We start from the raw sequence: 56106 nt of genomic DNA on the forward strand, positions 1-56106 counted from the left end.
GGACGGCCCATAGGTAAGGCAAAACGCAGCGCCAGCATGGTCAGCACCCCAAGGCCTGCGGAGATCACAAAGGCCAGGCGCCAGCCCAGGTGCTGGCCTATCCAGGTGGCCGCCGGCACCCCGCCAATATTGGCGATGGTGAGCCCCATAAACATGGTGGCCACGGCGCTGGCCCTTTTATTGGCTGGCACCAGATTGGCGGCCACCACCGCCCCCAGGCCAAAGAAGGCGCCGTGGTTAAGGCTGGTGATGATGCGCCCGGCCAGCAGCGAGAGGTAATCGGGGGCCAGGGCGCTGATGATATTGCCAAGGGTGAAGATGGCCATCAGCAAAATAAGCGCCGGGCGCTTGCCAAAGCGGCTCATAAAGAGGGTCATGAACGGCGCGCCCACCATCACCCCGGCGGCGTAGGCGCTGATCAGCATACCGGCAGTGGGAATAGACACCCCTACCCCATCGGCAATTTGCGGCAGCAGGCCCATGGGCGAGAACTCGGTGGTGCCTATGCCAAAAGCGCCCATGGCAAGAGCCAGCAGCGGCAGCCGGGAATCGCCCTCGGCGCGGTGGTTGGGGGTGCTCACATTCCATTCCTCTTACGCAAAAAACGCGGCCCCGGCCAAGGCGGCCAGGGTATAGCAGCCGGCCATTTAACCACGGCAGCCAGCCCCGGCTAAAGCCACCGGCAGTGAAAGGTGTTTTCACTCAAATAGAAGAATCAAAAAGGAAAAGCCGCCCGAGGGCGGCTGGGGTTAGTTGTAGGCACCGGCGCTGTAGGTAAGCTCGTAGCTGTGGCTGTAAATCTCGAGGATATTGCCGAAGGGGTCTTCCATATACACCATGCGGTAGGGCTTTTCGCCGGGGAAGTATTCGCGCACCGGCATACGTTGCTTGCCGCCGGCGGCGACAATCTTGGCGGCTAGGCCTTCAACGTCAGGGTCTTGCACGCAAAAGTGAAAGACCCCGGTTTTCCAGTATTCAAAGTTGTCTTGCGGCTTCTCGGCGCCCCGGAATTCGAAGATCTCCACGCCGATGCGGTCGCCGGTAGAAAGGTGGGCGATGCGAAAAGACTGCCAACCGGCGCCGAACACGTCGGTGCACATCACGCCAATGGCGCTGTCGTCTTCAGTGATGGTGGTGGGGGGCATGATGAGGTACCAGCCCAGTACCTCGGTGTAAAACTTCACGGCGGCGTCGAGATCGGTCACCGACAGGCCAATATGGGAAAAGCTGCGTGGATAGGTTTGCATAACGGCTCCTTGGTTTGAGGAGCACCAGCCTAAGGCCCAATCGGTATAATAAGAACCAAGGCCAACTTATAGTTTTTATAAAATATCCTAATGATTAATCCCCAATGGCTCCGCTCCTTTGCCACCCTGGCAGCAGAGGGCACCTTTACCCGCAGCGCAGAAGTGCTGAACCTCACCCAAGCCGCCGTCAGCCAGCATATCAAGCACCTGGAGAACCAACTGGGGCCGCTACTGGTGCGCCACCCTCGCCGGGTAGAGCTGACCCCGGCTGGCCTTGCACTTTTGGATTACCACCAAACCTTGGTGCAGGCCGACGCCCTCTTAGCCCACCGCCTGGCGGACGATCCGGCAGCCAGCGGCGAGCTGACCCTCATCAGCCCCGGCAGCATTGGCCTTTATCTCTACCCAAAACTCTTGGACTGGCAACAACAGCACCCCGGCTGCCATATCCACTACCGCTTCGCCCCCGATACCGAGGTGCTTTTGGCCGTGCTGGACAACCGCTTTGAGCTGGGCCTGGTGACCCAAAAGCCTGACAGCCCGCAGATCGCTGCCCGCCTCTTTGCCGAAGAGCCCCTGGAGCTGGTACTGCCGAAGGCCGCCAAGGTAAGCGGTTGGGAGGGGCTAAAGGCCCTTGGTTTTATCGACCACCCCGACGGCCAGGCCATGGCCACACGCTTGCTGGCCCGGGCCTTTCCCGGTAGCCCAGGCCCCGCCGCCCTGCCCTGTCATGGTTTTATCAACCAGATAAGCCTTATCCTTGAACCGGTAGCAAGAGGCCTTGGCTTTACCGTGCTACCCCGCTTTGCCCGCCAAGCCTTTCCCCGCCAAGCGCATATTCAAGTGATGCCCCTTAGCGCCCAGGTAACAGACAAACTCTGGCTTATCCACCGCGCCCAATGGCCACTCTCACAAAGGGCCCAGCAGGTGTTGGCAGCGATTGAAGGGAAGTAACAGCAAAGCCACTTTCGCCTGTGGCCAAACGCGCTTTACACCGTAATCAGGGTTGATTTTTATGGGGCTTTTGCTGATAAGGTAAACAGCAGCACGCCACCCCAAGGACGGCCATGAAAGCAGCACTCACCCGCACCCTTATCCTACTCAGCGCCCTGCTGATCACGGCCCTGACCTTTTGGGGCTTAATGGCATCGGTGAAGTTGGATAAGCCACGAGAAACGAAGGCCATTGAGCTGGCGCTGATTGAAAAAAGCCAGACACCAGAATGGCAGAAGCCATATGCCCTTACCTGCAATTGTATCGATGACAGCGTCTGGCGTTTAGCGCTTACGACGGCAAAAGAGGGGTTGGGCTGTAATACGGCACACATTGCCGTCGCCAACAGAAAGCAAGCTGTACCTTGCCACTATTACAGCCACCACTTTGGGCTTTGGCACTCAGCCCCTGTTCCTCTCGATATTTTTAGGGTTGGGGCTTGAGTGCTGCGATTAATATCAGGCAGCGGCTTACGGGAATGATGGGAAAGTAAAAATGCGGAAGGTGGCCTTATCGGGCGCTGACTTTAGATACCGGGTTTACTCAGGCCATCCATTGCCTTCGCCCTGCGGGCCATCGTCGTTGACTCCGATGTTCAAACCTCGGCGGCCCCTATCATTCCCACCGAAGTTGTTGCCCAGTCGGGCGGTTCAGAGCTCCACTGAAAGGGGCACCATGAGCCCAATATCCAAGTACAGCGCCAAGGCTGCCAACGAGGCTTCGTTCCAAATCCACTCGCTGACCGAAAATCTTAGAAAACTAACGACGCAGCTTGTGTCATTTATCTCATTGAGGATGTGGCTGGAGGCGGTTGCATCATATATGGACTTTTCCGCTCTGGAAGAGCCACTATGTCAAAGGATGGAGGTTTGAGTGTTTAAGGCGCTACTTCAGATGCTACTTAGAATAACCAAGCCAAAAACAGGCAAACCTCGAGTTATTTATACTCAATCGAAAACCAGGGACGGTGGCAAAATGTCAAAACAAACACATTTAGCTGATTACCTCAGCTACTACCAAGCTCTGGAAGCACCAAGCTACGCAGTTCTAGTCACTGGAAAGTGGGGTACAGGTAAAACTTACCAGGTAAAACACTTGATACCCGAAGCTGAGCGTTATTATGTCAGTCTTTTTGGGGTTCAAACAGTCGAACAGATTCATGCTGAGGTTCTTGCTGCTGCCTCACCAAAGTTAGCAAAAGCAACCGCACTAATTGAAAAAACCAGTGGTACGGTTGCAGAGATCGGAGGTCTTTTGCACTGGCTGGCGCAACACCAAGCGTGTTTCAACGATCAGCCACCATCTAGCCACTGATCTAGATAAGAACTCAAAGTGGGTGTCCCATTTAAAGTCGAGGGATCGGATCACGGTCAAACAGATTGGTTCAATGGATTTGGGAAACAACGCCGGGGAAATGTACCTTCAACCACGATTTTGGCCCCAACAGCGCAAAGAAGACATTATATCCAATACCAAAACCTAGGGCGTAGCGGCGCTATTTCCTATCCTAGGGGTGTTTTACTTCATTGGTATGCACATTGTGACAGCGCGTGGATTTTCGCACGATTTCATTGTCGACAATCTTAAGGACCGCGGTCCATGCATTGTGCTTCATCCTAGTGTTACCCTCAGCAGGGGCTTAGTTGCCAAGCACAAACTGTGCTTGTAACTGCGTGAGCAGCTGGAAGGTGTTTATATAACTTACGTTGAATTGCTGACAAATGTTGGGGACTTTGACTTTTTTACTGGCAGCATCCACCACCTTTTCGTGCGTCACCACCGTCGCCCCTGTCGTGACAGCTTTGGCGATGAGCCACGGATCAGCTTTACTGAGAAAATTGGCAATATCCACCGGTGATTTACCTTTCAGCGACACCACATAGTTGGCGATGTCAGTAAATGTCGCTTGCGTCGCCGTATCGGCCACCGAGATAAAATGCGCCTGATGTGCCTTGGCCCATTGCGATAAGGTATCGGTCGAGTCGGTTAACTCAAGATACACGTTATCAATACTCATGACTTGTCCCGCTTGAAACTGCTTTTCCAACCAGTCCCAGAAGGCGGGGCAAAAGTCCATGTTGTAATACACGTTTTTCGCTTGAATATACGTATTTGCATCCATCAAATAATTCAACGCTCGTATCCTTTCGCAAACGTGGCGATTTTATCTGGCTTCATCCCTAATAGCTGACCTGCATCGCGTAACAACACATTGCCACTGGCGGTTTCAGAGAGCACTGCCCGCGCTAATCGCTCGCTGGTTTGGCTTTTCAGCGTCACATAATAACTCGGCCCGCGTCCCGTGCGCTCCCGCTCATCGTATTGCTTTTTCAACCAGGCAATAAAGCGGTGATAGTCGTAGGTTGTAATAAAATTCAAGGTCAGTGCCCGTCGCGCTAAGACCCATTGGCTCACATGAAAATGGGCTTCTAACGGCCCTAAATTCTCTTTCCAGTCCTCCGCAGGCTGCCACAGTGCACGAAACTCTTCGCCCGGCACCAGAAACTCAGCCGCCACGGCATTACACAGTACTTCCTCTTGTCTGTGGCTCGTATCGGCCCCGTCAGAAACACCACTTTGCCCAATCCAAATGTGTGCCAATTCATGGATAAGCGTAAACAACCGTGCCACGGGGGCATCCGCGAGGTTAATAAAGATCACCGGTGCAACAGGATCCGCAATAGCAAAGCCGCGAAATTCAGTCACAGAGAGCGGTTTCGTGTGATGTCCCAAGTGGCCCTGGCGGATCACCAATACCCCAACGGCTTCAATACGCGCGATCAACGCCTTATGGTAATCCTCCCAATTTCCCCGCGTCGGGTGCGGCGGCACGCCCAGCACCTGGCGCATGTCATCAACGATGGTGGCGACAGGCGTTGTTGTCGTAAAACGTCCGACGAACGGCAAAGGAGATTGGGCCTGCTCCAGAGCGTAGTCTTTATACCAGGCTTGCTTTGTGAGTGTGGTTTGCACCACTTTGAGTAGCTCTGCACTGGGCTTTCTTACCGGCTCACTGTCCACCGTACGCAGATCCGGAATGGACAGCGTCTCTTTTGGCTGTTCATGTAAAAATAAAAATCCAAAGGGCACATAAGTTTTCTCAGCCAGTTCCATGGCCTTGCGTATCGTAATGGGCTTTGTACCGCTTTCCCACGCGTCCACTTTGTCTTCCGTGGTGTGCAACTTTTTCGCAAGCATAGCAAGGGTGAGATCTGCGCGTTCCCGCGCCCACCGAAGCAGGTTTGGATTAACTTGTGCGTATGCAGTTGCCATGAAGAGTCCTTTCTTTTCTCTTATCTTAGTCAGTGATGAAACAGGAGAAAAGATGATATTTAAAAATCAATACGTTAGTTTTTCAGCCGCTCAACGCGGCCCGTAGTATACAAAAATTGTTCAACTTTATCGTTCTTAGATAACGGGAATCGGGCGGGAGTTCCCCCCTGTTTCCCGTGATGGGAAAACAACGTCGCGGATGAATACGGGTTGGGACGCGGTTGCCCGAGGCCACCAGCACGCAGCATCCCCATGGAACGATCCAGCCTGGGCCTATCATTGTCTGTTTTTAACTGGATCCACAGCGGAAAATGATCGCTCAGTTGATAGGTCGCCTCGGCATAGGATAATTCAAAAAACAATTCCGTCTCCATAAACCCGCCTCGTGAAAAATCAAGGGGCTCAGCAGGACGCCCACCTTTAGCTTTCTTTAATATCAATAGCTTACAAGCAAAGTAACGAAGCAGCAGATCTTATTTCCTACATTCATATCCTGCTGGTGAGCCCCCGGAGCCCGTTAAGTGGAGCGCCTCGTTGTCAGGAGTGGGAGCTGACTTGAGGCAAGGATGCCGAAAGAGCGGAAGACGCGTCAGGAACGCGTGTGGAGCGGTCAGCGGTAAACGACTAGAAATGAGGATATCGCGTAACATGGGCGGTGCCTTTGGGCACTTTGTGCGAAAACAAAGCGCCTCGCCTGCCGGTGCGAGAACCGGCAAATAAAGGAATCACCAGCGTTAAAACACCCCGAAAAGGACACCCAAACCAGCCGCAAAGCCCCATAAAAAGCCCGCTTGGCGGTGCAAAGTCCCTCACCCGCCACTGCGACAAATCTGTCAGGAACAGATTTGAACATCGGAGAGCAGGGACGAGGGCCAGGACGGCCCGAGTATTACCGGCAATAAAGGAATCATCAGCTTCCAAACAACGTCGAAAAGAACAGCGGCCCCGCCCACACATCCAATAAAAAACCCGCCTTTCGACGGGTTTTCTATTGGCAGGATTACTCCCACTCAATCGTCGCCGGCGGCTTACCAGAAATGTCGTAAACGACGCGGCTGATGCCATCAATTTCATTGATGATGCGGTTAGACACCTTGCCCAGCAGATCGTAAGGCAGGTGGGCCCAGTGGGCGGTCATAAAGTCGATGGTCTCAACGGCGCGCAAGCTGACAACCCAGTCGTACTTGCGGCCATCGCCCATGACGCCCACGGAGCGTACCGGCAGGAACACCACAAAGGCCTGGCTGACTTTGTGGTACAGATCGGCCTTGTGCAGCTCTTCGATGAAGATGGCGTCGGCGCGGCGAAGAAGGTCGCAGTATTCCTTTTTGACTTCGCCAAGCACCCGCACGCCCAGGCCCGGCCCCGGGAAGGGGTGGCGGTAGAGCATGTCGTAGGGCAGGCCCAGTTCCAGGCCGATTTTGCGCACTTCGTCTTTGAAGAGTTCGCGCAGCGGTTCGACCAGGCCCATTTTCATGTCTTCGGGCAGGCCGCCGACGTTGTGGTGGGATTTGATCACATGGGCCTTGCCGGTCTTGGAGGCGGCAGACTCGATAACGTCGGGGTAGATGGTGCCCTGGGCCAGCCATTTGGCGTTTTTCATGCTCTTGGCGTATTCGTCGAACACTTCCACGAACACCCGGCCGATGGTTTTGCGTTTGGCTTCCGGCTCGTCGATGCCAGCAAGGGCGCTCAGGAAGCGCTCTTCGGCGTCGGCTTTGATGATATTAAGGCCGAAGTGGTCGCCGAACATCTCCATCACTTGCTCGCCTTCGTTGAGGCGCAGCAGGCCATTGTCAACGAACACACAGGTGAGCTTGTCGCCAATGGCGCGGTGCACCAGCATGGCCACCACGGACGAATCCACACCGCCGCTAAGGCCGAGAATGACTTCGTCGTCGCCCACTTGCTCTTTGATGCGGGCCACGGCGTCTTCGATGATGGCGCTTGGGGTCCAGAGGGCGTCACAGCCGCAAATATCCAGCACAAAGTGCTCGAGCAGGCGTTTGCCTTGGCGGGTGTGGGTGACTTCGGGGTGGAACTGCACGCCGTAAAAACGCTTTTGCTCGTTGGCCATGATGGCGAACGGGCAGTTGTCGGTTTTGGCGACAGTTTCAAAGCCTTCAGGAATGGCCACTACTTTGTCGCCGTGGCTCATCCACACGTCCAGCAGGGCGCGGCCTTCGGCGCCAATGGCATCTTCGATGCCCTGGGTGAGCTTGGAGTCGGTCAGCAGTTCGATTTGGGCGTAGCCAAATTCGCGCTCCATGGAGCCTTCAACGCTGCCGCCCAGTTGGTGGGCCATGGTCTGCATGCCGTAGCAGATGCCGAACACCGGTACACCGGCGTTAAAAACATACTCGGGGGCGCGGGGGCTGCCATCGGCGTGCACAGACTCGGGGCCGCCGGAGAGGATGATGCCGTTGGGGGCGAATTCGCGGATGTCTTCTTCGCTCACATCCCAGGCCCACAGCTCGCAGTAAACGCCAATCTCACGGATGCGGCGGGCGATAAGCTGGGTGTACTGGGAACCGAAATCCAGGATAAGGATGCGGCTTTCGTGGATGTTCTTGGTCATTTTGGCCCTGCGTGTGTCAAAACGATAAAAATAAAAGCGCCGGCCTAGGCCGGCGCCGTAACTTAGGAGCTGCGGTAGTTGGGGGCTTCTTTGGTGATGGTCACGTCGTGGACGTGGGACTCACCCATACCGGCGCTGGTGACTTTGACAAACTGCGCCTTGGTGCGCATGTCGTCGATGGTGCCGTTACCGGTCAAACCCATGGAGGAGCGCAGGCCGCCCATCTGCTGGTGGATGATGTCCTTGACCTTGCCTTTATAAGGTACGCGCCCTTCGATGCCTTCTGGCACCAGCTTGTCGGCGGCGTTGTCGGTCTGAAAATAGCGGTCGCTTGAGCCTTTGGTCATGGCGCCCAGGGAGCCCATGCCGCGGTAGGATTTAAAGGCGCGGCCTTGGTAGAGCTCAATTTCACCGGGAGCTTCGTCGGTACCGGCCAGCATGCCGCCAACCATAACGCAGTGGGCGCCGGCGGCGATGGCTTTACAGATGTCGCCAGAAAAACGAATGCCGCCGTCGGCAATCACCGGCACACCGGTGCCTTCCAGGGCTTCTACGGCGTCAGATACGGCAGTGATCTGCGGCACGCCAACACCGGTGACAATACGGGTAGTACAGATAGAGCCGGGGCCAATGCCCACTTTCACGGCGTCTACGCCCGCTTCTACCAGCGCCAGGGCGCCAGCGGCGGTGGCGACGTTACCACCGATGATTTGCACCTCGGGGAAGGCTTTGCGGGTATCGCGGATACGCTGCAATACGCCTTCGGAGTGACCGTGGGACGAGTCAATCAGCAGCACGTCAACACCGGCGGCGACCAGAGCGGCAACGCGCTCTTCGTTACCGCTACCGGCGCCCACAGCGGCGCCTACGCGCAGGCGGCCACGCTCGTCTTTACAGGCGTTGGGTTTGCGCTCGGCTTTTTGGAAGTCTTTAACGGTGATAAGGCCCTTGAGGTGGAAGCTGTCGTCCACCACCAGCACTTTTTCGACCCGGTGCTGCTGCATCAGGCGCTGCACTTCTTCACGAGAGGTGCCCACCTTGACGGTGACCAGCTTCTCTTTGGGGGTCATCACCTCAGAGACCTTGCGGCCGTGGTCGGTGACAAAGCGCACGTCACGGGCGGTGATGATGCCTTCGAGTTCGCCAGACTTGGACACCACCGGGAAACCGGCATAGCCGTTTTCTTCGGTCAGGCGCAGCACGTCGGTGATGGTGTGGTCGGCAGAGACGCAGTCAGGGTCGGTAACCATACCGGCCACGTAGCGTTTGACCTTGCGCACTTCTTCGGCCTGCTGTTCGATGCTCATGTTTTTATGGATAAAACCGATGCCGCCTTCCTGAGCCAGGGCAATAGCCAGGTTGGCTTCAGTTACGGTGTCCATGGCTGCAGAAACCATCGGGATGTTCAGCTCGATTTTGCGCGTCAGCTTGGTGCGCAGGTCGGCCGTATTGGGCAGTACTTGGGAATGTGCGGGGAGCAGGAGGACGTCGTCGAACGTCAATGCTTCTTTGATAACGCGTAGCATGGCAACAGCCTCACCGATGGATAAGTGGAAGGGACCTGGTATAGGTGTTGCCGCGGCATTCTAGCGTCGAGTTTGCCTTTGGGCAAATGGTTTTTGCATCTGGTAGACTGCGCCAAAGTTTTAAAGGGGCAGGCCATGCGCCAAATCTATTCGGTAACCCAACTCAACACCCAGGTTCGCTACTTGCTGGAAGACAACCTCGGCCTAGTGTGGCTGAGCGGCGAGCTGTCTAACTTCAAGGCCTATGGCTCGGGGCACTGGTACTTCTCCCTTAAAGACGACCGCTCCCAGGTTACCTGCGCCATGTTCAAGGGCAAAAACAACGGCGTGACCTTCCGCCCCCAGGACGGTATGCAGCTGCTGGTGCGGGCCCGTCCTACCCTTTACGAGCCGCGTGGCAACTACCAGTTGGTGGTGGAATTTATGGAGCCCGCTGGTGACGGCATGCTCAAGCAGCAGTTTGACGCCCTGAAAATGAAGCTGGCCGCCGAAGGCCTCTTTAGCAATGAGCGCAAACGCCCCCTGCCCGCCCACCCCAAACGCATCGGGGTGATTAGCTCTCCCTCGGGGGCCGCCGTGCACGATATCTTGAACGTGCTAAAACGCCGGGCGCCCTTCTTGGAAGTGGTGCTCTACCCCGCCCAAGTGCAGGGGGAGCGCTCGGCCGCCCAGCTTTGCCAGCAGCTTATCGCCGCCAACCAGCGGGCCGAGGTAGACGTGCTGATCCTTGGCCGCGGCGGCGGCAGCCTCGAAGACTTGTGGAGCTTTAACGACGAGCAGCTGGCCCGCACCATAGCCCAAAGCGCCATTCCGGTAGTGAGCGCCGTGGGCCACGAAACCGATGTGACCATCAGCGACTTTGTGGCCGACCTTCGCGCCCCGACCCCTTCGGCCGCCGCCGAGTTGGTATCAAGCCAGGCCGGGCTTATCAAAGACCGCTTTGCCGAACTTGCCCAGCGTCTTTCGCTGCTTGGGCAAAGCCAGCTGCGCCAGCAAGGGGCCCGCCTTGAGGCATTGGCTCAGCGCCTTTATCGCCAGTCCCCCGAGCGCAAGCTTGAGCGCGACAGCCAAAAGCTCGACGAGCTAAAAGAGCGGCTGCGCCGCGCCCTGCCAAGGCTGGTGGCTCAACAGCAGCAGCCCCTTAAGCTATTGGACGCCCGCCTTAACCATCAGCACCCCGGTAAGCGCCTTACCCAGCACCAGCAACAACTGGCGCAGTTGCAACAAGCCCTTGGCCAGCAGCTAAAGGGCTATTTGTATCGCCAGCGCCAGGGGCAACTACGGCTTATCGACAAGCTCAATCTAGTGAGCCCGCTGGCCACACTGGGGCGCGGTTATGCCATCGCCCAAAGCGCGGACGGCCAGGTGGTAGACAGCATCCAAAATGTTGAGGCAGGCAGCGCCCTTAGGGTGCGGGTAAAAGACGGGGTAATTAACACCTCCGTTACCGGCAAAAGCCCGAGCTAACTTACTGCCAGGCCAGTAAAAATGGCCACTGCAAAGGCAGCTTTACAAAGCCCCACAACGGGGCTTTTTTTAATGCAAAAATAGCGCTTGACCGGCTTCTTTTCTGGCCCTATAAAACGCGCCTTTCTTTTATCCTTTTGGCGCCAGCAGCCGTTGCTGTCGGCAGGCCCATCAGGGCTCGTTCGGTATCAGGTTCTATAGTTGTCTCTTTGATGTGTTTTGCGTAAGGAATCTTTTATGGATCAGGTTGTTGTTGCCGCCACCCAGATGAGTTGCAGCTGGGACAAAGAAGCGAACGTTGCCAAGGCCGAAGCCCTGGTGCGCCAGGCCGCCGCCAAAGGCGCGCAGATCGTGTTGATCCAGGAGCTGTTCGAGCTGCCCTACTTCTGCATCGAAGTGAACGAAGACTTCCATGCCCTGGCCACCAGCCTGGACGAAAACACCACCGTCAAACGCCTGCAGCAGCTGGCTAAAGAGCTTGCCGTGGTGATCCCCTTCTCCTGGTTCGAGCGCAGCGGCGTGGCCCGTTACAACTCCCTGGTGGTGATCGACGCCGACGGCAGCCTGATGGACGTCTACCGCAAGGCCCACATTCCGGACAGCGACGGCTACCTGGAAAAGTACTACTTCAGCCCCGGCGACACCGGCTTTAAGGTGTGGAACACCCGCTACGCCAAGATTGGTATCGCCATCTGCTGGGACCAATGGTTCCCGGAAGCGGCCCGCGCCATGGCGCTGATGGGCGCCGAAATGCTGTTCTACCCCACCGCCATCGGCTCCGAGCCCAGCCAGCCCGAGCTGGACAGCGCCGGCCAATGGCAGCGGGTGATGCAGGGCCACGCTGCCGCCAACTGCATGCCGGTGATTGCCTCCAACCGTATCGGCGTGGAAAAGGGCGTGCGCACCGCCACTGAAATTCGCTTCTTTGGCTCGTCTTTTATCAGCGACCACACCGGCGCCAAGGTAGAAGAAGCCGGCCGCGACGAAGAAACGGTGCTGGTACACAGCTTCGATCTGAAAAAAATTCGCTACCAGCGCGAGGCCTGGGGCCTATTCCGCGACCGCCGCCCCGCTTTGTACCGCAACCTTCTGACCCTGGACGGCAAGGTAGAGCACTGATGAGTTTTGAAATTGCCACCCTGCCGGCCGCAGACGGCTTTCGTATGCCGGCAGAGTTCGAGCCCCACGAGGGGGTGTGGATGGCCTGGCCGGAGCGCTCCGACAACTGGCGCTTTGGCGCCAAACCGGCCCAGCGCGCCTTTAGCGAAGTGGCCAGTGCCATCAGCCAAACCACCCCGGTGACCATGGTGGTGTCCAGCAGCCAATACGCCAACGCCCGGCGCCAACTGCCGCCGCAAATTCGGGTGGTGGAAATGAGCACCGATGACGCCTGGCTGCGCGACACCGGCCCCAGCTACGTGGTGAATGATATGGGCGTGCGCCGCGGAATCGACTGGCAGTTCAACGCCTGGGGCGGCCTGACCTACGGCCTGTATTTCCCCTGGCACAACGACAATGCCGTGGCCCGTAAAGTCTGCGAAATTTACGGTGACAGCGTCTATAAAGCGCCCATCGTCATGGAAGGTGGCGCCATCCACGTGGATGGCGAAGGCACCCTCTACACCACCGAGGAGTGCCTGCTAAGCCCCGGCCGTAACCCAGGCCTGGGTAAAGATGAGCTGGAACAGCTGCTCAAGCACTACCTCAACGTAGAAAAGGTGATTTGGTTGCCGCGCGGCGTATTCCAGGACGAAACCACTGGCCACGTGGACAACCTGATGCAGGTGATCGCCCCTGGCGTGGTGGCCATGACCTGGTGCGACGACCCGGCCGACGAGCAATATGACAGCTCCCAGGAAGCCTACCGCATCCTGTGCGAAGCCACCGACGCCAAAGGCCGCCGCTTGGTGGTACACAAGCTGCCGATGCCGGGCCCGCTGTATTTGACCGAAGAAGAAGCCAGCGGCATCGACGACTCCGGCGGCATGAACCGCATGGGCGGCGCTCGCCTGGCCGGCTCCTACGCCAACTTCCTTATCACCAACAAGCAGGTGGTGTTTCCGCTACTGGACCCTGCCAAAGACGACCAAGTAGCCGCACAGCTGGCCGACCTCTTTCCGGGGTATCTCATTACCGGAGTGAATGCCCGGGAGATACTGCTGGGGGGAGGCAACATCCACTGTATCACCCAGCAAATTCCCCGGGTTTGAAGCTACTGCGCTCGCCATAACCGCGTTGGGGGTCTTTTCAAAATGCTCATTTACTCTGTGTAAACTGCGCTTTTTCAAAGACCCCCGCCTTGTTCTGGCGTCGCTCGCTACGCTTCAAGAACTCACCGGACCCGCCTCCGCCTGCATCGTTTTATGCTCTGGTGAACCCTCCTCAAAGTGCTCATTTACGCGAACTGCGCTTTTTCGGAGGCTTCCGCCTTGTCTCGATTTCCCTCGCTACGCGCGAAAGCCCGCTGATAAAACTCCAGGCTTGCCGATACGGCGTTAAACGCTCATTTACTCGAACTGCGCTTTTTCAAAGACCCCCGCCTTGTTCTGGCGTCGCTCGCGACGCTTCAAGAACCCACCGGACCCGCCTTCGCCTGCATCGTTTTATGCTCTGGTGAACCCTCCTCAAAATGCGCATTGCCTTTTGATACAGGCACAAAAAACCCGGCATTACCGGTTTTTTTGTTATTTAGGCCAGCGCCGTTTCAATGCGCACTTCGGTGCTGGTCATCAGTTTGTGGATGGGGCAGCGTTCGCCTATTTCCACCAGTTTGGCTTTGTCTTCGTCGCTCAAGTCCCCTTCTGGGGCCAGGGTGACGCTGAGCTGGTAGAGGCCCTTGCGCTCTTGGCTGTCGTCACGGCTCACGGTGACGGTGAGCTTTTCCAGGGGCAGCTGTTTGTGGCGGGCGTACAGGAAGATGGTCAAGGCCTTGCAGGCGCCGAGGGAGAGATCAAAGTAGTCGTGGGGGTCAGGGGCGGTGCCATCGCCGCCGAGGTTGGCCGGTACGTCGGTAAAGAGGGTATTGAAATCTTCAACGTCGATACTGTGGCGCAGCTTGCCAGCTTCCACGGTTTTTAAAGTGATCATGGTGGGTCCTTCACGGGTAGGTATTGCGCCAGCATAAGGGCAAGACCGGCCAAAAGAAAAGGCGCCCTAAGGCGCCTTCTGTTATTTCTTTCTGGATTTTATGAATTTCATCAACCGCTTACGCTTACGTTGCTGAGTCAGAGTAAGAGAGTTTCTCTTACCGGCGTAGGGGTTGTCCCCTTCCTGGAACTCCACATGGATGGGGGTACCAATCACCTGCAATGACTTGCGGTAGTAGTTCATCAAATAGCGCTTGTAGGACTGGGGCAGCTTCTCTACCTGGTTGCCGTGGATGATGATCCTCGGCGGGTTGTAGCCCCCGGCGTGAGCGTATTTGAGTTTAACGCGGCGGCCGGACACCAGCGGCGGCTGGTGGTCGTCCTGGGCCATTTGCAAAATACGGGTCAGCTTGGAGGTAGACACCCGCTGGGTGGCAGAAGCAAAGGCTTCGCTTATCGATTCAAAGAGGTTACCGACGCCAGAACCGTGCAGGGCGGAGATAAAGTGCAGCCGGGCGAAATCGATAAAGCCCAGGCGCCGGTCCAACTCGCGTTTTATCTCTTCACGGTCTTCAACGCTCAGGCCGTCCCACTTGTTCACCACCAGCACCAGGGCGCGGCCGGCGTTGAGCACGTGGCCCAGGAGGTTGAGATCTTGGTCAGACAGGCCTTCGCGGGCATCCATGGTCAGCAGCACCACGTTGGCATCTTCGATGGCCTGCAGGGTTTTGACCACGGAGAATTTTTCGACGGTGTCGTCAATGCGGCCACGGCGGCGCACCCCGGCGGTGTCGATGATGATGTAGTTCTTGCCGTCGCGCTCCATGGGAATGTAAACGGAGTCGCGGGTGGTGCCAGGCATGTCAAATACCACCACCCGCTCTTCACCGAGAATGCGGTTGGTGAGCGTGGATTTACCGACGTTGGGGCGGCCAACGATGGCAATTTTGACCGGCAGGTCGGCATAAGGAATGGCTTCGGCTTCTTCTTCGTCTTCGATGGCGTCGACATCGACAAGCTCTTGGCCCAGTATATCGGACAGCGCTTCGGAGGCTTCGTCTTCTACCTGGGCCAGTTCGGCCACGACCGGAATAAGGGCGTTGTCCAGCAGCTGGGTGACACCACGGCCGTGAGCGGCGGCGATTTGCCACACTTCGCCCAGGCTCAGGCCCCAGAATTCGGCGCAGGCAGAGTCGCCATCGATACCGTCAACCTTGTTGGCCACCAGGAACACCGGCTTGCCAAGTTGGCGAATATGGCGGGCAATGGCCTGGTCAGCAGCGGTGAGGCCGTCGCGGGCGTCGACCAGCAACATCACCACATCGGCTTCTTCCATGGCCAGCAGGGATTGCCTGGCCATGGCGGCGTCGATGCCTTTTTCGTCGCCTTCGATACCGCCGGTATCTACCAGGATGAAATCATGCTCGCCATAGCGCGCCTGACCGTATTTACGGTCGCGGGTGAGGCCGGGGTAATCGGCCACCAGGGCGTCACGGCTGTTGGTGAGGCGGTTGAACAGGGTGGATTTGCCCACATTGGGGCGCCCAACCAGGGCCACTACGGGAAGCATGATGATCCTCTCAAAGCAAAACGGCCGCATAATGCGGCCGCGTATTGTTCCGTTTTCGGCGGACTTAGTCCAGCTTAATCATGTACAAATCGCCATCACGGCTTTGTACCAGGACATTTCCGTCCACCACCACCGGGCGGGCATACAAACCGGAGCTGTTGATCTCGTCACGGCCCAGCAATTCACCGCTGTTTTTGTCAAACCAGTGCAGATAACCCTCGAAATCGCCTACCAGCACTTTGTCGCCCAAAATGGCCGGAGCGGTGATGCGGCGGTTGAGCAGCATCGGCTGGCTCCACTTCTCAAGGCCGCTGCGGCGGTCGATGTTGTACAGGGTGCTGTTGGCATCGCTGACAATCAAATCAAAACCGACAATGGCCATGGAGCGATAGGAAGAGTAATCCCGTTTCCACAGCGGGCGGCCTGAGCGCAGGTCAATGGCAACCAGTTCACCATTATAGGCAACGGCGTACACCACCGGGCCAACCACGATGGGGGTGGCGTCTACGTCGCGCAGCAGCTCCAGGGCGTTTTCACCCTTGGCAGGAGACACGTCCTGCTCCCAGGCAGCCAGGCCACTGTCGAGCAGCACTGCGGCCAGCTTGCCGTCAGGGGTGCCAATCAGAGCCGCGCCTTGCACCACGCTGGGCTCGGATACGCCACGCAGGCTCAGTGAAGGTACGGTTTGCTCGTACACCCACTTTTGCTTGCCGGTACCCTCTTCCAGGGCAACAAGCTTGCCGGAAGTGGTGTTCACCAACACCAGGCCAGAATCCGGTACCGGGGCAGCCATGGCTTCGCCGGGAACGTTGGTCTGCCATTTGATGTCGCCGGTTTTCTCGTCAAGGGCGTAGACCACGCCGTTCTCGGAGCCGATGTAGATCTTGCCAAAGCCGGCCGACACGCCACCAGACAGGCGCATGTCTTTGCGGTTGCCGAAGAAGGAGCTGGCTTCGCCTAAGTCAATCTTCCACAGTTTGTCGCCGGTTTTCGGGTCAAGGGCTTCCACCACCCCTTCACGGGAGGCGGCAAAAATCTTGTCGTAGGCGTAAACCGGTTCGAGGTTGGAGAAATAGGAACCAATGCCGTCGCCGACAGAGGTACTCCAAATCACGTCGTCACTGACTTTATTGTCAAATGGAGCCAGTTCGGCAGGCTTACGTACTTCATCGTTGGAGCTGCACCCCACCAGGGCAACCAACGCCACGCCGGCCAGGGCCGACCATTTTGACCATCCGCTCATGCTTAGCCTTTGCTATCCAGAGATTCGAGTTTTAATTGCAAGGCAGGGGAGCCTTCCTGACCGGCCAGCGCTTCCTGATAGGCACTGCGTGCTGCAGCCAGGTCGCCTTCCTTGACGGCAATATCACCCAAAAGTTCCTGAGCTTGAGCTTTATATGCGGCATTTTTAACCAGCTCAACGGTCGCCTTGGCGCCCTTGGCATCGCCTTTGGCCAGCTGTACACGGGCTTTGCGCAGGTTGAAAATGGCTTTGAGGGTATCGCTATCGCTGTGGGCAATAGCCTGGTCCAAATAGCCCAGGGCCTTGTCCAGCTCGTTTTTCTCTACCGCTTCCTTGGCAAGGCGAGCCGCCATCAAGGTGGGATATTGGCCGGCAGCGTCGGATTTAATAAAGCTTTCACCGGCAGCCAGATCGCCACCGTCGACTTTCTTCACCGCCGCAGCATAGGCAATAGAGGCCTTTTCCTGGGCCGATTTTTGGCTGTCGCTGTACCAGTGCCAGCCGTAAATGGCGGCCAGGCCAATCAGGGTACCGGCAATAATGCTGTTACCGTGTTCCTTCCAAAAGCGCTTGATGGCTTCTACTTGTTGTTCTTCGGTGCTGTAAATTTCCACGCCGGATAATCCTTGTTATTTTTGCTCGAGGAGGCTGGCCAGTTCGTTCATCTTGATGCTTTGCTGGCTGCCTTCTTTCAGATCCTTAATGGTTACCTGGCCTTCGGCCAGCTCGTTGTCACCGAGGATCAAGGCCCAACGGGCGCCGCTCTTGTCGGCACGCTTGAGCTGCTTCTTGAAATTGCCGCCACCACAGTGGCACATCAGCCTCAGCTCTGGCAACTGGCCACGCAGTTTGGCGGCCAGTACAAAAGCCTGGCGCTCTGCCGCTTCGCCCATGGGGCAAAGGTAGGCATCTACCGCCGGTTTCACGTTTTGGGTTTTCTCCAGCGCTTCAACCAGCAATACCAACCGCTCCAGGCCCAGGCCAAAGCCCACGCCTTGGGTGGCCTTGCCGCCCAGCTGTTCGACCAGGCCGTCGTAACGGCCACCGGCACAAACAGTACCTTGGGCGCCGAGGCTGTCGGTTACCCACTCAAACACGGTGCGGTTGTAGTAATCCAGGCCACGAACCAGGCGCTCGTTGATGCGGTATGGGATACCCACTTCGTCCAGCAGCGCCTTGAGCCCGTCAAAGTGAGCCTTGGAGTCGTCATCCAGGTAGTCGTGCAGGCGCGGCGCGTCTTTCAAAACGGCCTGGATGTCGGGGTTTTTGGTGTCCAGGACCCGCAGCGGGTTGGAGTACATGCGCCGCTTGGCATCTTCGTCCAGCACTTCGATGTGCTTTTCCAAGAAGGCGATCAGCACGTCGCGGTAGTTGGCACGAGCCTCGTTAGAGCCCAGGCTGTTGAGCTCCAGGGTCACGTGCTCTTTGATGCCAAGCTTTTCCCAAAGGGTGGCAGACAACAAAATCACTTCGGCGTCGATATCAGGGCCGGCAAGGCCGTAGGCTTCCACACCAAACTGATGAAACTGGCGATAGCGGCCTTTTTGCGGGCGCTCGTGGCGGAACATGGGGCCCATGTACCACAGGCGCTGCTCTTGGTTGTACAGCAGGCCATGTTCGATACCGGCGCGCACCGCACTGGCGGTGCCTTCGGGGCGCAGGGTCAGGCTGTCGCCATTGCGGTCCTCGAAGCTGTACATCTCTTTTTCAACGATATCGGTGACTTCACCGATGGAGCGTTTGAAAAGGTCGGTACTTTCGACGATGGGGGTGCGAATTTCGCTGTACCCGAAAGACGATACGGTGTCGCGGATGGCCTGCTCAACGTACTGCCACAAGGGGGACTGGCTCGGCAGGCAATCGTTCATGCCGCGGATGGCTTGGATGCTTTTCACGTAAAAACTCTGCAATCAAAAGGGTTGGGCAGCCCGGAGGCTGCCTGTCAGTCCTGGTTCTTGGTGGGGATGCGCTGGTTCATCATGGCAACCTTGGCGCGGATACGGGCTTCAAGCTCGTCCACCAGGTTGTCGTTGTCCAGGCGCTCCTTCTGGCGCTCGCCGTCCACGTAGTAGCCGCTTTTGCGGGTGGCACCGGCAATGCCCATATCGGACACCAGGGCTTCGCCCGGGCCGTTAACCACACAGCCGATAACGGAGACGTCCAGCGGCGTGGTGATGTCTTCGAGGCGGTTTTCCAGAGCGTTGACGGTACCGATGACATCAAACTCCTGGCGCGAGCAGCTGGGGCAAGCGATGAAGTTGATACCGCGGGAGCGAATGCGCAGGGATTTGAGGATATCAAAGCCCACTTTGACTTCTTCCACCGGGTCGGCAGCCAGAGACACCCGCAGGGTGTCGCCAATGCCCTCAGCCAGCAACATGCCAAGGCCGATGGCCGATTTCACGGCGCCGCTGCGAGCACCACCGGCTTCGGTAATACCCAGGTGCAGCGGTTGTTTAATTTGCTGGGCCAGCAGGCGATAGGCACCCACCGCCAGGAACACATCGGAGGCCTTAACCGACACCTTGAATTGGTCAAAGTTGAGCCTATCGAGGATATCGACATGGCGCATGGCCGATTCCACCAGGGCGGCGGCCGTTGGCTCGCCGTATTTTTCCTGGATGTCTTTTTCCAGCGAGCCGCCGTTAACCCCGATGCGAATAGGAATGTTGCGGTCGCGGGCGGCGTCTACCACGGCGCGGATGCGGTCTTCCTTGCCGATGTTGCCGGGATTGATGCGCAGGCAGTCGGCGCCGTATTCGGCCACCTTCAAGGCAATGCGATAGTCAAAATGAATATCGGCTACCAGCGGAACAGAGACACGCTCCTTGATGAGCTTGAAGGCTTCAGCCGCGTCCATGGTGGGAACGGACACTCGCACGATGTCGGCGCCGGCACGCTCGATGGCCTGAATTTGGGCCACGGTAGCGTCCACATCGGTGGTGCGGGTGTTGGTCATGGATTGCACCGCGATGGGCGCACCGTCCCCGATAGGCACCTTGCCTACGTAGATACGGGTGGACTGGCGGCGCTCGATAGGCGGCTGATGCTGCATGGCTCTACTCGACCTTAGTTTTGGGGCAGAGTCAGCTTGGCAAGGCGGCCGGCTCTGAAGCCCGATAAATCAACGGGTTGGCCCTGGTATTGGACAGTTACCATCTCAGGGGCACCCAACCTTAGGGTATAGGGCGCGGCGGCATCGAGGGTAAAAGACTGACCGGCGGTTTTCACCCCTTCCAGTACCCTCTTGCCACTGGCATCCTCGATTCTAACCCAACAATCGCCTTTAAAGGAGATCTCAAGCGTCTGGGTTTGGGATTGGGTGCCTGTCGGCGCAGCCTCGGCCGCTGCCGTTTGTGAGGGCGCGGCGCTACCGGCAGTGCTGTTTTGCACCGGCGCCGGGTTGAGACCCTGCTGCGGAGGCGGAGCGCTGTCTTGTGGCTCTTGCTCGGGGGTATCACTGCTGCCCTGGCCAAGGTCGACGCCGTCGTCGTCGGTAGCCGTGGCCGCAGGTGTGCTGTTGCTCCCAGACGGCGCGATGGCGGCACTGTTGGTGGTGGCCGGTGCCGTACTTTTATTGACGATAGAGCTGCCGCTGGTGGCTTGCTGGTAGCCAAAATAAATCAGCATGGCCACAAATCCCAGGCCGATTAGCCAGGTGATAAGGGTCAGCCAGTTCTCGGATTTTTGCCGGGTGGTGCGCTTGGAAAAACTCTGCATGTTGCTTTCGGTCTGGCTTTTGAGGCGATCGCTGCTGAGTTCTGCCAACACGATTTTCTCGTCCAGCTCCAAAAGCCGGCAATAGGCGCGGATATAGCCTTTGGTGTAGGTCGCGGGAGAGGCGGTGTCGTAGTCGTCTTGTTCGAGTTTTTCGACCACCGAGGCACGCAGGTTCAGTCGCTTGGCGACGTTATCCAATGTCCAACCCCGCTGTTCGCGGGCCTGTCTTAAACGCTGGCCGGCACTAAGCGTGATTTGGTCTTCGCTTGGTTCTGCCATCAGAATTTGTTACTCCGGTATTGTTGGCTGAATGGTGAGTCAGGGAATTTTGAAATAAGTTCCTCACCATATTGCTGAACGCCCTGCCGATCTCCGGTTGCTTTGGCGACTTTTAGGCCAAGAAATAAGCTTTGCGGGTTGGGTCTGGCCACTTTTTCAAAACGCTGCAGGTAGCCCTTGGCTCCCGAGTAGTCTGCTTTGTCGTACAGCACTTCCGACATGCCCAGTAGCGAGCTGGCGCGGCGGCCGTCGTGGCTTAGGGCGCTGGCGTAATATTGCTCGGCTTTGCCGATGTTGCCTTCAAGGCGCGAACAGGTAGCGGCATTCTCGTAGGCTCCGGCTATTTTGATGTAGCCCTTGGCCTTTACCGCTTTGAGGAAATAGGGAATGGCGTCTTCGTAACGGCCGATACCGCACAGGAAGGCGCCAAAGTTATTGAGGGCTTCGCCGTTGTCAGGGTCAAGGCTGATAGCGCGACGATAGGCCTCTTCGGCGTCGCTGGTTTCGCCAACGCTCTGATAGTAATAACCCAGGCTGTAATACACGTCCGGCATGTCGGGTGCATATTCCTGGGCTTTGAGCAGGTTCATTTTTGCCTGGGCCGAGTCACCACTACGAAGGTAAGCAAGGCCCAGTTGCATGCGGGATTTGGCGGCGGCTTTAGGGTCGAACTCTTTGGTGCTGACCGGGTTGCCCTGGCCGTCGTAGGTCTGGGTAACACAGCCCCCAACAGCCAGTAACAGGAGTGTCACGGTGAAGAGTCGAGTGCGGCGATGCGCCATAATCAAGCCTGTGTAATCTGTTGAGATTTCACACCATTTTTACTGAAATACCCGGCCCTTGCATCTGTTTTTTCAAAACCCGCTTGGTGCGGTCTACCACCTCACCGGCCAACTGGCCACAGGCGGCGTCGATATCGTCACCGCGGGTCTTACGGACGATGACGGTAAAGCCGTATTCCATCAGCACCTTGGAAAAACGGTCGATGCGGGAATTGGAGCTGCGGCCATAAGGCGCGCCCGGGAAGGGGTTCCAGGGAATAAGGTTGATTTTGGCCGGAGTGTCTTTAAGGCACTTGGCCAGCTCATGGGCCTGATCGGTGGAATCGTTGACGTGATCGAGCATCACGTACTCCACGGTGACCCGCCCCTGGTTGGCGTTGGATTTCGCCAGGTAGCCGCGCACCGAGGTCAGGAAGGTCTCGATGTTGTACTTCTTGTTGATGGGCACAATCTCGTTGCGCAGCTCATCGGTAGGGGCGTGCAGGCTGATGGCCAGCGCCACATCTATCATGTCGCCCAGTTTGTCCAGCGCCGGCACCACGCCGGAGGTGGACAGGGTTACCCGGCGCTTGGAGAGGCCATAGCCGAGGTCGTCCAGCATCAGCTCCATGGCCGGCACCACGTTGGCCATGTTCAAAAGTGGTTCGCCCATCCCCATCATCACCACGTTGGTGATGGGTTTGACGTTGGAGTTGCCTTGTGGGCCCAGCACTTTGGCGGCACGCCACACTTGGCCGATGATCTCGCTGACCTTGAGGTTGCGGTTAAAGCCTTGCTGAGCGGTAGAGCAGAAGGTGCATTCCAGGGCGCAGCCCACCTGGGAGGAGACACACAGGGTGGCGCGGTCTTTTTCCGGGATATAAACAGCTTCCACTTCCTGGCCGCCCGAGACGGTGAGCGCCCACTTGATGGTGCCGTCAGAAGAGCGCTGCTCCTGGGAAATAATGGGCGCTTCAATGACGCAACGCTCTTTGAGCTTATTGCGAAGCACCTTGTTGATGTTGGTCATGTCATCGAAGTTGTCGACCCCGAAGTGATAGATCCACTTCATGACCTGCTCGGCACGGAACGGCTTTTCGTCCATCTCGGCGAAAAAGTCGCGCAGTTCCTTGCGGCTCAAGTCCAACAGGTTGATTTTGCCTTCGCTCATGGCATGACCTCGGTTACAACGGCTCAAGGGCCGGCATTGTACAGTTTACAAGCAATACAACAAAGGGGGGCAAAGCCCCCCTTTGTGACAAGATGCGCGCAATCTTAGCGAGTGCGGGCGCAAACTTCAGTTTCGGTAAAGAAGTAGGCGATTTCGCGGGCCGCGGACTCTTCAGAGTCAGAGCCGTGCACGGCGTTTTCGTCGATGCTGGCAGCGTAGTCAGCGCGCAGGGTGCCGGCCAGGGCTTGAGCCGGGTTGGTAGCGCCCATGATTTCGCGGTTTTTCAGGACGGCGTTTTCGCCTTCCAGCACTTGCACCATGACAGGGCCGGAGGTCATGAAATCAACCAGGGCTTTGAAGAAGGGACGCTCTTTGTGCTCGGCGTAGAAACCTTCAGCCTGTTCGCGGGACAGGTGCAGCATCTTGGCGGCAACGATTTTCAGACCGGTGGTCTCAAAACGGTTGTAGATGGCGCCGATCACGTTCTTGGCAACAGCGTCAGGCTTGATAATGGAGATGGTACGTTGAACAGCCATGGGGCTCCGTCCTCAACAAAATTAGGGTTTAGGGTTCTAAAATGGCCGCATAGTATAAGCCAAGTTATCGCAACTGGAAATGTCAGGCCCATGACAAGTTGTCGAATACGCCATTAACCGTCGAATTCGTCCAGCCAGACCATGAAAATGGCCTCGAGAATGCGCTCGTTGGAACCCTGCGGATCGTCGTCGAAGTCGTCCAGTTCACAGATCCACTGGTGCATGTCGGTAAAACGCACCGATTTCGGATCCAGTTGTGGGTCACGGTCATAGAGCGCTTCCCCTATGGCTTGGGTGTCTGTCCACTTCAGGCCCATGGTGTTCTCCTTCGCTGCAGTAAAAAAGGCGCCCAAGGCGCCTTTTGTCAGTGTTCTTCGCGAGCCAGGTTGATGGTGTACTTGGGAATGTCCACCACCAGGTCGTCATCGGCGACCCTCGCCTGGCAAGACAGGCGGGATTCGGGCTCCAGGCCCCAGGCCTTGTCCAGCATGTCGTCTTCCAGTTCGTCGGACTCTTCCAAAGAGTCAAAGCCTTCACGGACTATCACATGGCAGGTGGTGCAGGCACAGGATTTCTCGCAGGCATGCTCAATCTCGATGCCGTGCTTGAGGGCCACATCGAGAATGCTCTCGCCCTTGGCCGCGTCCACCGCCAGGCCCTCAGGGCACAGTTCGGCGTGGGGCAGAAATACAATCTTGGGCATCTTACACCTCGTCTACATTATGGCCGGCCAGGGCCTTACGAATACTGTCATCCATGCGGCGGGCAGCGAACTGCTCGCTGGCCTTGTCCACCGCTTCAATGGCGTTCTTGATGGCGTCGGGGTCGGTGCCCCGGGCCACATCGGCCAGGGTATCGAGCGCCGCCAAAATAGCATTTTGCTCATCGGCGTCCAGCAGGCGGCTACCGTCGGCGGCCAGGGCGGCCATCAGTGCTTCATTGACCCGGCGCGCTTCCACTTGCTGCTCGGCCAGCATCCGCGCCGCCATATCTTCTTTGGCATTGGCCATGGCGTCTTGGATCATGTCCGCCACTTCGGTGTCAGACAAGCCGTAGGACGGCTTGACCTGGATGCTGGTCTGATGGCCGGTGGATTTTTCCATGGCGGTGACCGACAGCAGGCCGTCGGCATCCACCTGGAAGGTCACCCGGATATGGGCAGCGCCAGCGGCCATGGGCGGAATGTCGGTCAGCACGAAACGAGCCAGAGAGCGGCAGTCTTTCACCATCTCCCGCTCCCCTTGCAGCACATGGATGGCCATGGCGCTTTGACCGTCTTTGAAGGTGGTAAATTCCTGGGCCCGCGCCACCGGAATGGTGGTGTTACGGGGTACGATTTTTTCCACCAAGCCGCCCATGGTTTCCAGCCCCAAAGAAAGGGGGATGACGTCCAGCAGCAGCAGTTCGCTGTCGGGCTTGTTGCCGACCAGGATATCGGCCTGAATGGCGGCACCGATGGCCACCACTTCGTCGGGGTTGATGCTGGTTAGCGGCTGCTGGCCGAAGAATTCGCCCACGGCGCTGCGTACCCGCGGCACCCGAGTCGAGCCCCCAACCATCACCACCTGCTGCACCTCGCCAAGTTCCACGTCGGCGTCGCGCACAGCGCGCCGGCAGGCCAGTAAAGTGCGTTTAACCAGGGGCTCAATCAGGGCATCGAACTGCTCACGGCTAAGCTCGGCCTGATATTGCAGCCCCTCAAGGGTCAGCGCCAGGGTGGTGCTCGGCACATCGGTAAGGGTCTCTTTGGCGTCACAAGCGGCAGACAGCAGTGCCCGCTCAGCCACAACCCCCAACTTGTCGGCCAGTTGCCATTCGCTGCGCAGCCAATCGACGATGGCGTGGTCGAAATCGTCGCCGCCAAGGGCAGTATCACCGCCGGTGGCCAGCACTTCGAACACCCCTTTGGAGAGGCGCAAAATCGAGATATCAAAGGTGCCGCCGCCCAAATCGTAAACGGCGATCACCCCCTCCTGGCCAGAGTCCAGGCCATAAGCCACGGCAGCGGCGGTTGGTTCGTTTAGAAGGCGCAGCACCTTGAGACCGGTAAGCTCAGCGGCATCTTTGGTGGCCTGGCGCTGGGCGTCGTCAAAGTAGGCGGGCACGGTGATAACGGCGCCCATCAGATCGCCACCAAGGGCGGCTTCGCCACGCTCTTTTAGCGCGGCAAGGATATGGGAAGACACCTCGATGGGGTTCTTCGGGCCCTGGGCCGTTTCGATGCGCGGCAGGCCGTTTTCGGTGGCGCTGAAACGATAGGGCAGTTTGGGATAGCGCTTTTGGATGTCCTCAAGGGAGCGGCCCATAAAGCGTTTGACGGAAATAAGGGTGTTTTCAGGGTCCGCCGCCGCCTTGGCTTTGGCCTCTACCCCAACCAGGCGCTCGGCACCGTAATGCACGGCGGAAGGCAAAATGGCCCTGGCGTTTTCGTCTTTAAGGGTAACGGCGGTGCCGCTGCGTACAGCCGCAACCAGCGAATTGGTGGTACCAAGATCAATGCCCACCGCCAGGCGATGCTCGTGAGGGGCGGCGCTTTGACCGGGTTCCGCGATCTGAAGTAATGCCATGAAGGTTCGCTATGTCAGTAGTCGAGCAGGGATTCTTCCAGCCGCTCAATTTCGATCAGCATTTTGTCCACAAACTTGAGCTTGCGAACGGTGTCGGCGGCCGTGTCAAAATCCTGCTGCCCGTATTGGGCGGCAAATTCCTGATGAAGCTCGGCCCGGGCCGCCAGGATGGTTTTGCGCATGGTGTCGATGCCGTCGGCATCTTCCACGTCCATCAGGGCTTCGCGCCATTCCATCTGCTGCATCAAAAAAGCCGTGTCCTTGAGGGTACGGCTTTCATCGGCCAGTTCGAGGCCATTAAGACTCAGCAGGTATTCGGCGCGGCGGGTAGCGTGGCGCAGGGTGTCGAAGGCGTCGTTCAGCAATGCCGTTTTGGCCAAGGCTTGAGCGCGGTCGCGCTCAGAGCCGGAGGCAAAACGGTCAGGATGCAGGGCGGCTGCCAGCCGACGATAGCGGCTGGCCAGCTCATCCTTGTCCAGTTCAAACCCTTCGGGCAGATCAAAGAGCGCAAAGTGGTTAGACGGTGAAGGACTCGCCACAGCCACACTCCCCTTTGGTGTTGGGATTGTTGAACTGGAAGCCTTCGTTGAGGCCTTCCTTGACGAAATCCAACTCGGTGCCGTCGAGATACACCAGGCTCTTCTGGTCGACAATCACCTTGACGCCGTGATCTTCGAAGATCTCGTCGTCGGTATTGGTATCGTCTACAAACTCCAGCACATAAGCCAGGCCACTACAGCCGGTGGTACGCACGCCCAGGCGCACGCCCACCCCCTTGCCGCGATTGGCCAGGAAGGTCGAAACCCGTTTGGCGGCTGTCTCGGTCAAGGTAATGGCCATTTATGCCAGCCCCTTCTTGCTCTTGTAGTCGGCGATGGCGGCCTTGATGGCGTCTTCGGCGAGGATGGAGCAGTGAATTTTCACCGGGGGCAGCGCCAGTTCTTCGGCGATGGAGGTGTTTTTCAAGGTCTCGGCTTCGGCGATGGACTTGCCCTTAACCCACTCTGTTACCAGGGAGCTGGAGGCAATGGCGCTGCCGCAACCGTAGGTCTTGAATTTGGCGTCTTCGATGATGCCGTCGTCGTTGATCTTCAGCTGCAGCTTCATTACGTCGCCACAAGCCGGAGCGCCGACCATACCGGTAGCAATGCTGGGATCGTTCTTGTCGAAAGAGCCCACGTTGCGGGGGTTTTCGTAGTGGTCAATGACCTTTTCACTGTATGCCATGATAAGGCTCCTTAAATCTTAGTGAGCGACCCAGGCGACCGATTCGAGGTCGACACCGTCTTTGTACATTTCCCACAGCGGCGACATTTCGCGCAGGCGGCCAATGGCGTCTTTCACACAGCTGATGGTGTAGTCGACGTCCTCTTCGGTAGTGAAGCGGCCGATGGAAAAGCGAATGGAGCTGTGGGCCAGTTCGTCGTTACGGCCGATGGCGCGCAGCACGTAAGACGGCTCAAGGCTCGCGGAAGTACAGGCAGACCCAGACGACACGGCCAGGTCTTTAAGGGCCATCATCAGAGATTCGCCTTCAACAAAGTTGAAGCTGATGTTGATGATGCCGGGCACGTGACGGTCCAAAGTGCCGTTGAGGTGCACTTCTTCGATATCTTTAACCCCTTCCCAAAGCTTGTTGCGAAGGGCGCTGATGCGCTCGCCTTCAGCGGCCAGCTCTGCCTTGGCAATGCGGGCGGCTTCGCCCATGCCCACGATCTGGTGGGTCGCCAGGGTGCCGGAGCGCATACCGCGCTCGTGGCCGCCACCATGGGTTTGGGCTTCGATGCGGATGCGGGGCTTGCGGCGCACATATAGGGCACCGATACCTTTGGGGCCATACATTTTGTGGCCGGAAAGGGACATCAGGTCGATTTTAAGTTCGTTGAGATCAACCGGGATCTTACCAGCGCTCTGGGCGGCGTCGACGTGGAAGATCACGCCTTTGCTGCGGCACAGCTCGCCGATAGCAGCCACGTCCTGAATGACGCCCAGCTCGTTGTTCACGTGCATGAGAGACACCAGCACGGTGTCATCGCGCAAAGCGCCTTCAATTTGCTCAACCGGGTGCAGGCCGTCTTCGTTGGGCACCAGGTAGGTTACCTCGAAGCCTTCGCGCTCGAGCTGACGGCAAGTATCCAGAACGGCCTTGTGCTCAATCTTGGAGGTAATGATGTGCTTGCCCTTTTTCTGGTAGAAGTGGGCTGCGCCTTTGATGGCCAGGTTGTCGGATTCGGTGGCGCCGGAGGTGAATACGATTTCACGGGGGTCGGCACCGATCAGGTCGGCGATGTTGGCACGGGCCTCTTCTACCGCCTCTTCGGCTTGCCAGCCGAAACGGTGGGACCGAGACGCGGGGTTACCGAAATAACCGTCCATCGTCAGGTATTGCATCATTTTTTCTGCAACGCGGGGGTCTACCGGGGTAGTGGCCGCGTAATCCAGATAGATTGGAAGCTTCATTGCGTTCTCCGTTACTGCCTCGCCACGCTCACAATTGGCATTGCACGGTTATGCTGTCTTTTTGATGGCGGCTTTCCTGACGGGTGGCCACCTTACGAATTTCCTTGCGGGCAACCAGGTCAGCCAGGGTAATACCATCTAAGAAATGGCTGATTTGATCGCTCAAGTTTGACCACAACGAGTGGGTCAAACACTGACTACCTCCATGGCAGTCAGCCTTGCCTTGACACTTGGTGGCATCGACGGACTCGTCGACGGCCAGGATCACCTGGCCCACGCTTATCTGGTCAAGTTCCTTGCCCAGGCGATAACCACCGCCGGGGCCACGTACGCTGGACACCAGGTCCTGGCGACGCAGCCGAGAGAAAAGCTGCTCCAGATAGGACAACGAGATCCCCTGGCGCTCGGAAATATCGGCGAGCGAAACAGGGCCTTCGTCGGCGTGCAGCGCCAAGTCAAGCATGGCGGTGACGGCGTAACGTCCTTTGGATGTCAGTCTCATCAGTACAACCGGCCTTAGTGAATGATGGGGCTATTTTCCCAAACCTGACTAAATTGGTCAACTATTAGCGAGGCCGATTGGCCTCATCGTTAAATACTGGGGTCGAACCGCTCCAGATCCTTATGGCGTTTGTCGGCGGCTTCTTTCTCGTCACCGGCAAATTCTTCCAGATCCAGTTGGGGCAGTTCCTTCTCACACACATTGCCGCCCAAATCGTTGATGGCTTTGCACATGGTGGAGAATTTGGAGTCCATGACATGGACATGGTCGAGCAGCGCGCCGATGGCCTTGGCCACCGGGTCGGGGTTGTCCTGGGAGACGGCGTAAGCGTCAAAACCGTATTTTTTGGCCATCATCTGGCGCTGCTCTGAGGTGTGAAAATCCTGCTGCGCCACAATGCGGCCCGGAATACCGATGGCGGTAGCGCCGGCTGGTACGTCCTTGATAACCACGGCGTTGGAGCCGATGCGGGCGTTGTCGCCAATCATCAACGGCCCCAGCACCTTGGCACCGGCGCCAATCACCACCCCGTTACCCAAGGTGGGGTGGCGCTTACCGGCCTTCCAGGAAGTGCCGCCGAGGGTAACCCCGTGATAGAGGGTGCAGTCGTCGCCAATCTCGGCTGTTTCGCCAATCACCACGCCCATGCCGTGGTCGATAAAGAAACGCCGGCCAATGCGGGCGCCGGGGTGGATCTCGATACCGGTCAAAAAGCGATTGGTGTTGGACACTGCCCTTGCCAGCCATTTGGCGTTGCGCTGCCAAAGCCAATGGGCAATGCGGTGCCACCACACAGCATGGAGGCCCGGGTAGCTGGTAAAGACCTCAAAGGCGTTGCGGGCCGCCGGGTCGCGGTCGAATACGCTGTCGATGTCTTCTTTGATTCGTTGCCAGATCCCCATATCAGTCTCTCTTGAGGCGCAAAACAGAAGAAAGGATACCGCGCAGAATGTTGAGCTCGTGCTCGTCGGGGCGGGTACGGGTAAAGAGGCAGCGCAGCTTTTCCATCACCTTGCCTTGGTGAGCCTTGATAAGGAAACCGCTGTGATCAAGCGCCTGTTCCAGGTGCTGGTAAAAGCCCTCCATTGCCTCGGCAGGGGGATAGACCGTTTGGTCCAGCTCGTCGGCCTTTGGGGCAGCGCTTAAATAGGCCATGCGCATTTCATAGCAAAGGATCTGCACGGCCTGGGCTAGGTTTAGCGAGCTGTATTCGGGGTTGGCATCGATGCAGACATGAAAATGGCACTGCTGCAGCTCGTCGTTGGTCAGGCCGCTACGCTCGCGGCCAAAAACAAACGCCACCTCCCCTTGCTGGCCTTCGAGTTGGGCTTTTTCACCCAGTTCGCGGGGGCTTAACATGGGCCAGGGCAAGGTGCGGGAGCGGGCACTGGTGCCAGCCACCAGGGCGCAGCCACCAATGGCATCAAGCAAGGTAGGAACGATGGTGACATCGCGCAGCACATCGGTAGCGCCAGCAGCCAGGGCCGATGCCTGACCGTCCACCTCACATTGGGGGTCGACCAGATAAAGACGGGATAAACCCATGGTTTTCATGGCGCGGGCAACGGAACCAATGTTGCCAGAATGGGTGGTACCCACCAGTACGATACGGACCTTGTCTAACATTACCTGAGTGCAGCAGTCGGAAAAGGAGAGGCAGTGTACCACAAGCAAATTTGAGCAGCGCCGCTTTTCTTTTCCTCCTACCCTTGCTAGAATTCGCGCCCGCCATTTCCGGCCCGTTCTTTTTCAATTGGTGAGTCGCTTATGCATCCGATGCTGAATATCGCGGTACGCGCTGCGCGTGCTGCCGGCACCTTTGTCGCAAAGTCTTTCGAGCAACCTGAGAAGATTGAAGCTCAGGTAAAAGGTACCAATGACTGGGTAACCAACATAGACAAAGAGGCTGAGCGCCTCATCATTGATACCATCAAGAAGTCTTACCCTGACCACGCTTTTGTGGGCGAAGAAGGCGGTGCTCAAGGTGAAAGCGACTACCAGTGGGTGATCGATCCTCTGGATGGCACCACCAACTTCCTGCGCGGCATTCCGCATTTCTGCGTCTCTATCGCCCTGCGCGTCAAAGGCAAAACCGAACAAGCCGTGGTTTTTGACCCCATTCGTGGCGAGATCTTCACTGCCAGCCGCGGCATGGGCGCCCAGCTCAACGGCAAGCGCCTGCGGGTATCGGCCGTTAAAGAACTGAACGGAACCATCCTGGCCACCGGCCTGCCCTTCAAACAGCGTCAGCACTACAACAGCTACATGGCCCTGTTTACCGCCATCTTTGAAAAAGCTGCCGACGTGCGCCGCAGCGGCTCTGCCGCTCTGGACCTTAGCTACCTGGCCGCTGGCCGTATTGACGGTTTCTTCGAGCTGGGCCTCAAGCCCTGGGACATCGCCGCAGGCGAACTTATCGCCCGTGAAGCCGGCGCCATTGTTACCGATTTTTCCGGCGGCCACGACTACTTCAAGAGCGGTAACATTGTTGCTGCCCCGGCGCGGATGCTGCCGGCCCTGCTGGGCACCATCAAGCCGCTGCTGACCGACGCAATCGCCAAATAAGTTATTGTGTCGTCACAAAAAAGCCGCTCAATTGAGCGGCTTTTTACTTTATAACAACCTTCTTAATTTATTCTTAAGATTCGCCCTATCCAATGCACGCTCGCTGTTCTATCGAGCCCTGCCATGCGTTCATTGTCGCTGCGTTTTATCCTTGCTTCCCTAACCCTGTTAACCCTTAGCCGCCTTGGCCTTGCCCTGTGGCTCTGGCCCCGCGTCGAGGCTGCCGGCGGCCTGTGGCCGGTTATCCTGGGAGGCTGGCGCATCGACCTTAGCCTGCTGGCGCTGCTTTGCCTCATCCCGCTGCTGCTATCTTGCTGGCTTGGCCATCGCCGCTGGCCCACTGTCTTTGCCGCCTGGTGGTATCGGTTGTGCTTTTTTGCACTGGCCTTTATGGAGATAGCCACGCCGCAGTTCATCCTCGAATACGATACCCGTCCCAACCGCTTGTTCTTTGAATACCTGGTCAGCCCCCATGAAGTCTTTGCCATGCTCTGGGAAGGTTACAAAGGAGTATTGGCCGTCAGTTTTATCCTGCTGGCACTGGTGGCCTGGCTGGCCGTGAAAGCCTTGCCGGTTAAAACCGACGCTAGGGCTTTGCCATGGGCAGGGCGCATCGGCGGTTCGGTGGCACTGTTTCTGCTTTGCTTTTTAGCGGCGCGCGGCACGCTGGAACACAGGCCCATCAACCCCTCGCTGGTGGCCTTCAGTGATGACAGACTGGTCAATACCCTGGCGCTAGATTCCTTCTACAGCACCGCTTTTGCCGCTTATCAGCTTAAAAACGAGAGCTTTGCCGGCGGCGCCTACGGCAAGATGGACCAGCAAGAAGTGATTCGACGAGTCCGCACCCTGGCAGGGCTAAGCCCCAATGCCCAAGACCCGGCCATGCCGAGCCTGCATTATCAGCAGGCCAGCCATGCTCCGGCCAAGCCGCTTAATATCGTGATGATTGTCGAGGAATCCCTGGGCGCCCAATTTGTGGGTAGCCTCGGCGGGCAAGACTTGACCCCCAATCTCGACAAACTGGCGGGCGAAGGCTGGTGGTTCAAGCAGGCTTATGCCACCGGCACCCGCTCAGTGCGGGGCCTTGAGGCGCTCACCACCGGCTTTTATCCCACACCGGCGCGAGCGGTATTAAAGCTGCCCAGAGCCCAGAGCGGCTTCTTCACCCTGGCGAGCCTTTTAAAGCAGTACGGGTATCACAGCCGCTTTGTCTATGGCGGTGAATCCCATTTTGACAACATGAAGAACTTCTTCCTGGGGAACGGCTTTGACGAAATCCATGACCGGGCCAAGTTCACCAACCCCACTTTTGTCGGCTCCTGGGGCGCCAGCGACGAAGACATGTTCCGCGAGTTGGATAACCTGCTGAGCCAAGACCGTCAGCCGACCCTGACCGTGGCCTTTTCGGTGTCCAACCACAGCCCTTATGAATATCCCAAAGGCCGCATCCAGCCCCAGGGCGACCCGGCCAGCCGCGCCAACGGCGCCCGCTATGCCGATTGGGCCATCGGCCAATTCTTTGCCAAAGCCAAGACCCAGGCTTATTGGGACAACACCGTCTTTTTGGTGGTGGCCGACCACGACTCGCGGGTGTATGGCGCCAATGCTGTGCCGGTGCCGCACTTTCATATCCCAGCGCTAATCCTCGGTAAGGGCGTTGCGCCCCGCCAGGATGAGCGCATCGTCAGCCAGGTCGACATGGCCCCTACCCTGCTGTCTTTGGCGGGGATCAGCAGCGCCAACCCCATGCTGGGGCAAGATCTCACCCGCCACAGCCCCGATCGCGCCTTGATGCAGTACGGCGACACCTTTGGATATTTGAAGGGAGACTTGCTGACAGTACTGCGCTTTAACAAAGCGCCGGAGCAATACCGCTATCAGGGCGGTCAGCTGCTTGCCCAGCCCCAGCTATCTTCAAAAGAGACTAAAGACGCCCTGGCTCTTGCCCTTTGGCCCAGCATTGCCTACCGCCAGGGTTATTACGCCCAAGTCTCGCAACGTCAGGCCGAAAAACTGCAACTGGCAGCCAAGCCCTGAAACGATAATCACCTCCTTAGGAGATGGTTTTACTCTAAAAAAGAGGACCTTTGAAGGTCCTTTTTCATCGTCGGCTATGCAATTAGAAACCACGCCTACCCAAGTTGGGCAAAACTCCGAAGAGTTTTTGCGTCGCCATTCAAAGTTGAAGTCGTGGTTACTTGTTGGGTCCCTGATGATTGGTTAGACAACCGTAGTCATCCTCTGCTTAAATCATGCCGATGGTTAGAACGCTTTATTGACCAACTCAGGGAACAGCTCGTTGAACATCAAATTGCACGCTAACGCGGCCACCACGCCCAAGGTCCGACAATACATCCAACAATCGACCCAGTCGGTCGCGGCCTTGGCCAAGGAGCTGGGGGTGTCTGAAACCACCATCCGGCGCTGGAAGCACCGCGATAGCGCGCAGGACCGGTCGCACACCGCCCACAACCTGCAAACCCATCTCAACCCGGTACAGGAATGGCTTATCGTCGAGCTGCGTAAGACACTGCTCTTGCCGCTCGACGACTTGCTGACCGTGGTGCGTCGCTTCATCTACCCTGAGCTGTCCCGGTCGGCACTGGACCGCTGCCTGCGCCGTAACGGCGTCGGCAACCTCAAGGCGCTGCTGCCGGACACCGAGCCCAAGCCATCCCCCAAGTCGTTCAAGGACTATGAACCTGGCTACGTCCATGTCGATGTGAAGTACCTGCCGCAGATGCCCGATGAAACGCGCCGCCAATACCTGTTCGTCGCCATTGACCGGGCCACCCGCTGGGTGTACCTGGAGGTTATGAAAGACAAGACCGCTGCTTCGGCCAGCCGCTTCCTGAGCCATCTTACCCGCCAGGCCCCCTTCAAAGTCCGTATCGTGCTGACCGACAACGGCAAGGAGTTCACTGACCGCTTCTGCGCGACCGGCCAGAGAGAGCCCACCGGCGAGCATGGGTTTGACCAAGTGTGTGCCGGCCAACAGATAGAGCACCGCCTCATCAAACCTCGCCATCCACAGACCAACGGCATGGTTGAACGCTTCAACGGCCGCATCGCCGTGTTGCTGAAAGAAAACCGTTTCGCATCAGCCGAGGATTTGGCGGCCACCCTGGACCGCTACCAGCGGCTATACAATCAATTCATTCCACAGAAAGCGTTGAGTCATATGACACCGCTGGATAAGCTCAAAGCGTATTACCAAGAGTCACCCGCGTTATTTCGGATAAGACCAGTCAATCGTCCGGGACCTGACAGTTACTTATTCAATATTTGAATGACTTAACATTTGCTCTTTAAAACAACATATCCTGCAAATTAAACGTAAGAAGAAACTGGTGGAGCATAAAAAACCGGCTTTCGCCGGCTTTTTACTGATGGGTTTGATTACTAGACCGTTCCATATGCCGCATCGCCTCTTGGCTTTGTTCTTCGGCAGCTTTGATCTCTTCTGGTGTGCGGCACACGCGCTTGGTGATGTTGCTGCCCAGAGGCTTGGTAAATTGGCAGATAAGATGCGGTTTGTTGTCATCGGCCTTAGCGGCAGCAGTGGCCTTGTTGGTGGCCTTTGCTTTGGTGTTGGCGTGACTATCGATGGTGGCTTGCTGGGCGCAGCCGGCCAGGGCCAGCATCAGCAAAGGGAGAAAACGTACTGCGTTCATGGGGATCCCTCTTTGTTAAAGGCCTAATCTAACAAAGAAAAAGGGGCCATCGGCCCCTTTTATCAATTGCTTACAAATTAAGGCAGCGGGTCCAAGTCGGCCCCTTCCTTTTCCACTACAGTCGGCATCAAATCTTCTTTGCTCAGGCCCATTTTCAGCGCCACGGCAGATGCCACATAGATAGAAGAATAGGTACCAACGGTAATACCCATCAGCAGCGCCGCCGCAAAGGCGTGGATCACCGGGCCGCCTACCGCGAAGATGGCGATAACCACAAACAGGGTAGTGGCGGAGGTCATGATGGTCCGGCTGAGGGTAAAGGTCAGGGCGTTGTTGGTGATCTCAATCGGGGTGCCTTTACGCATTTTGCGAAAGTTCTCCCGGATACGGTCAAACACCACGATGGTGTCGTTCAGGGAGTAACCGATCACCGTCAGCACCGCTGCCAGAACGGTAAGGTCAAACTCGATACCCAGCAGCGAGAAAAAGCCCAAGGTGATGGTCACGTCGTGAAAGAGCGCCACCACCGAGCCTAGCGCCAGTTTCCACTCAAACCGCACCGACACGTACAGCAGGATACACAGCAGTGCCACAAACACAGCCAGGCCACCCTGCTCTACCAGTTCATTACCCACAGAGGGGCCAACGAACTCGATACGTTTGAGGGTAACGTCGTCACCGCTTTTAGCCTTGAGGTTTGCCACCAGGCGATCGCCCAGGCTAGACGATTTGGCTTCGTCCTGAGGAGGCATACGAATAAGCACGTCACGGCTGGTGCCAAAAAACTGCACCGAGGGCTCGCCAAAACCGCTTTGCTGCAGCTCGCTGCGCACCTTTTCCAGGTCTGCCGGACGGGCAAAATTCACCTCAATCAGGGTACCGCCGGTAAAGTCCAGGCCCCAGCTCAGGCCCTTGACTACCAACACGCCAATGGAAGAGGCGACCAATACCAGCGACAAAATGGCCGCTGGCAGGCGCATCTTCATAAAGTTGACGTCGCTTTTAAAATTAAAAAACTGCATGACGTCTCCTTAGATGGACAGCTTCTCAACACGGCGACCGCCGTAGATGAGGTTGATGACGGCACGGGTACCGACAATGGCGGTAAACATGGAGGTCAAGATACCGATGGCCAGGGTCACCGCGAAGCCTTTAACAGGCCCGGAGCCGATACCGAACAGGATAAGGGCGGTGATCATGGTGGTGATGTTGGCGTCGGCAATGGTGGACAAAGCGTTGGAATAGCCGTTATGAATGGCTTTTTGCACCCCGACACCAGCGTTCAGCTCTTCACGAATACGCTCGAATATCAGTACGTTGGCATCCACCGACATCCCCACCGTCAACACGATACCGGCGATACCCGGCAGCGTCAGGGTGGCCCCCGGAATAAGGGACATGATGCCGACAATCAACACCACGTTCATCACCAGGGCCAGGTTCGCCACCAAACCGAAGGCGCGGTAGTAAATGGCCATGAAGATAAGGATGGCAATTGAACCGTAAATCAGGGAGTTCATGCCGTCCTGGATGTTCTGGGCACCCAAAGACGGCCCAACGGTGCGCTCTTCCACGATCTGGATGGGTGCCAACAGGGCACCGGCACGCAGCAGCAAAGAGAGGTTGTGGGCTTCTTGGGGGGTGTTGATACCGGTGATGCGGAAACTGCGGCCCAGGCGCGCCTGAATGGTCGCTACCTGGATGACTTCTTCAACCTTTTTCAAGGTCGGCTTGCCATCGGGGCCTTTCTCGCCGGTTGGTTTGTACTCGATAAACACCGTGGCCATCGGCTTGCCGATGTTGTCCTTGGTGGCGCGGCTCATCATGTCGCCGCCTTGGGAATCGAGCTTGATGTTGACCTGGGGACGCTGGTATTCATCAAAGCCCGATTGGGCGTCTTGAATATGGTCACCGGTCAGCATGATGCGTTTTTCAGCCAGCACCGGGCGGCCGTCACGGCTCTTATAGAGCACGGAGCCGGGCGGTACGTGGCCGTTCAGGGCATCACCTAGGTCGTGCTGGGTATCCACCAGGTGGAATTCCAGGGTAGCGGTAGCACCCAAGATTTCTTTGGCGCGGGCGGTGTCCTGCACGCCGGGCAGTTCAACCAGGATACGGTCGGTGCCTTGGCGCTGCACCAGAGGCTCTGCCACACCCAACTCGTTCACCCGGTTACGGATGATGGTGATGTTCTGGCTAAGGGCGTACTCGCGAATTTCCTTGATGCGAGTCGGGGTGAGGGTCAGCACCACATCTTTGCCGTCACGGTCGACCTGGTAATCGGTGCCGGCACTTTTCTTGAGGAAAGTCTCGGCTTGCTCGGCAGTCTCGTCGTCACGCAAAGTGACCTTGATTTTGCCCTCGCCGATGCGGCGAATACCGGTATAGCGCAGCTTTTCTTCACGCAGGTTGGTGCGCAAATCGGTCTGCAGGTCGTTCTCGGCCTTGGTGATGGCCTCGGGCATGTCCACCTGCATCAAGAAGTGCACGCCGCCACGCAGGTCAAGACCCAGCTTCATGGGGCTGGCATGCACATCGCGCAACCAGGCCGGTGTGGCGGGCGCCAGGTTCAGCGCCACGCTGTAATCGTCACCCATGGCCTTGGTCACTACTTCCTGGGCTTTTAGCTGGGTTTCAGTGTCACTGAAACGGGCCAGGAGCAGGCCGTTTTCAACGGCGATAGACTTGGCAGTGATGCCGTCTTCTTTGAGGGCTGCACGCACCTTGTCCAGGGTGCTGTTGTCGACAACAGCGCTACGAACCCCGGAAACCTGTATGGCAGGGTCCTCACCGTAAAGGTTTGGCGCCGCATACAGGAACCCGATGACGACCACAACGATCAGCATCAGGTATTTCCACAGCGGGTATTTGTTCAACACACCAGCTTTCCTTCTGTTTTTGTTATTAGAGCGACTTCATGGTGCCCTTGGGCAGCACAGCCTGTACGGCGGCTTTCTGGACAGTCACTTCGGTGGTGTCGTTCAGAGCGATAACGAGGAAGTCTTTATCGTCTTCTACCTTGGCGATACGGCCGATCAGGCCGCCGTTGGTCAGCACTTCGTCACCTTTTTTCAGGTTGCCCATCAGGTTTTTGTGCTCTTTGACACGTTTGGCCTGGGGACGATAAATCATGAAATAGAAAATGGCGCCAAACAGCACCAGCATGATGATGAGCTGCAAACCGCCGCCTTGTTGACCGGCCGCGCCAGTGCTGGCGAACGCAGAATTAATGAACATAACGTCTCCTAAAGGTTATTAAAGTGCGGGTACTTCCATACCCTTGCGCTCGTAAAAGTCTTTTACAAAGGCGTCTAATCTACCTTGCTCTATGGCACCCCGCAAACCTTCCATCACCCTCTGGTAATACCGAAGGTTATGTATGGTATTTAGGCGGGCACCGAGGATCTCGTTACAGCGATCCAGGTGATGCAGATAGGCCTTGGAATAATGCTTGCAGGTGTAGCAATCGCACTCGCCGTCCAGGGGGCTGGTGTCACTGCGGTGCTTGGCATTACGAATTTTGATGACACCTTCGGTTACAAAAAGGTGGCCGTTACGGGCATTACGGGTAGGCATAACGCAATCGAACATATCGATGCCGCGGCGCACCCCTTCCACCAGATCTTCGGGCTTCCCCACCCCCATCAGGTAACGGGGTTTGTCGGCCGGCAGCTGCGGGTTTACATGGCTCAAAATGCGGTGCATGTCGTCCTTGGGCTCACCCACCGCCAGGCCGCCAACGGCGTAGCCGTCAAAGCCAATTTCGGTCAGGCCCTTGATGGACACATCGCGCAAATCCTCATACACCGAGCCCTGGATAATGCCAAAGAGAGCATTGGGGTTTTCCAATTTGTCGAAATGATCGCGCGAGCGTTTGGCCCAGCGCAGGCTCATTTCCATGGATTTTTTAGCTTCGTCATGGGTGGCCGGGTATGGGGTGCACTCATCGAAGATCATCACGATGTCAGAACCGAGATCGGTCTGAATTTCCATGGACTTTTCCGGGTCCAGGAAGATTTTGTCGCCATTGATGGGGTTACGAAAATGCACGCCAGCTTCGGTGATCTTACGAATATCCCCCAGGCTAAATACCTGAAAACCGCCGGAATCGGTAAGAATGGGGCCATGCCAGTGCATGAAATCGTGCAAATCGCCGTGGGCTTTCATCACGTCCTGGCCTGGGCGCAGCCACAGGTGGAAGGTGTTACCCAGCAGAATTTCGGCGCCGGTGTCGGCCACTTCTTCCGGGGTCATGCCCTTGACGGTGCCGTAGGTGCCCACCGGCATAAAGGCCGGGGTTTGCACCGTACCGCGCTCGAAAACCAACTGGCCACGGCGAGCCTGGCCATCGGTGTTAAAGAGTTCGTATTTCATTGCTGCTCCTGGGAATCTGGAAAAACAGTCCAGCCCCTTACGCCCCTGGGCCCTTGGCCTCGGGGTTTTTGGTGATAAACATGGCATCGCCATAAGAAAAGAAGCGGTAACGCTCAGCCACCGCCTCGCGGTAGGCCGCCAGGGTTTCGTTGTAACCGGCAAAGGCGCTCACCAGCATGATCAGGGTGCTTTCGGGCAGGTGAAAGTTGGTCACCAAGCCATCCACCACCAAAAAGCGGTAACCGGGGTAGATAAAGATATCGGTGTCGCTGGCAAAAGGTGCCAATTCGGTGCCGGCCTTCTGGGCGGCCTGGGCGGCAGACTCGAGGCTTCGCACCGAGGTGGTACCCACTGCAATCACCCGCCCGCCTCGCGCTTTACAGGCATTAACGGCGTCCACCACCGCTTGCGGCACTTCGGCGTACTCGCTGTGCATCTTGTGCTCGAAGATGTTGTCGGCCCGCACCGGCTGAAAGGTGCCAGCCCCTACGTGCAGGGTCACAAAAGCGGTTTCCACCCCTTTGGCGCGGATTTTCTCCAGCAGCGGCTCGTCAAAATGCAGGCCAGCGGTAGGAGCCGCCACGGCGCCAGGCTTTTCGTTATAAACGGTCTGGTAGCGCTCGCGGTCGGCGGCGTCATCAGGGCGGTCGATATAAGGCGGCAGCGGCATGTGGCCAATGCGCTCCAAAATGCTCAGCACCGTTTCTTCGCCGTCAAAAACCAGCTCAAACAGGGCGTCGTGGCGGGCAGCCATGGTGGCGGTAACGCCGTCATCAAACACCAGGGCGCTGCCTTCCTTGGGCGATTTACTGGAGCGCACATGGGCCAGCACCCGCTTGTCGTCCAGCACCCGCTCCACCAGCGCCTCAATCTTGCCGCCGGAGGCCTTCTGGCCAAAGAGCCGGGCCGGAATAACCCGGGTGTTGTTAAACACCAACAAGTCGCCGGGCTCAAGCTGACCGAGCAGATCGGTAAAGTGGCGGTGAGCAACGCTGCCGGTAGGGCCATCGAGCATCAGCAGCCGGCTGGCACTGCGCTCCGGCATGGGGTGGCGGGCGATGAGGTCTTCGGGCAAGTCAAAATGAAAGTCGGCGCGTTGCATGGCAGGTAATACGGGTTAAAGGGGGCAGTAGTTTACCTTCTGAGCGGCCGCGAAGCCAGTTTTGACGCAGCCTGGCGCGGCCAGGGTGCGGGTATGGCGGCTCACGCATTGTTGTAATTTTACTACAAAAAGCTTGCCTGAAGGGTACTGCGATGGGTAAGCTACGAATTATGTCATCATTGGACAAGATTTCTGCGTCTTGCATCCCCCCAATGGCGGCGGCTGGTTACCAGCACTTTTTCACATCCTGTTGTGTTACTGTTCCTGTGTATTTTCGGTGCCCGGCCTTATGGCCGGGCTTTTTTTATGCTGGCGCGAAGGCCGCCTTGGGGGCTGTCGTCAAGCGCCAGGGCCAGGCCGTGGCGACGGGCGATCTCCACCACTATGGCAAGGCCAAGGCCGGCGCCGTCCACCGGGCTACCCGCCAGGCGGTGAAAGCGGGCCAGGCAGGCCTGGCGCTCTTGTGCCGGAATACCAGGGCCGCAATCGTCCACCGTCAACTGGCCGTCTTCAAGGCTGATTAGAATTTCGCAGTCGCTGGGGCTGTAGCGCAGGGCGTTATCAACCAAATTGCGGATCATCACCGCCAGCAGCGCCCTGTCTCCTTGAACCTGCCAGTCTTGCTGTTCATCCAGCGCCAATTGCTGGTTGCGCTGCTGAGCAAGCGGGTACATCTCGGCCAACAAAGCGCGGATAAGCTGGCCCAGGTGCACGGTTTCAATCTTCGGCAACTGGTTTTTGCCTTCCAGCCGGGCCAGGGTCAGCAGCTGCCCCACTAGGTGGGTTAAGCGGGCAATGCCGCTGCGGGCCGCCGCCAGCGAGGCTTCTCGCGCTTCGGCGGTGTCGGCATTAAGGGCGTTATCCAGATGCAACTGGGCGCCGGCTAGAGGGGTGCGCAGCTCGTGGGCAGCATCGTCGGTAAAACGCCGCTCCCGTTTTAAGGTGTCGTCCAGGGCTTCAAGTAGCGAGTTAAGGGCCTGCACCAGCGGTTTGACCTCCGCCGGGGAGTCCTCAATGCTAAGGGGCGTCAGCTCATCGGGACTGCGTTTGGCCACCTGGGCCGACAGCGCCTTGACCGGCCTTAGCCCCCGGGTAATCAGCACCCCGGAGAGGATAATCACCAGCACCGTCATCAGCCCAGCCTGCCACAGCGCCGGTTTCAGCACCGCCTCTTCGGTTATCTCTTCACGCACTTCCGCCAACTGGCCGGTTTGCAGCCAGTAGCTGTCGTGGTCGTCAAAAACGGTAAAGAGCCGCCAGCGCTGCTCGCTTGGCGACAGCAACCAGTGGTAGCCGGGAGATTTAAGGGAAATATCTTCGTTGAGGTTGGAAAACAGCAGCTCCCCTTCCGGGCTGTAAACCTGGAACAGCAGCTTTTTCTCGTAGTGATGGCCGAAGATGGTTTCGTCGTGCTCAGACTCCCCGGCCACCAGGCTGTGGCGGGTGGCGGTGGCCAGGGCGTCACGGATGGCGTTGAGCCGCTCGGTATCGAGTGGCTTTTCCACCATGCCCATGATGATGCGAGCCGACTGAGCCAGCTCGGCGTCGTACAGCTCTTCGGCTTCGTGGGCAGCGCGGGAATAGCCAAAGATGCTGACCGCAACCAGTACCAGCAGGAACAGCACCACAAACCGGATGGCAAAATAACGGCGGATAGATTTCATGACAGCTTCGGCATCACGTAGCCGACACCGCGAATGGTTTTGATGAACTCGCTACCGAGCTTTTTGCGCAGGTGGTGCACGTGCACTTCCAGGGTGTTGGACTCGAGTTCTTCGCCCCAGCTGTAAAGCCGTTCGATAAGCTGCTCGCGGGTCAGTACCCGGTCCGGTTGGCGAATAAGCTCATGCAGCAGGGCAAACTCGCGCCGAGAAAGGGCTACCTGCTCACTCGCCAGCATCACCTGGTGGCTGGCAGGGTCCAAGCTCAGCGTGCCATTGGCTAGCACCGGGTCCACTTGGTTGACCGGGCGCCGTGACAAGGCCCTGAGCCTTGCCAACAGCTCGCGCGATTCGAAGGGTTTGACCAGGTAATCGTCGGCGCCGCTGTCCAGGCCCTGGATGCGGTCGTCGATGGCGTCGCGGGCGGTCAGCATCAGCACCGGCAGCGACATCCCCTGGCGGCGCCAGCTTTTAAGAAGCTCGATGCCGGAGCCGTCAGGGAGCTGCCAATCCAGCACCACCATGTCGGGCTGGCCGGCGGCCATGGCGCTTTGGGCCTCGCTGATACGTTGGTACCAGTCAACGGCATAACCTTCACGGCCAAAGGCGGTCACCAGCCCTTGGCCCAGCAGTACATCGTCTTCAACGAGCATTAAACGCATGAGCTTCCTATCGTAACTTGGCCTGCACTTTGTCCAGGCGTTCTTTTATTTCACCGCGGCGGCCGGCATCGGCCACTTCCCGCCCAGGCCGGGCAGGGGCTGCCAGCGCCTTATCAAGGTACACCTTGGCTTCCTTGTAACGGCCCTGGTCCATCAAAAAATCCCCGTAAAAGAAGTTGGCGTCAATACCGGTGGGGTTAATGGCCAAGCCTTTTTTGAGGTTGGCTTCCGCTTTGTCGTCGTCGCCAAAGCCGATGGGCCAGCCCGGTACCTGATAATACAGGGAGCCAAGGGAGGTATAAGCTGAACCGCCCAGCGCCTCGCCGTTGAGTTTGATTGCCTGTTCCAGTTCGGCTTTGGCTTCTTTCACGTATTTAAGGGCGCCGATACCGCCTTTGGCGCCAGCGTAGCTGGCGCTGATGATAGCACCCCAGATAAGGTAACCGGCATCATCGGGATGCGCTTTGACATCGGCCTGCACCTTGTCACGCAAATCGCTAAAGGCCTGCTTTTGCTGCTCGTCTGCGGTCTGGTATTTGATTTCTGCCCAGCTCTGCTGGTAGTAGCTCACTGGCGCCGCCAGCACGCTGGTGCTGATAAGGGCCAGGGCACCAAGCATCAACGCTTTCATGATGACTCCTTTGCATGGGCCTTGATGGTGGCCAGCTGCTTTTTCACCGCGCCGTCCACCGCCGAAGGAATAAGGGCATTCACCCGGGTAAAGAGGCTCTCGGGAAAGCCAAGCACCATGCTGGCCTTGGGTTTTTGAATGAGAAGTTGCACCGCCTTTGCCACCACCTGTGGGCTGTCCACCTTGTTGCCAAGGGCCTTGTTAAGGGCCACGGCGTTGGGGCTGTTAAGAGGGGTGTTGGTGGCGCGGGGCGCCAAGTAACTCACTGCAATGTTCTGGTCTTGCAGCTCGCGGCCAAGGGCTTCTGAAAACCGCTTAAGCCCGCCTTTGGCGGCGCCATAGGCCACATACCCCGGATACCCAATTTCCCCCAGCACCGAGCCGATGTTAATCAGGTGCGCGCCACTGTTAAGGCTGGGCAGCAGGCCGTGGGCCACCGCCATGGGCGCCAGCAGGTTCAGGCGAATTTGCTGCTCGATTTGCTGCCAGCTGCTTTGTTCAAAGGTCTTGAGCTGGTTGGTGCCGGCATTGTTGATAACCACATCCAGCGTCACACCCAGCTCTTTTACCCGTTCGGCAAGCTCGCTGCCCGCCGTTGATGCGGCCAAGTCGAGCCCCAGGGTCAGATGCTCGCCGGGCAGGCTGCTGGCCAGGGCTTTTAGCTTGTCTTCATTGCGGGCCACCAGCAGTAAGCGATGGCCGTCGGCGGCCAGGGCTTTGGCAATTTCCTGGCCGATACCGCCGCTGGCGCCTGTCAATAAGATGGTCTTCATTAAGCCTCCATGGGCAAGCTACGGAACATGTCGCCGTAGAGGCGGTACATGCGATTGGCCATGTGAATGATGGCGGCCTGATCGGCAGGGTTATCGATGCGGTTCATCAAGGACTCGAAGAAATCGATGTGCTCAAGGTCGAGGCTGCCGTGGGAATAGAGATACCGGCAGGCCGCTTTGGGCAAGCCCAGCTTGGCGCGGATCACATCGGCCATAGGGGTCGCCAGGTTGACCGAGGTGCCTTCCAGTACCCAGACCATGCCAAACAAGCTGACCGGGTTGCCGCGGTTAACGCTGTCGTAGGCGTAGGACACCATCATCTCGGTTTCGAAATTGGGCTTGGAGGCGCGGGCTTGTTCTTTGTCGCCACCGGCCGAGGCGATGTCATCAAGGATCCACTCGTGGTGGCCGTACTCTTCCTCTATGTACTCGGCAATGGCGGCGCGCAACCACTCTTTGTCGTCCCCCAGGCGGGTGCCGCACGCCATCATCAAGGGCACCGTATGTTTGACGTGATGAAAGGCATTGTTCAAAAAGGCCAGGTAGCGGGGCAAGGTAACATCGCCCTGCTGGCAAGCGAGGATGGCAGGCGCACTCAGCAGATACTGCTGGGCCTCGCGGGTCTCGGTTTTCAGACGCTCAAAAAAGCTCATCGGGCCGCCTTGTAACCTTTTGGCCAGCACCTGGCGGCGAAGGCGGCCATTGGCGGTTACTTCCTGGCGCTCGGCACTGAACGGCTCATTGGTGGCCATAAGGCTTTGCAGGTGGGCGTAATCGGGCAGCGCGGCGTTGAGCTGCGCTTTTATGGCGTCAAGGTCGCTGCGCTCGGTCACCACCAGGGCGTGAATGCCCTGCTCTTCATCGCCATAGACAAAAGCTTGTTTGATGCCACTAATGGTCCCAAGCTCGGCTTCAAGCCACTCCGGCGCCACGTTGCGGCCCATGGCGGTAACGATGGTGTCCTTGGAGCGGCCCTGGATGGTCAAAAAGCCGTCTTCTGACAAGTGCCCCAGGTCCCCTGTAGCCAGCCACTCGCTTTGCTGCTCGCTCTCCCCCAGATACCCAAGGAAGCTATTGCCGCGCACCAGCACTTCGCCGCTGTCGCTGAGTTTGACCTCCACATGGGGCAGCACCTTACCCACAGTGCCAAGGCGCTGGGCACCAGGGCTGTTAAGGGCCACCACCGAGGCCGCCTCTGACAGGCCATAACCTTCAAACACCGGCAGCCCCAGTTGCGCGGCTTGTGCCAGCACGCCTTGGGCACTTTTGCCGCCGCCAAGGGCGATAAAGCGGTAGCTGTCGGCCAGGCCCTGGACTTTGCCCGCCAGCAACACCGGCAGCAACCCAGGCACCAGAATAAGGCTATGAGGTTGATACTGGCCAAGGGTGGCGAGCATTTTACCCGCATCCAGGCCACTGGCGCCGGTCATGCCGAGGCTTGCCATGGGCAGCAAGGTCACACTGGCGCCAGCCAACCAGGGCACATAGAGGCCGCCGAGGTTTTCAAGCAGTACGGCCAGCGGCAACACGCAAAGGTGGCGCTCGACGCCCAAATCTTGGGTGGCGGCAACCAGGCTGCTGGCCACCGCCAGCATGTTGGCTTCTGACAGGCAAACCCCTTTGGGCGTGCCTGTGGTGCCAGAGGTGTAAGTGATTTTGGCGGTGCCTTCTGGCAAGGGCTTAACGCCTTCGACACTCAGCAGGCTCAGCACCCCTTGGCCGGTCTCGATGGTTTTACTGGCCATGGGCAGCGCCACCGGCGCCAGCACCGCATCCAGCCCGGCATCGCCAATCAGGTGCATCTGCTGGCCACGGCTAAAAAAGGTCGGAATGGGCACCAACACCCGTTTGGCCTTGAGGGCGGCCAAGTCGGCCACCGCCCAGGCAGGCTCGTTGTCCATCAACAAGCCCAGGCGCTGAACCCCAAGGCTGGTGAGGCGGTCGGCCAGTTCGCTGGCCGCCGCTAACAGCTCAGGGCCGCTCAGTTGGCAAGAATCGGTGGTAAGGGCGCAAGGGTTATCGGCAAGGGCTTTAGCCAGAGCGTCATACAGCATCGTTAATCTCCTGGCCTATGGCCTCCAACATACGTACCAGCACCGGCTGCTGCTGAATGGCTTCCCACCCTTTGGCAACAGAGCCGGCAAAGACTGCCGGTTTGGTCTGGTAATAACGGCCCCAGTCGGCCGCCCCATCACTCAGGCGGCTGGCGCTGGCTTGGGCCAGGAACCAGGGCTCAAGGCCCAGGCGGCCAAAGGCCGATTGCAATTCGCGGGTGGCGGTAAAGACCACATAATCGACGCCGCTAAGGGCGAGATAGCGGGTGATAACCAAGATCATCAAGCGCGAGCCACCAGCTTCGCCGGCCAGGTTGCCCACCTCGACGATTTGCTTGCGCTGCACCTCGGCATTCAGGCGCTGGCCCAAAATCTGGTCGATGTCGCCATCGAGGTATTGCTCGAGGTACAGGCGGTGGCCTGCGGCGTTGCGCATGCCGCAACTGGCCAGCCAGTTGTCTTGGCTGGTCAACAAAAACTGGGTAGGAAGAAAGTGCCGCAACTTGGCATCGTGACAATCGGCATAACGTAAACAGGCAAACTGCTTAATGCGATCAAAGGCATCCGTGCCCTCTACTGCGCGATGAATAGCCATCGCAGAAGGTGCAAATTTGGCCAACATAACCTTACCTCGCCGTAACCTTGAGCCCAGACTGGCTGCTCAAACTTAAGACAGCGTTAAACCGTCTTTGAGCTGGGATCCGCTACCTTGCAGGCCAGAAGCCAAAGCGCCAGGCCGTTACAAGGTATCTGGTAACTAGCCTGGCCAATGAAACTTAAGAAAGACTTAAGCAACCATTTAATCGCCTGAATCAATAAATAAAAAAGGCGGCCAAGGCCGCCAAACGCTTAGGAACTACTGTAGTGCTCAGTGGAACTGGTCTTCTTCTGTGGACCCTTTAAGGGCCGTTACCGAGGACTGGCCGCCCTGGATAACGGTGGTCATGTCGTCAAAGTAGCCAGTACCCACCTCCTGCTGGTGAGCCACGAAGGTGTAGCCTCGCTCAGCGGCGGCAAACTCTGCTTCCTGCATCTTCACGTAGGCCGACATGTCGTTGCGGGCATAGTCGTAGGCCAGGTTGAACATGTTGAACCACATGTTGTGGATACCGGCCAGGGTGATGAACTGGAACTTGTAACCCATGGCCGACAGCTCGCGCTGGAACTTGGCGATGGTGGCGTCGTCCAGGTTCTTCTTCCAGTTAAAGGACGGCGAGCAGTTGTAGGCCAGCAGCTTGCCTGGGAACTTGGCATGGATGGCCTCGGCAAAGCGGCGCGCTTCGTCGAGATCCGGCTTGGCGGTTTCGCACCACAACAGATCGGCATAAGGGGCGTAGGCCAGGCCACGGGCAATGGCTTGCTCGATACCGGCGCGTACCCGGTAGAAGCCTTCGCTGGTGCGCTCACCGGTAACAAAGGGCTTGTCGTAGTCGTCACAGTCGCTGGTGATAAGGTCAGCGGCGTTGGCATCGGTACGGGCCAGTACTATGGTGGGCACGCCGGCTACATCAGCCGCCAGGCGGGCGGAGATAAGCTTTTGCACTGCCTCTTGGGTGGGCACCAAGACCTTACCGCCCATGTGTCCGCATTTTTTGACAGACGCCAGTTGGTCTTCAAAGTGCACGCCAGCGGCGCCCGCTTCAATCATCGACTTCATCAGCTCGTAGGCGTTCAGCACGCCGCCAAAGCCCGCTTCAGCGTCGGCAACGATAGGGGCGAAGTAGTCGATGTAGCCGTCATCGCCGGGGTTCTTGCCTTTTTGCCATTGAATTTGGTCGGCGCGGCGAAAGGCGTTGTTGATACGCGAAACCACCGCCGGCACCGAGTCTACCGGGTACAGGGACTGATCGGGGTACATGGACTGGTAGCTGTTGTTATCCGCCGCCACCTGCCAGCCAGACAGATAAATCGCCTGGATGCCGGCTTTGACCTGCTGCACCGCCTGGCCACCGGTCAGGGCGCCCATGGCGTTGAGGAAATCCTTCTCGGGGCGAAAGCTCGGGCGAGCCCCTTCATTCACCAACGCCCAGAGTTTCTCGGCGCCCAGACGGGCCAGGGTGCTTTCGGGCTGAACGGAGCCGCGAAGGCGCACCACATCCTCGGCACTGTAGGTACGTTTAATACCTTTCCAGCGGGGATTTTCGGCCCAGTCCTGTTTCAGGGCATCGATTTGCTGTTGACGAGTCATGGGTTGGTCCTTCTGTCAGTCGATTAAGGTGTAACCGGGTTCAGTCAAAAAAGGCACGAAGCTGTCGGATACGGTGATCCGGGTCAGCAGCTGCGCCGCCTCGCGAAAACGCCCGCTCTCAAAGCGCTCGCTGCCAAGCTCTTCGCTTACCTGTGCCATTTCTTCCTTCAAAAAACGGGTAAAGAGTTCAGCGGTAACCTTCTGGCCGCCGACCAGGCTCTTGCCATGGCGCAACCACTGCCAGATGGAGGCCCGGCAGATCTCGGCAGTAGCGGCGTCTTCCATCAGGCCGTAGATGGGTACGCAGCCGTTGCCACCGATCCAGGCCTCGATGTACTGCAATGCCACCCGAATATTGGTGCGCATCCCCGCCTCGGTACGTTCGCCCTCGCAAGGGGCAAGCAGGTCAGCGGCATTGATGGGGTCGTCCCCATCCCGGCTGACATCCAGCTGATTGGGCTTATCGCCAAGGTACTGGTCGAACACCGCCAGCGCGGTTTCAGCCAGGCCCGGGTGCGCTATCCAGGTGCCGTCGTGGCCGTTACGGGCCTCCAGCTCTTTGTCCTGGCGCACTTTATTCAGTACCCACTGGTTGCGGTCGGCTTCCTTGGACGGAATAAAGGCCGCCATGCCGCCCATGGCCAGGGCGCCGCGTTTGTGGCAGGTACGAATAAGCAGCCGTGAGTAGGCACTCAAAAAAGGCTGGTCCATGGTGACCACCTGGCGGTCTGGCAGTACCCGGTCAGGGTGATTACCCAGGGTTTTGATGTAGCTGAAGATGTAATCCCAGCGGCCGCAGTTGAGCGCCACGATATGGTCTTTGAGTTCGAAGAGGATCTCGTCCATCTCAAACACCGCGGGCAGGGTTTCAATCAACACTGTGGCCTTGATGGTGCCGCGAGGAAGATTGAAGCGGTCTTCAGTAAAAGAGAATACCTGGCTCCAAAAGCGCGCTTCCAGGTGGCTTTGCAGCTTGGGCAGGTAGAAGTACGGGCCAGAGCCGTTTTCCAGCAACCGCTTATGGTTGTGGAAGAAATACAAGGCAAAGTCCCACAGGCAGCCCGGCACAACCTTGCCATTGAAGGTGACGTGCTTTTCCGGCAGGTGCAGGCCACGTACCCGGCAGATCAGCACCGCAGGCTGCTCGTTCAGGCTGTAGTACTTGCCCGATTGCGGATCGGTGTAGGAGATGGTGCGGTCTAGTGCATCACGCAGGTTTACCTGCCCTTGCATCACCGCCGGCCAGGTTGGCGACAAAGAATCCTCAAAGTCGGCCATAAACACCTTGGTGCCGGCATTGAGGGCGTTGATCACCATCTTGCGCTCGGTAGGCCCGGTTATCTCGACACGACGGTCTTTAAGGTCGGCCGGGATACCGCGGATCTGCCACTGCCCTTCGCGGATGCCTTGGGTCTGGGGCAGAAAGTCGGGCAGCTGCCCTTGGTCAAACTGGCGCTGGCGTTGGTTACGGGCCTCAAGCAGGGCCGGCACCTTGTCTGCAAACGCCGACATCAACTCCTGGATCCAGCCCTGAGCCGATTCACTCAGCAGCTGCTTTTGCTCGCCGGTCAGGCCGTTTTGCACCTTCAGCATTCCGCCTCCAATTACATTTGAAATCTAGCAACCACAAACAAGGAAATCCCGTAACCGTTTGCAGTCGCCTAAAACCTGCCAAAAACACTGAGACATTTTTCAACGTCAATCAACAACAAAATTTAAACAACAGCAAAAATTAAAAATAACAACATGATTTTAAATGATTTTTTAATTTTTAAAATTTAGAGCTTAAGCACTAATTGGTATTACCAAATAACCTTTCATATCTGATTAGCCACTTTCAACACGGAAAGTTAAAATGAAAGTTAAATGAAATTTTAATACAAAAAGAGTGAAGCCAAAAATACCAAAGACAAACAAAAGCCTATTGAATCAATAGCTTGGTGTTTCACAGCTTTTCAAAGCCGCATGGCCATCAGGAAGGCAGGACAAAAAAAGCGAAAGTTGAGGGGATGAGTGTAAGAGAAGTACAAGATATGGCGGCCAGCCAGCCGCTCAAACCAAACGCCGGCACAGGGCCGGCGTTTGGGGGGTTGAGGTAAAGCGAGCTTACAGCAGAGACTCGGGCAACTCTTTGGCGATCAGCTCGCCCAAGCGCCGGTAGGTGCGGATGCGGCTGGAGGTTTGGCGCCATACCAAGCCGATTTCGCGGTAGGCGTTATCATCGGCCATGCGGCTGGCCACCAGATCGGTGCCGGTCAGAATGCCGGCATCAATGGCCAGCTGCGGCAAGAAAGTGGTGCCCAGCTTGGCGTTGACCATCTGCACCAGGGTGTGAAGGCTGGTGGCGGCAAAGGGGTTTATCTTGGTGGAGTCGGTCAGGTGGCAGGCGCTGACGGCGTGATCGGTCAGGCAGTGCTCCTTTTCCAGCAAGAACACGCTGCGGTCAGGTAGCTTCTTCGGATCCGCGTCTTGGCCCCATTTTTCAAACAGTTCCTTGTGCATCACCTGGCTGAAAGGGTCCTTGCCAAGGCGCATGGTGTGAAAGCCCTTGGTGTCTACCGGCAGGGCCAGCAAGATCAAGTCCAGCTCGCCGCGCTCCAGCATCGCCAGCAGGTTCTGGGTGGTATCTTCACGCAGCAGCAGTTTCAGCTCTGGATAGGCGTCGTTGGCCTGGGTCACCACCTTGGACAGCAAAAAAGGCGCAATGGTGGGAATACAGCCCAGCCGAACCTCCCCGCTCATGGGCGAGGCCTGGTTTTGCACGAACTCCACCAGATCGCGGGTGTGATTGACAATATCGCGGGCGCGGTTAATGGCTTCAAGGCCAGTTGCAGTAAACAGGAACGACTTGTTGTCCCGCTCAATCAGCTGGCATCCCAACTGCTCTTCAAGGTTTTGAATACCGGCAGAAAGGGTGGATTGGGAGACATTGCAGGCCTTGGCGGCACGGTTGAAGTTCTGATGCTCTTCCAGTGCCAGCAAGTAGGTCAGATTCTTGATGCTCGGCAATCTCATAATAGGGGGTTCCGATTAAAGTCTTTACTTTTCTTCGCCTTAATCATAGAGCATCCCCCTTCTAGGCTGTAGTTATTTTATTAACCATCAAGATAGACAAGACACTGTTGCATCTGGATTTTGTTAACGGTATGTATGTAAAAGACAAGAGGTTAAGGACTGACCATGATCACATCTCTTCTTTTTCTCAGTATCAGCCTCGGTAATTGCCATTTAACGGCAGAGGAACTGGAACTAGCCAACGCTCTGATATCCGATAAGCGCCATATCCAGAAACCACTCAACTGCGACCAAGACTTGACTTGGTTGGCCAGGGCCAGAGCCGCCATGGTTGCTCAGAGGGGAAAGCTCTCTCCCGAAATTGTGCCAGGAATGAAGATCAACAACTTTGTTGCGCTATCTGGTTATCCACTTTTAGATCAAGATAATTCAACGCCAATTAACAGCACTGAAGTCGTAGTAGGCGGCCCCGAAAAAGGTACCGATACATGGGTGACTATAACCGAATCGATGGTCCATAGAAGCCTTGTTTTAAGAGAGGATACCGCCTATCAGGCATTTGACCACTTCGGGGTAGGTCACTTTTATAAATGGTATTCTCCCCATGTGGACTATTGGGTCATTGTTTATGCGGCAAAGGCGCCTCAAACGGCAGAACAAAATACGGCACCATAAAAATCAAGCGGCGCAAGCCGCTTGTAAGAAAGTAAGTTTATGTTGGGGGAGATCTCGCTGTCTTTCGCTTAGTCCTCACAGTCCCACATCATGCTTTCATCCAGCACCAGGCCGGGGTCAAGCTGGGATACATGGGCGATGGTGGTATGGCTGTGGTCAAGATCGCGGATAGTAACCATTTCGTCCTTTTCACTTATCGCGATGATACGTCCAATGCCGTTGAGGCGCTTGTAGAACATACCAACGGATAAATCGTCCTTACTAACCATGGAAGCTCCTCCTGTGTGTTGCTAGGCTGCCACTAAAAACTATGGCACAGGGAATTTGATATGCCCCATTGGTTGATGAAAACCGAGCCGGATCTGTTTTCTATTCGTGATCTATTCAGGCAAAAAACCAGTCCTTGGGACGGTGTACGTAACTATCAGGCCCGAAATTTCATGGATCAGATGCGCCTTGGCGACACAGTGTTTATCTATCACTCCAGCTGCAAGGACGTGGGTATTGCCGGTATTGGCGAAGTAGTGAGGGAAAGCTACCCCGACGTCAGCCAGTTTGATGAAAAAAGCCCTTACTTCGATGCCAAATCCGACCCGGCCAAACCGCGCTGGCGCCGAGTGGATATTGGCTTTGTCGAAGCCTGGCCGGCGGTGCTGCCCCTGGCAAGGCTTAAAAGCGACCCGGCGCTAAGTGACATGGCCCTGGTGCAAAAAGGCAGCCGCCTTTCAGTGATGCCGGTTACCGAGCAGCAATGGCACTACATTCTGGGGCTAAAACCATGAAAAAAGACAAATACCTGGAGGCCTTAGCGCCTTTGCAAAAAGAGCTGGTGGCATTACAGCAGTGGATCCAGGACCAGGGCCTGAGGGTGGTGGTGGTGTTTGAGGGGCGCGACGCTGCCGGTAAGGGCGGCATCATCAAAACCATTACCGCCAACCTCAACCCTCGCCATGTCAAAGTGGCGGCTCTTGGGGTGCCCACAGAACGGGAAGAAGGCCAGTGGTATTTCCAGCGCTACGTGGCACACCTACCGGCAAAAGGGGAAATGGTGCTGTTCGACCGCTCCTGGTACAACCGCGCCGGGGTAGAAAAGGTGATGGGCTTTTGCAGCGAGCAGCAGTACGAGGACTTTCTGAGCGCTTGCCCCACCTTTGAAAAACTGCTGGTGGACGACGGCATCGTTCTTATCAAGTATTGGCTTAACGTCTCGCCAGATGAGCAGCAAAAGCGTTTTCAGGCTCGCCTTGATAGCCCGCTTAAACGCTGGAAGTTCTCACAAATGGACTTGGAAGGGCGCGAGCGCTGGCAGGCCTACGCCCATGCCCGAGACCGGATGTTAAAGGACACCGACAGCCGCCACTGCCCCTGGTTTATCGTCGATGCCAACGACAAGAAAAAAGCGCGCCTTAACTGCATCAGCCACCTGCTAAGCCAACTGCCTTACCGCCCGGCGCATTACCCGCAAGTGACGCTGGGTGAAGTCAAAGGCAAGGAACTGGCCCCGGACAAAGACTGTAACTGGGTGCCAGAGCGGTACTGAAAAGGCGCCCTTGGGCGCCTTTTTTATTGGCCTTTGATGTCCATTTCAAAGTCGGCCCGGGCGATATGGCGCACGTCCTTGCCTTTGACGAAATAGATAATGTATTCGCAGATATTCTGGCAGCGGTCGCCGATACGCTCCAGGGCGCGGGCGGCCCACATCACTTCAATGACCTTGGGAATGGAGCGGGGATCTTCCATCATGTAGGTCATCAATTCCCGAAACAGCGACTCATACTCTCGGTCCACCCGCGCGTCTTCAGCGTGCAGCGTTAGCGCCGCGTCAACGTCCATGCGGGCAAAGGCGTCCAGGGTGTCGCGCACCATCTTCAGCACGTGATGGGCCATGGATTCGAGGCTCACCAGCAGGGTCATGTGGGAACTTTCGTAGCTGCCAAGAGCAATTTTGGCGATACGCTCGGCGGTGTCGCCAATGCGCTCCAAGTCGGCAATGGTCTTGATAATGGCAATCACCAGGCGAAGGTCTGACGCCGCCGGTTGGCGCTTGGCAATAATGCGGGTGCATTCCTCGTCGATGGCCACTTCCATGGCGTTCACCTGGCGATCGCCCTCTACGACCTTTTCAGCCAGGTTGCCGTCGCGGTCGTGCACGGCGCGAATGGCGTCGTCCAGCTGCTTTTCCACCAAGCCGCCCATGGTCAGCACCATGTTGCGCACATGCTCCAGCTCCTGATTGAACTGGCCGGAGATGTGCCGTGAAAGGTTCATGTTGTCCATCTTGGCTCCTTAACCGTAACGACCAGTGATGTAATCTTCGGTCTTTTTCTTCATCGGCTTGGTGAAAATGCTGTTGGTGTCGGCGTACTCGATAAGCTCGCCTAAGTACATAAAGGCGGTTTGGTCTGAAACCCGGGCCGCCTGCTGCATATTGTGGGTAACGATCACCACCGTGAACTGCTTTTTCAGATCGTTGATCAGCTCTTCGATGGTGAGGGTGGAGATAGGGTCAAGGGCCGAGGTGGGTTCGTCCAGCAGTAGCACTTCGGGCTCGATAGCGATGGCGCGGGCGATCACCAAGCGCTGCTGCTGGCCGCCGGAAAGGCCAAAGGCGTTGTCATGCAGCCGGTCTTTAACCTCGTCCCACAGCGCCGCACCCTTGAGGGATTTTTCCACCGCTTCGTCCAGCACTCGCCTGTCGTTAATGCCTTGCAGGCGAAGGCCATAAACCACGTTCTCGTAAATGGATTTAGGGAAAGGGTTGGGGCGCTGGAACACCATGCCCACCTGGCGGCGCAGCGCTGCCACATCCACCCCTTTGGCGTAGACATTATTGCCATTAAGGGCAATGGCGCCCTCCACCCGGCAGCCATCCACCAGATCGTTCATGCGGTTGATACAGCGCAGCAGGGTGGATTTACCGCAACCGGAGGGCCCGATAAAAGCGGTGACCTGGCGCTTGGGAATGGCCATGGAAATATCAAACAGCGCCTGCTTCTGGCCGTAGTAGAGGCTCAGGGCGTCGATGGTCAGAGCGGTTTTGTCGGCAGGCAGCCGGTTCAAGTCCAGCTTCTGCTCGTTAGGGGTCATGTCGGGTCTGATGGAGATCATGGGTTACCCCTTAAGCTTAGTGTTCCAGCGACCGGAATTTTTCCCGCAAGTGATTGCGAATTCCGATAGCGGTGATGTTCAAGGTCATGATGACGGTGACCAGCAAAAATGCCGTGGCGTAGACCAGGGGCCGGGCCGCCTCGACATTGGGGCTTTGAAAGCCCACATCATATATATGAAAGCCAAGGTGCATGAACTTGCGATCAAGGTGCACAAAGGGAAAGTTGGCGTCCACCGGCAAGGTAGGCGCCAGTTTCACCACCCCCACCAGCATCAGCGGCGCCACTTCCCCGGCGGCGCGGGCTACCGCCAGAATAAGGCCGGTCATGATGGCAGGGCTGGCCATGGGAATAACAATGCGCCACAAGGTCTCGGCCTTGGTGGCCCCCAGCGCCAAAGAGCCCTGGCGCAGGCTCGAGGGAATGCGGGTCAGGCCCTCTTCGGTAGAAACGATCACCACCGGCAGGGTAAGAATGGCCAGGGTCAAGGCTGACCACAGCACCCCAGGGGTGCCGAAGGTGGGAGTGGGCAGCGCTTCGGGGAAGAACAGTTTGTCGATGTTCGAACCCATGAAGTACACAAAAAAGCCCAGGCCAAAGACCCCGTACACAATAGACGGCACCCCGGCCAGGTTGATGACGG

58 protein-coding genes (2 of these 58 cut by a window edge) are annotated in these 56106 nt (G+C 57.5%); 12 read left to right on the forward strand and 46 right to left on the reverse strand.

All coding sequences use genetic code 11. The annotated features are described in order from the left end of the window. Positions 1-521 carry the start of an MFS transporter gene (locus tag EDC28_RS06615; protein ID WP_123421237.1) on the reverse strand. 613 nt of this gene lie to the left of the window's left edge, so only the first 521 of its 1134 coding nucleotides appear in the window; it begins with the start codon at positions 519-521; its stop codon lies off the left edge, out of view. Between the two features lie 228 nt (positions 522-749). Beyond that, positions 750-1247: a lactoylglutathione lyase family protein gene (locus EDC28_RS06620; RefSeq protein ID WP_123421066.1), complete on the reverse strand. Its 498-nt coding sequence runs from the start codon at positions 1245-1247 to the stop codon at positions 750-752. 90 nt (positions 1248-1337) lie between these two features. Between EDC28_RS06620 and EDC28_RS06625 the strand changes: the two genes are divergently transcribed. The 3 genes from EDC28_RS06625 to EDC28_RS06640 all read left to right on the forward strand — a co-directional run bounded on the left by EDC28_RS06625 (position 1338) and on the right by EDC28_RS06640 (position 3554). Then, positions 1338-2201, forward strand: coding sequence for a LysR family transcriptional regulator (locus EDC28_RS06625; protein ID WP_123421067.1), 864 nt, complete (start codon positions 1338-1340; stop codon positions 2199-2201). Positions 2202-2314: 113 nt separating this feature from the next. Beyond that, on the forward strand, positions 2315-2683 hold the full coding sequence (locus tag EDC28_RS06630) for a hypothetical protein (protein WP_123421068.1): 369 nt from the start codon (positions 2315-2317) through the stop codon (positions 2681-2683). 430 nt (positions 2684-3113) lie between these two features. Then, entirely contained in the window at positions 3114-3554 is a 441-nt protein-coding gene (locus EDC28_RS06640) for a P-loop NTPase fold protein (RefSeq protein WP_170164049.1), read from the forward strand. 325 nt (positions 3555-3879) lie between these two features. On the opposite strand, the gene EDC28_RS06645 is transcribed toward EDC28_RS06640, so the two are convergent. The 5 genes from EDC28_RS06645 to guaB form a co-directional block, all read right to left on the reverse strand. Further along, positions 3880-4374 (reverse strand): DUF4411 family protein, encoded by a 495-nt coding sequence (locus EDC28_RS06645; RefSeq protein ID WP_123421070.1) that lies wholly within the window; start codon positions 4372-4374, stop codon positions 3880-3882. Beyond that, on the reverse strand, positions 4371-5513 hold the full coding sequence (locus tag EDC28_RS06650) for an XRE family transcriptional regulator (RefSeq protein ID WP_123421071.1): 1143 nt from the start codon (positions 5511-5513) through the stop codon (positions 4371-4373). The genes EDC28_RS06645 and EDC28_RS06650 overlap by 4 nt, the downstream gene beginning before the upstream one ends. Before the next feature lie 74 nt (positions 5514-5587). Then, the gene (locus EDC28_RS06655) at positions 5588-5887 is read right to left on the reverse strand and encodes a hypothetical protein (RefSeq protein ID WP_123421072.1); all 300 of its coding nucleotides are present in this window, start codon (positions 5885-5887) and stop codon (positions 5588-5590) included. A gap of 626 nt (positions 5888-6513) precedes the next feature. After that, a complete protein-coding gene (guaA, locus tag EDC28_RS06660; protein ID WP_123421073.1) occupies positions 6514-8091 on the reverse strand; it encodes a glutamine-hydrolyzing GMP synthase in 1578 nt (525 codons plus the stop codon). 62 nt (positions 8092-8153) lie between these two features. Beyond that, entirely contained in the window at positions 8154-9617 is a 1464-nt protein-coding gene (guaB, locus tag EDC28_RS06665) for an IMP dehydrogenase (RefSeq protein WP_050657258.1), read from the reverse strand. A gap of 135 nt (positions 9618-9752) precedes the next feature. On the opposite strand from guaB, the gene xseA reads away from it, so the two are divergent. The 3 genes from xseA to aguA all read left to right on the forward strand — a co-directional run bounded on the left by xseA (position 9753) and on the right by aguA (position 13294). Further along, the gene (gene xseA, locus EDC28_RS06670; protein ID WP_123421239.1) at positions 9753-11084 is read left to right on the forward strand and encodes an exodeoxyribonuclease VII large subunit; all 1332 of its coding nucleotides are present in this window, start codon (positions 9753-9755) and stop codon (positions 11082-11084) included. 237 nt (positions 11085-11321) lie between these two features. Further along, positions 11322-12203, forward strand: a complete 882-nt coding sequence (gene aguB / locus EDC28_RS06675) for an N-carbamoylputrescine amidase (RefSeq protein ID WP_123421074.1) — start codon at positions 11322-11324, stop codon at positions 12201-12203. Further along, positions 12203-13294, forward strand: a complete 1092-nt coding sequence (gene aguA / locus EDC28_RS06680; protein WP_050657256.1) for an agmatine deiminase — start codon at positions 12203-12205, stop codon at positions 13292-13294. The genes aguB and aguA overlap by 1 nt, the downstream gene beginning before the upstream one ends. A 478-nt stretch (positions 13295-13772) precedes the next feature. Here the strand turns inward: aguA and EDC28_RS06685 are convergent, their stop codons facing one another. The 20 genes from EDC28_RS06685 to trmJ all read right to left on the reverse strand — a co-directional run bounded on the left by EDC28_RS06685 (position 13773) and on the right by trmJ (position 30605). Continuing rightward, positions 13773-14171, reverse strand: coding sequence for an OsmC family protein (locus EDC28_RS06685; protein ID WP_050657255.1), 399 nt, complete (start codon positions 14169-14171; stop codon positions 13773-13775). An 81-nt stretch (positions 14172-14252) separates the two neighbouring features. Next, entirely contained in the window at positions 14253-15740 is a 1488-nt protein-coding gene (der, locus tag EDC28_RS06690; RefSeq protein ID WP_123421075.1) for a ribosome biogenesis GTPase Der, read from the reverse strand. A gap of 64 nt (positions 15741-15804) precedes the next feature. Next, positions 15805-16983, reverse strand: coding sequence for an outer membrane protein assembly factor BamB (gene bamB, locus EDC28_RS06695; protein ID WP_050657253.1), 1179 nt, complete (start codon positions 16981-16983; stop codon positions 15805-15807). A 2-nt stretch (positions 16984-16985) separates the two neighbouring features. Then, positions 16986-17597, reverse strand: coding sequence for a YfgM family protein (locus EDC28_RS06700; protein WP_050657252.1), 612 nt, complete (start codon positions 17595-17597; stop codon positions 16986-16988). Positions 17598-17612: 15 nt separating this feature from the next. Beyond that, positions 17613-18851: a histidine--tRNA ligase gene (gene hisS, locus EDC28_RS06705; protein ID WP_244946562.1), complete on the reverse strand. Its 1239-nt coding sequence runs from the start codon at positions 18849-18851 to the stop codon at positions 17613-17615. A gap of 74 nt (positions 18852-18925) precedes the next feature. After that, positions 18926-20038 carry a flavodoxin-dependent (E)-4-hydroxy-3-methylbut-2-enyl-diphosphate synthase gene (gene ispG / locus EDC28_RS06710; protein WP_123421076.1) on the reverse strand — a complete coding sequence of 371 codons (1113 nt, stop codon included), beginning with the start codon at positions 20036-20038 and terminating at the stop codon, positions 18926-18928. A 14-nt stretch (positions 20039-20052) separates the two neighbouring features. After that, positions 20053-20982, reverse strand: coding sequence for a RodZ domain-containing protein (locus EDC28_RS06715; RefSeq protein WP_123421077.1), 930 nt, complete (start codon positions 20980-20982; stop codon positions 20053-20055). Next, on the reverse strand, positions 20982-21734 hold the full coding sequence (pilW, locus tag EDC28_RS06720; protein ID WP_170164050.1) for a type IV pilus biogenesis/stability protein PilW: 753 nt from the start codon (positions 21732-21734) through the stop codon (positions 20982-20984). Before pilW ends, EDC28_RS06715 begins: the two co-directional genes overlap by 1 nt. Before the next feature lie 58 nt (positions 21735-21792). Further along, positions 21793-22914, reverse strand: a complete 1122-nt coding sequence (rlmN, locus tag EDC28_RS06725; RefSeq protein ID WP_050657248.1) for a dual-specificity RNA methyltransferase RlmN — start codon at positions 22912-22914, stop codon at positions 21793-21795. Positions 22915-23018: 104 nt separating this feature from the next. Next, positions 23019-23450, reverse strand: a complete 432-nt coding sequence (gene ndk, locus EDC28_RS06730) for a nucleoside-diphosphate kinase (protein ID WP_050657247.1) — start codon at positions 23448-23450, stop codon at positions 23019-23021. 113 nt (positions 23451-23563) lie between these two features. Then, positions 23564-23767, reverse strand: a complete 204-nt coding sequence (iscX, locus tag EDC28_RS06735; protein ID WP_050657246.1) for a Fe-S cluster assembly protein IscX — start codon at positions 23765-23767, stop codon at positions 23564-23566. Between the two features lie 47 nt (positions 23768-23814). Then, on the reverse strand, positions 23815-24153 hold the full coding sequence (gene fdx, locus EDC28_RS06740) for an ISC system 2Fe-2S type ferredoxin (RefSeq protein WP_050657245.1): 339 nt from the start codon (positions 24151-24153) through the stop codon (positions 23815-23817). Position 24154: 1 nt separating this feature from the next. Further along, entirely contained in the window at positions 24155-26017 is a 1863-nt protein-coding gene (hscA, locus tag EDC28_RS06745; protein WP_123421078.1) for a Fe-S protein assembly chaperone HscA, read from the reverse strand. A 14-nt stretch (positions 26018-26031) separates the two neighbouring features. Continuing rightward, positions 26032-26556 (reverse strand): Fe-S protein assembly co-chaperone HscB, encoded by a 525-nt coding sequence (gene hscB, locus EDC28_RS06750; protein ID WP_050657243.1) that lies wholly within the window; start codon positions 26554-26556, stop codon positions 26032-26034. Beyond that, positions 26534-26857: an iron-sulfur cluster assembly protein IscA gene (gene iscA / locus EDC28_RS06755; protein WP_050657242.1), complete on the reverse strand. Its 324-nt coding sequence runs from the start codon at positions 26855-26857 to the stop codon at positions 26534-26536. Before iscA ends, hscB begins: the two co-directional genes overlap by 23 nt. Further along, positions 26858-27244: a Fe-S cluster assembly scaffold IscU gene (gene iscU, locus EDC28_RS06760; RefSeq protein WP_050657241.1), complete on the reverse strand. Its 387-nt coding sequence runs from the start codon at positions 27242-27244 to the stop codon at positions 26858-26860. Positions 27245-27262: 18 nt separating this feature from the next. Next, a complete protein-coding gene (locus EDC28_RS06765; protein WP_050657240.1) occupies positions 27263-28477 on the reverse strand; it encodes an IscS subfamily cysteine desulfurase in 1215 nt (404 codons plus the stop codon). A 28-nt stretch (positions 28478-28505) separates the two neighbouring features. Further along, positions 28506-28979 carry a Fe-S cluster assembly transcriptional regulator IscR gene (gene iscR / locus EDC28_RS06770; protein WP_050657239.1) on the reverse strand — a complete coding sequence of 158 codons (474 nt, stop codon included), beginning with the start codon at positions 28977-28979 and terminating at the stop codon, positions 28506-28508. A gap of 89 nt (positions 28980-29068) precedes the next feature. Next, positions 29069-29881, reverse strand: coding sequence for a serine O-acetyltransferase (gene cysE, locus EDC28_RS06775; RefSeq protein ID WP_123421079.1), 813 nt, complete (start codon positions 29879-29881; stop codon positions 29069-29071). Position 29882: 1 nt separating this feature from the next. Then, positions 29883-30605, reverse strand: a complete 723-nt coding sequence (gene trmJ, locus EDC28_RS06780; protein WP_050657237.1) for a tRNA (cytosine(32)/uridine(32)-2'-O)-methyltransferase TrmJ — start codon at positions 30603-30605, stop codon at positions 29883-29885. A 141-nt stretch (positions 30606-30746) separates the two neighbouring features. Here trmJ and suhB point away from each other — a divergent pair, with 141 nt between their 5' ends. From suhB to EDC28_RS06795, 3 genes are all read left to right on the forward strand, one after another. Then, on the forward strand, positions 30747-31544 hold the full coding sequence (gene suhB / locus EDC28_RS06785) for an inositol-1-monophosphatase (RefSeq protein ID WP_050657236.1): 798 nt from the start codon (positions 30747-30749) through the stop codon (positions 31542-31544). 123 nt (positions 31545-31667) lie between these two features. After that, complete coding sequence (locus EDC28_RS06790) at positions 31668-33584, forward strand: LTA synthase family protein (RefSeq protein ID WP_123421080.1); 1917 nt, start codon at positions 31668-31670, stop codon at positions 33582-33584. A gap of 262 nt (positions 33585-33846) precedes the next feature. Further along, a complete protein-coding gene (locus EDC28_RS06795; protein WP_123421081.1) occupies positions 33847-34836 on the forward strand; it encodes an IS481 family transposase in 990 nt (329 codons plus the stop codon). A gap of 94 nt (positions 34837-34930) precedes the next feature. Here EDC28_RS06795 and EDC28_RS06800 read toward each other — a convergent pair whose 3' ends face one another. From EDC28_RS06800 to EDC28_RS06870, 15 genes are all read right to left on the reverse strand, one after another. Continuing rightward, a complete protein-coding gene (locus EDC28_RS06800; RefSeq protein WP_050657232.1) occupies positions 34931-35221 on the reverse strand; it encodes a hypothetical protein in 291 nt (96 codons plus the stop codon). Positions 35222-35298: 77 nt separating this feature from the next. Next, on the reverse strand, positions 35299-36243 hold the full coding sequence (secF, locus tag EDC28_RS06805) for a protein translocase subunit SecF (protein ID WP_050657231.1): 945 nt from the start codon (positions 36241-36243) through the stop codon (positions 35299-35301). A gap of 9 nt (positions 36244-36252) precedes the next feature. Next, positions 36253-38100 (reverse strand): protein translocase subunit SecD, encoded by a 1848-nt coding sequence (gene secD, locus EDC28_RS06810; protein ID WP_050657230.1) that lies wholly within the window; start codon positions 38098-38100, stop codon positions 36253-36255. Positions 38101-38125: 25 nt separating this feature from the next. Beyond that, complete coding sequence (gene yajC, locus EDC28_RS06815; protein ID WP_050657229.1) at positions 38126-38458, reverse strand: preprotein translocase subunit YajC; 333 nt, start codon at positions 38456-38458, stop codon at positions 38126-38128. Positions 38459-38476: 18 nt separating this feature from the next. After that, positions 38477-39595 (reverse strand): tRNA guanosine(34) transglycosylase Tgt, encoded by a 1119-nt coding sequence (gene tgt, locus EDC28_RS06820; protein WP_050657228.1) that lies wholly within the window; start codon positions 39593-39595, stop codon positions 38477-38479. A gap of 37 nt (positions 39596-39632) precedes the next feature. Next, positions 39633-40697 carry a tRNA preQ1(34) S-adenosylmethionine ribosyltransferase-isomerase QueA gene (gene queA, locus EDC28_RS06825; protein WP_123421082.1) on the reverse strand — a complete coding sequence of 355 codons (1065 nt, stop codon included), beginning with the start codon at positions 40695-40697 and terminating at the stop codon, positions 39633-39635. A gap of 287 nt (positions 40698-40984) precedes the next feature. Further along, on the reverse strand, positions 40985-42361 hold the full coding sequence (locus tag EDC28_RS06830) for an ATP-binding protein (RefSeq protein WP_123421083.1): 1377 nt from the start codon (positions 42359-42361) through the stop codon (positions 40985-40987). Then, positions 42358-43020 carry a response regulator gene (locus EDC28_RS06835; protein WP_050657225.1) on the reverse strand — a complete coding sequence of 221 codons (663 nt, stop codon included), beginning with the start codon at positions 43018-43020 and terminating at the stop codon, positions 42358-42360. Before EDC28_RS06835 ends, EDC28_RS06830 begins: the two co-directional genes overlap by 4 nt. A 7-nt stretch (positions 43021-43027) precedes the next feature. Further along, positions 43028-43651: a tetratricopeptide repeat protein gene (locus EDC28_RS06840; RefSeq protein ID WP_050657224.1), complete on the reverse strand. Its 624-nt coding sequence runs from the start codon at positions 43649-43651 to the stop codon at positions 43028-43030. Next, positions 43648-44424 (reverse strand): SDR family oxidoreductase, encoded by a 777-nt coding sequence (locus EDC28_RS06845; RefSeq protein ID WP_123421084.1) that lies wholly within the window; start codon positions 44422-44424, stop codon positions 43648-43650. The genes EDC28_RS06840 and EDC28_RS06845 overlap by 4 nt, the downstream gene beginning before the upstream one ends. Then, positions 44424-46478 (reverse strand): AMP-binding protein, encoded by a 2055-nt coding sequence (locus EDC28_RS06850; RefSeq protein ID WP_123421085.1) that lies wholly within the window; start codon positions 46476-46478, stop codon positions 44424-44426. Before EDC28_RS06850 ends, EDC28_RS06845 begins: the two co-directional genes overlap by 1 nt. Beyond that, positions 46468-47100: a thermostable hemolysin gene (locus tag EDC28_RS06855; protein WP_050657221.1), complete on the reverse strand. Its 633-nt coding sequence runs from the start codon at positions 47098-47100 to the stop codon at positions 46468-46470. The genes EDC28_RS06850 and EDC28_RS06855 overlap by 11 nt, the downstream gene beginning before the upstream one ends. 246 nt (positions 47101-47346) lie before the next feature. Next, entirely contained in the window at positions 47347-48666 is a 1320-nt protein-coding gene (gene aceA / locus EDC28_RS06860) for an isocitrate lyase (protein WP_123421086.1), read from the reverse strand. Between the two features lie 15 nt (positions 48667-48681). Then, positions 48682-50259 carry a malate synthase A gene (aceB, locus tag EDC28_RS06865; protein WP_123421087.1) on the reverse strand — a complete coding sequence of 526 codons (1578 nt, stop codon included), beginning with the start codon at positions 50257-50259 and terminating at the stop codon, positions 48682-48684. A 513-nt stretch (positions 50260-50772) separates the two neighbouring features. Then, on the reverse strand, positions 50773-51681 hold the full coding sequence (locus EDC28_RS06870; RefSeq protein WP_050657218.1) for a hydrogen peroxide-inducible genes activator: 909 nt from the start codon (positions 51679-51681) through the stop codon (positions 50773-50775). Positions 51682-51846: 165 nt separating this feature from the next. Here EDC28_RS06870 and EDC28_RS06875 point away from each other — a divergent pair, with 165 nt between their 5' ends. After that, the gene (locus EDC28_RS06875) at positions 51847-52356 is read left to right on the forward strand and encodes a hypothetical protein (protein WP_123421088.1); all 510 of its coding nucleotides are present in this window, start codon (positions 51847-51849) and stop codon (positions 52354-52356) included. 68 nt (positions 52357-52424) lie between these two features. On the opposite strand, the gene EDC28_RS06880 is transcribed toward EDC28_RS06875, so the two are convergent. Next, the gene (locus EDC28_RS06880) at positions 52425-52625 is read right to left on the reverse strand and encodes a hypothetical protein (RefSeq protein WP_050657217.1); all 201 of its coding nucleotides are present in this window, start codon (positions 52623-52625) and stop codon (positions 52425-52427) included. A gap of 60 nt (positions 52626-52685) precedes the next feature. On the opposite strand from EDC28_RS06880, the gene EDC28_RS06885 reads away from it, so the two are divergent. Together EDC28_RS06885 and ppk2 are read left to right on the forward strand one after the other, a co-directional pair. Continuing rightward, a complete protein-coding gene (locus tag EDC28_RS06885) occupies positions 52686-53138 on the forward strand; it encodes an EVE domain-containing protein (RefSeq protein ID WP_050657216.1) in 453 nt (150 codons plus the stop codon). Further along, entirely contained in the window at positions 53135-53896 is a 762-nt protein-coding gene (ppk2, locus tag EDC28_RS06890; protein ID WP_050657215.1) for a polyphosphate kinase 2, read from the forward strand. Before EDC28_RS06885 ends, ppk2 begins: the two co-directional genes overlap by 4 nt. Before the next feature lie 23 nt (positions 53897-53919). Here ppk2 and phoU read toward each other — a convergent pair whose 3' ends face one another. The 3 genes in view from phoU to pstA are tightly spaced (at most 37 nt apart) and all read right to left on the reverse strand, a layout consistent with a single transcriptional unit that may run on beyond the window. Next, the gene (phoU, locus tag EDC28_RS06895) at positions 53920-54633 is read right to left on the reverse strand and encodes a phosphate signaling complex protein PhoU (RefSeq protein ID WP_050657214.1); all 714 of its coding nucleotides are present in this window, start codon (positions 54631-54633) and stop codon (positions 53920-53922) included. Positions 54634-54642: 9 nt separating this feature from the next. Then, positions 54643-55443, reverse strand: a complete 801-nt coding sequence (pstB, locus tag EDC28_RS06900; RefSeq protein ID WP_336391513.1) for a phosphate ABC transporter ATP-binding protein PstB — start codon at positions 55441-55443, stop codon at positions 54643-54645. Positions 55444-55480: 37 nt separating this feature from the next. Continuing rightward, positions 55481-56106: the final stretch of a phosphate ABC transporter permease PstA gene (pstA, locus tag EDC28_RS06905; RefSeq protein ID WP_123421089.1), read on the reverse strand. 1030 nt of this gene lie beyond the right edge of the window; 626 of the gene's 1656 nt are visible here — the last part of the coding sequence; the start codon falls outside the window, past its right edge — the gene reads right to left on this strand; the stop codon is at positions 55481-55483.

This window comes from Gallaecimonas pentaromativorans, assembly GCF_003751625.1.
Lineage (GTDB): Bacteria > Pseudomonadota > Gammaproteobacteria > Enterobacterales > Gallaecimonadaceae > Gallaecimonas > Gallaecimonas pentaromativorans.

Excerpts from the sequence above, each read along its gene's own strand:
- EDC28_RS06790 (WP_123421080.1), top strand. The coding sequence starts at position 31,668 with ATGCGTTCATTGTCGCTGCGTTTTATCCTTGCTTCCCTAACCCTGTTA.
- EDC28_RS06630 (WP_123421068.1), top strand. The coding sequence starts at position 2,315 with ATGAAAGCAGCACTCACCCGCACCCTTATCCTACTCAGCGCCCTGCTG.
- iscR (WP_050657239.1), bottom strand. The coding sequence starts at position 28,979 with ATGAGACTGACATCCAAAGGACGTTACGCCGTCACCGCCATGCTTGAC.
- EDC28_RS06855 (WP_050657221.1), bottom strand. The coding sequence starts at position 47,100 with ATGTTGGCCAAATTTGCACCTTCTGCGATGGCTATTCATCGCGCAGTA.
- EDC28_RS06620 (WP_123421066.1), bottom strand. The coding sequence starts at position 1,247 with ATGCAAACCTATCCACGCAGCTTTTCCCATATTGGCCTGTCGGTGACC.
- aguB (WP_123421074.1), top strand. The coding sequence starts at position 11,322 with ATGGATCAGGTTGTTGTTGCCGCCACCCAGATGAGTTGCAGCTGGGAC.
- rlmN (WP_050657248.1), bottom strand. The coding sequence starts at position 22,914 with ATGAGCGAAGGCAAAATCAACCTGTTGGACTTGAGCCGCAAGGAACTG.
- aceA (WP_123421086.1), bottom strand. The coding sequence starts at position 48,666 with ATGACTCGTCAACAGCAAATCGATGCCCTGAAACAGGACTGGGCCGAA.
- hisS (WP_244946562.1), bottom strand. The coding sequence starts at position 18,851 with ATGAACGATTGCCTGCCGAGCCAGTCCCCCTTGTGGCAGTACGTTGAG.
- cysE (WP_123421079.1), bottom strand. The coding sequence starts at position 29,881 with ATGGGGATCTGGCAACGAATCAAAGAAGACATCGACAGCGTATTCGAC.
- iscA (WP_050657242.1), bottom strand. The coding sequence starts at position 26,857 with ATGGCCATTACCTTGACCGAGACAGCCGCCAAACGGGTTTCGACCTTC.
- EDC28_RS06835 (WP_050657225.1), bottom strand. The coding sequence starts at position 43,020 with ATGCGTTTAATGCTCGTTGAAGACGATGTACTGCTGGGCCAAGGGCTG.
- EDC28_RS06850 (WP_123421085.1), bottom strand. The coding sequence starts at position 46,478 with ATGCTGTATGACGCTCTGGCTAAAGCCCTTGCCGATAACCCTTGCGCC.
- phoU (WP_050657214.1), bottom strand. The coding sequence starts at position 54,633 with ATGGACAACATGAACCTTTCACGGCACATCTCCGGCCAGTTCAATCAG.
- trmJ (WP_050657237.1), bottom strand. The coding sequence starts at position 30,605 with ATGTTAGACAAGGTCCGTATCGTACTGGTGGGTACCACCCATTCTGGC.
- EDC28_RS06655 (WP_123421072.1), bottom strand. The coding sequence starts at position 5,887 with ATGGAGACGGAATTGTTTTTTGAATTATCCTATGCCGAGGCGACCTAT.
- EDC28_RS06800 (WP_050657232.1), bottom strand. The coding sequence starts at position 35,221 with ATGAACGCAGTACGTTTTCTCCCTTTGCTGATGCTGGCCCTGGCCGGC.
- queA (WP_123421082.1), bottom strand. The coding sequence starts at position 40,697 with ATGCAACGCGCCGACTTTCATTTTGACTTGCCCGAAGACCTCATCGCC.
- guaA (WP_123421073.1), bottom strand. The coding sequence starts at position 8,091 with ATGACCAAGAACATCCACGAAAGCCGCATCCTTATCCTGGATTTCGGT.
- fdx (WP_050657245.1), bottom strand. The coding sequence starts at position 24,153 with ATGCCCAAGATTGTATTTCTGCCCCACGCCGAACTGTGCCCTGAGGGC.
- EDC28_RS06885 (WP_050657216.1), top strand. The coding sequence starts at position 52,686 with ATGCCCCATTGGTTGATGAAAACCGAGCCGGATCTGTTTTCTATTCGT.
- aguA (WP_050657256.1), top strand. The coding sequence starts at position 12,203 with ATGAGTTTTGAAATTGCCACCCTGCCGGCCGCAGACGGCTTTCGTATG.
- xseA (WP_123421239.1), top strand. The coding sequence starts at position 9,753 with ATGCGCCAAATCTATTCGGTAACCCAACTCAACACCCAGGTTCGCTAC.
- EDC28_RS06840 (WP_050657224.1), bottom strand. The coding sequence starts at position 43,651 with ATGAAAGCGTTGATGCTTGGTGCCCTGGCCCTTATCAGCACCAGCGTG.
- EDC28_RS06830 (WP_123421083.1), bottom strand. The coding sequence starts at position 42,361 with ATGAAATCTATCCGCCGTTATTTTGCCATCCGGTTTGTGGTGCTGTTC.
- yajC (WP_050657229.1), bottom strand. The coding sequence starts at position 38,458 with ATGTTCATTAATTCTGCGTTCGCCAGCACTGGCGCGGCCGGTCAACAA.
- iscU (WP_050657241.1), bottom strand. The coding sequence starts at position 27,244 with ATGGCATACAGTGAAAAGGTCATTGACCACTACGAAAACCCCCGCAAC.
- EDC28_RS06685 (WP_050657255.1), bottom strand. The coding sequence starts at position 14,171 with ATGATCACTTTAAAAACCGTGGAAGCTGGCAAGCTGCGCCACAGTATC.
- EDC28_RS06650 (WP_123421071.1), bottom strand. The coding sequence starts at position 5,513 with ATGGCAACTGCATACGCACAAGTTAATCCAAACCTGCTTCGGTGGGCG.
- hscA (WP_123421078.1), bottom strand. The coding sequence starts at position 26,017 with ATGGCATTACTTCAGATCGCGGAACCCGGTCAAAGCGCCGCCCCTCAC.
- ppk2 (WP_050657215.1), top strand. The coding sequence starts at position 53,135 with ATGAAAAAAGACAAATACCTGGAGGCCTTAGCGCCTTTGCAAAAAGAG.
- tgt (WP_050657228.1), bottom strand. The coding sequence starts at position 39,595 with ATGAAATACGAACTCTTTAACACCGATGGCCAGGCTCGCCGTGGCCAG.
- EDC28_RS06870 (WP_050657218.1), bottom strand. The coding sequence starts at position 51,681 with ATGAGATTGCCGAGCATCAAGAATCTGACCTACTTGCTGGCACTGGAA.
- iscX (WP_050657246.1), bottom strand. The coding sequence starts at position 23,767 with ATGGGCCTGAAGTGGACAGACACCCAAGCCATAGGGGAAGCGCTCTAT.
- guaB (WP_050657258.1), bottom strand. The coding sequence starts at position 9,617 with ATGCTACGCGTTATCAAAGAAGCATTGACGTTCGACGACGTCCTCCTG.
- EDC28_RS06880 (WP_050657217.1), bottom strand. The coding sequence starts at position 52,625 with ATGGTTAGTAAGGACGATTTATCCGTTGGTATGTTCTACAAGCGCCTC.
- bamB (WP_050657253.1), bottom strand. The coding sequence starts at position 16,983 with ATGAGCGGATGGTCAAAATGGTCGGCCCTGGCCGGCGTGGCGTTGGTT.
- der (WP_123421075.1), bottom strand. The coding sequence starts at position 15,740 with ATGCTTCCCGTAGTGGCCCTGGTTGGGCGCCCCAATGTGGGCAAATCC.
- EDC28_RS06845 (WP_123421084.1), bottom strand. The coding sequence starts at position 44,424 with ATGAAGACCATCTTATTGACAGGCGCCAGCGGCGGTATCGGCCAGGAA.
- suhB (WP_050657236.1), top strand. The coding sequence starts at position 30,747 with ATGCATCCGATGCTGAATATCGCGGTACGCGCTGCGCGTGCTGCCGGC.
- EDC28_RS06765 (WP_050657240.1), bottom strand. The coding sequence starts at position 28,477 with ATGAAGCTTCCAATCTATCTGGATTACGCGGCCACTACCCCGGTAGAC.
- EDC28_RS06625 (WP_123421067.1), top strand. The coding sequence starts at position 1,338 with ATGATTAATCCCCAATGGCTCCGCTCCTTTGCCACCCTGGCAGCAGAG.
- pstB (WP_336391513.1), bottom strand. The coding sequence starts at position 55,443 with ATGACCCCTAACGAGCAGAAGCTGGACTTGAACCGGCTGCCTGCCGAC.
- secF (WP_050657231.1), bottom strand. The coding sequence starts at position 36,243 with ATGCAGTTTTTTAATTTTAAAAGCGACGTCAACTTTATGAAGATGCGC.
- aceB (WP_123421087.1), bottom strand. The coding sequence starts at position 50,259 with ATGCTGAAGGTGCAAAACGGCCTGACCGGCGAGCAAAAGCAGCTGCTG.
- EDC28_RS06715 (WP_123421077.1), bottom strand. The coding sequence starts at position 20,982 with ATGGCAGAACCAAGCGAAGACCAAATCACGCTTAGTGCCGGCCAGCGT.
- ndk (WP_050657247.1), bottom strand. The coding sequence starts at position 23,450 with ATGGCTGTTCAACGTACCATCTCCATTATCAAGCCTGACGCTGTTGCC.
- EDC28_RS06875 (WP_123421088.1), top strand. The coding sequence starts at position 51,847 with ATGATCACATCTCTTCTTTTTCTCAGTATCAGCCTCGGTAATTGCCAT.
- ispG (WP_123421076.1), bottom strand. The coding sequence starts at position 20,038 with ATGCAGCATCAGCCGCCTATCGAGCGCCGCCAGTCCACCCGTATCTAC.